Origin of the sequence: Pseudomonas sp. GM78 (assembly GCF_000282475.1) — a bacterium.
Taxonomy (GTDB): Bacteria; Pseudomonadota; Gammaproteobacteria; order Pseudomonadales; family Pseudomonadaceae; genus Aquipseudomonas.
Window position 1 is genome coordinate 1 of record NZ_AKJF01000005.1, and the last position, 55519, is coordinate 55519.

59 protein-coding genes (1 of these 59 cut by a window edge) are annotated in these 55519 nt (G+C 60.3%); 31 read left to right on the plus strand and 28 right to left on the minus strand.

The genetic code is table 11. The features are described 5' to 3' along the window. Positions 1-536 (minus strand): amidase (locus PMI35_RS32045; protein WP_008054344.1); only part of this gene is annotated, 536 nt, incomplete at its 3' end. 16 nt (positions 537-552) lie between these two features. After that, complete coding sequence (gene gatC, locus PMI35_RS32040) at positions 553-840, minus strand: Asp-tRNA(Asn)/Glu-tRNA(Gln) amidotransferase subunit GatC (RefSeq protein WP_008054345.1); 288 nt, start codon at positions 838-840, stop codon at positions 553-555. 211 nt (positions 841-1051) lie between these two features. Between gatC and mreB the strand changes: the two genes are divergently transcribed. The 8 genes from mreB to tldD all read left to right on the plus strand — a co-directional run bounded on the left by mreB (position 1052) and on the right by tldD (position 12352). After that, on the plus strand, positions 1052-2089 hold the full coding sequence (gene mreB / locus PMI35_RS32035) for a rod shape-determining protein MreB (protein WP_002555108.1): 1038 nt from the start codon (positions 1052-1054) through the stop codon (positions 2087-2089). Positions 2090-2230: 141 nt separating this feature from the next. Then, positions 2231-3352 (plus strand): rod shape-determining protein MreC, encoded by a 1122-nt coding sequence (gene mreC / locus PMI35_RS32030; protein ID WP_081504764.1) that lies wholly within the window; start codon positions 2231-2233, stop codon positions 3350-3352. Continuing rightward, positions 3352-3843 (plus strand): rod shape-determining protein MreD, encoded by a 492-nt coding sequence (mreD, locus tag PMI35_RS32025; RefSeq protein WP_008054347.1) that lies wholly within the window; start codon positions 3352-3354, stop codon positions 3841-3843. Before mreC ends, mreD begins: the two co-directional genes overlap by 1 nt. A gap of 32 nt (positions 3844-3875) precedes the next feature. Beyond that, complete coding sequence (locus PMI35_RS32020) at positions 3876-4472, plus strand: Maf family protein (RefSeq protein ID WP_008054348.1); 597 nt, start codon at positions 3876-3878, stop codon at positions 4470-4472. A gap of 48 nt (positions 4473-4520) precedes the next feature. Beyond that, complete coding sequence (rng, locus tag PMI35_RS32015; protein WP_008054350.1) at positions 4521-5978, plus strand: ribonuclease G; 1458 nt, start codon at positions 4521-4523, stop codon at positions 5976-5978. A 75-nt stretch (positions 5979-6053) separates the two neighbouring features. Further along, on the plus strand, positions 6054-9857 hold the full coding sequence (locus PMI35_RS32010) for a YhdP family protein (RefSeq protein WP_008054351.1): 3804 nt from the start codon (positions 6054-6056) through the stop codon (positions 9855-9857). Between the two features lie 185 nt (positions 9858-10042). Continuing rightward, positions 10043-10891, plus strand: coding sequence for a carbon-nitrogen hydrolase family protein (locus PMI35_RS32005; RefSeq protein ID WP_008054352.1), 849 nt, complete (start codon positions 10043-10045; stop codon positions 10889-10891). 18 nt (positions 10892-10909) lie between these two features. After that, positions 10910-12352: a metalloprotease TldD gene (tldD, locus tag PMI35_RS32000; protein ID WP_008054353.1), complete on the plus strand. Its 1443-nt coding sequence runs from the start codon at positions 10910-10912 to the stop codon at positions 12350-12352. Positions 12353-12399: 47 nt separating this feature from the next. On the opposite strand, the gene yjgA is transcribed toward tldD, so the two are convergent. Then, the gene (gene yjgA / locus PMI35_RS31995; RefSeq protein ID WP_008054354.1) at positions 12400-12924 is read right to left on the minus strand and encodes a ribosome biogenesis factor YjgA; all 525 of its coding nucleotides are present in this window, start codon (positions 12922-12924) and stop codon (positions 12400-12402) included. Between the two features lie 108 nt (positions 12925-13032). Between yjgA and pmbA the strand changes: the two genes are divergently transcribed. The 6 genes from pmbA to PMI35_RS31965 all read left to right on the plus strand — a co-directional run bounded on the left by pmbA (position 13033) and on the right by PMI35_RS31965 (position 18311). After that, entirely contained in the window at positions 13033-14379 is a 1347-nt protein-coding gene (gene pmbA, locus PMI35_RS31990; protein WP_008054355.1) for a metalloprotease PmbA, read from the plus strand. 161 nt (positions 14380-14540) lie between these two features. Further along, complete coding sequence (locus tag PMI35_RS31985; protein ID WP_008054356.1) at positions 14541-14948, plus strand: hypothetical protein; 408 nt, start codon at positions 14541-14543, stop codon at positions 14946-14948. Continuing rightward, on the plus strand, positions 14929-16305 hold the full coding sequence (locus PMI35_RS31980) for a class II fumarate hydratase (RefSeq protein ID WP_008054358.1): 1377 nt from the start codon (positions 14929-14931) through the stop codon (positions 16303-16305). Before PMI35_RS31985 ends, PMI35_RS31980 begins: the two co-directional genes overlap by 20 nt. 27 nt (positions 16306-16332) lie before the next feature. After that, a complete protein-coding gene (locus PMI35_RS31975; protein ID WP_008054359.1) occupies positions 16333-16773 on the plus strand; it encodes a hypothetical protein in 441 nt (146 codons plus the stop codon). 2 nt (positions 16774-16775) lie between these two features. Further along, positions 16776-17387 carry a superoxide dismutase gene (locus tag PMI35_RS31970; protein ID WP_008054360.1) on the plus strand — a complete coding sequence of 204 codons (612 nt, stop codon included), beginning with the start codon at positions 16776-16778 and terminating at the stop codon, positions 17385-17387. A 30-nt stretch (positions 17388-17417) separates the two neighbouring features. Continuing rightward, positions 17418-18311: a ZIP family metal transporter gene (locus PMI35_RS31965; protein WP_008054361.1), complete on the plus strand. Its 894-nt coding sequence runs from the start codon at positions 17418-17420 to the stop codon at positions 18309-18311. 50 nt (positions 18312-18361) lie between these two features. Here PMI35_RS31965 and PMI35_RS31960 read toward each other — a convergent pair whose 3' ends face one another. The 10 genes from PMI35_RS31960 to PMI35_RS31915 form a co-directional block, all read right to left on the minus strand. Next, on the minus strand, positions 18362-18637 hold the full coding sequence (locus tag PMI35_RS31960) for an HPr family phosphocarrier protein (RefSeq protein ID WP_008054362.1): 276 nt from the start codon (positions 18635-18637) through the stop codon (positions 18362-18364). Between the two features lie 15 nt (positions 18638-18652). Continuing rightward, on the minus strand, positions 18653-19510 hold the full coding sequence (rapZ, locus tag PMI35_RS31955) for an RNase adapter RapZ (protein WP_008054363.1): 858 nt from the start codon (positions 19508-19510) through the stop codon (positions 18653-18655). Between the two features lie 2 nt (positions 19511-19512). Beyond that, positions 19513-19977 (minus strand): PTS IIA-like nitrogen regulatory protein PtsN, encoded by a 465-nt coding sequence (gene ptsN / locus PMI35_RS31950; protein ID WP_008054364.1) that lies wholly within the window; start codon positions 19975-19977, stop codon positions 19513-19515. A gap of 12 nt (positions 19978-19989) precedes the next feature. Further along, positions 19990-20298, minus strand: coding sequence for a ribosome hibernation-promoting factor, HPF/YfiA family (hpf, locus tag PMI35_RS31945; RefSeq protein ID WP_008018717.1), 309 nt, complete (start codon positions 20296-20298; stop codon positions 19990-19992). Positions 20299-20373: 75 nt separating this feature from the next. After that, on the minus strand, positions 20374-21867 hold the full coding sequence (locus PMI35_RS31940; protein WP_032831235.1) for an RNA polymerase factor sigma-54: 1494 nt from the start codon (positions 21865-21867) through the stop codon (positions 20374-20376). Between the two features lie 184 nt (positions 21868-22051). Further along, positions 22052-22777, minus strand: a complete 726-nt coding sequence (gene lptB / locus PMI35_RS31935) for an LPS export ABC transporter ATP-binding protein (RefSeq protein WP_008054366.1) — start codon at positions 22775-22777, stop codon at positions 22052-22054. After that, positions 22777-23325, minus strand: a complete 549-nt coding sequence (gene lptA, locus PMI35_RS31930; protein WP_008054367.1) for a lipopolysaccharide transport periplasmic protein LptA — start codon at positions 23323-23325, stop codon at positions 22777-22779. Before lptA ends, lptB begins: the two co-directional genes overlap by 1 nt. Further along, on the minus strand, positions 23312-23884 hold the full coding sequence (gene lptC / locus PMI35_RS31925) for an LPS export ABC transporter periplasmic protein LptC (RefSeq protein WP_008054368.1): 573 nt from the start codon (positions 23882-23884) through the stop codon (positions 23312-23314). The genes lptA and lptC overlap by 14 nt, the downstream gene beginning before the upstream one ends. Before the next feature lie 8 nt (positions 23885-23892). Beyond that, the gene (locus tag PMI35_RS31920) at positions 23893-24417 is read right to left on the minus strand and encodes a KdsC family phosphatase (RefSeq protein WP_008054369.1); all 525 of its coding nucleotides are present in this window, start codon (positions 24415-24417) and stop codon (positions 23893-23895) included. Further along, positions 24417-25391, minus strand: a complete 975-nt coding sequence (locus tag PMI35_RS31915) for a KpsF/GutQ family sugar-phosphate isomerase (protein WP_008054370.1) — start codon at positions 25389-25391, stop codon at positions 24417-24419. The genes PMI35_RS31920 and PMI35_RS31915 overlap by 1 nt, the downstream gene beginning before the upstream one ends. A gap of 275 nt (positions 25392-25666) precedes the next feature. Here PMI35_RS31915 and PMI35_RS31910 point away from each other — a divergent pair, with 275 nt between their 5' ends. The 10 genes from PMI35_RS31910 to hisC all read left to right on the plus strand — a co-directional run bounded on the left by PMI35_RS31910 (position 25667) and on the right by hisC (position 33603). Further along, positions 25667-26476: an ATP-binding cassette domain-containing protein gene (locus PMI35_RS31910; RefSeq protein WP_008054371.1), complete on the plus strand. Its 810-nt coding sequence runs from the start codon at positions 25667-25669 to the stop codon at positions 26474-26476. Beyond that, the gene (mlaE, locus tag PMI35_RS31905) at positions 26476-27273 is read left to right on the plus strand and encodes a lipid asymmetry maintenance ABC transporter permease subunit MlaE (protein ID WP_008054372.1); all 798 of its coding nucleotides are present in this window, start codon (positions 26476-26478) and stop codon (positions 27271-27273) included. The genes PMI35_RS31910 and mlaE overlap by 1 nt, the downstream gene beginning before the upstream one ends. Next, positions 27273-27740, plus strand: coding sequence for an outer membrane lipid asymmetry maintenance protein MlaD (gene mlaD, locus PMI35_RS31900; RefSeq protein ID WP_008054374.1), 468 nt, complete (start codon positions 27273-27275; stop codon positions 27738-27740). The genes mlaE and mlaD overlap by 1 nt, the downstream gene beginning before the upstream one ends. An 11-nt stretch (positions 27741-27751) precedes the next feature. After that, positions 27752-28393 carry an MlaC/ttg2D family ABC transporter substrate-binding protein gene (locus tag PMI35_RS31895; RefSeq protein WP_008054375.1) on the plus strand — a complete coding sequence of 214 codons (642 nt, stop codon included), beginning with the start codon at positions 27752-27754 and terminating at the stop codon, positions 28391-28393. Continuing rightward, on the plus strand, positions 28390-28695 hold the full coding sequence (locus tag PMI35_RS31890; RefSeq protein ID WP_008054377.1) for an STAS domain-containing protein: 306 nt from the start codon (positions 28390-28392) through the stop codon (positions 28693-28695). The genes PMI35_RS31895 and PMI35_RS31890 overlap by 4 nt, the downstream gene beginning before the upstream one ends. Positions 28696-28809: 114 nt before the next feature. After that, positions 28810-29049, plus strand: coding sequence for a BolA family protein (locus PMI35_RS31885; protein ID WP_008054378.1), 240 nt, complete (start codon positions 28810-28812; stop codon positions 29047-29049). Between the two features lie 22 nt (positions 29050-29071). Then, positions 29072-30337 (plus strand): UDP-N-acetylglucosamine 1-carboxyvinyltransferase, encoded by a 1266-nt coding sequence (murA, locus tag PMI35_RS31880; RefSeq protein ID WP_008054379.1) that lies wholly within the window; start codon positions 29072-29074, stop codon positions 30335-30337. Between the two features lie 125 nt (positions 30338-30462). Beyond that, the gene (hisG, locus tag PMI35_RS31875; protein WP_008018703.1) at positions 30463-31098 is read left to right on the plus strand and encodes an ATP phosphoribosyltransferase; all 636 of its coding nucleotides are present in this window, start codon (positions 30463-30465) and stop codon (positions 31096-31098) included. A gap of 125 nt (positions 31099-31223) precedes the next feature. Further along, the gene (gene hisD, locus PMI35_RS31870; protein WP_008054380.1) at positions 31224-32549 is read left to right on the plus strand and encodes a histidinol dehydrogenase; all 1326 of its coding nucleotides are present in this window, start codon (positions 31224-31226) and stop codon (positions 32547-32549) included. Between the two features lies 1 nt (position 32550). Further along, positions 32551-33603: a histidinol-phosphate transaminase gene (gene hisC / locus PMI35_RS31865; protein ID WP_008054381.1), complete on the plus strand. Its 1053-nt coding sequence runs from the start codon at positions 32551-32553 to the stop codon at positions 33601-33603. 129 nt (positions 33604-33732) lie between these two features. Here the strand turns inward: hisC and PMI35_RS31860 are convergent, their stop codons facing one another. From PMI35_RS31860 to algW, 4 genes are all read right to left on the minus strand, one after another. After that, the gene (locus PMI35_RS31860; protein ID WP_008054382.1) at positions 33733-34161 is read right to left on the minus strand and encodes a hypothetical protein; all 429 of its coding nucleotides are present in this window, start codon (positions 34159-34161) and stop codon (positions 33733-33735) included. A gap of 245 nt (positions 34162-34406) precedes the next feature. Further along, complete coding sequence (locus tag PMI35_RS31855; RefSeq protein ID WP_008054383.1) at positions 34407-35126, minus strand: DUF4198 domain-containing protein; 720 nt, start codon at positions 35124-35126, stop codon at positions 34407-34409. A 12-nt stretch (positions 35127-35138) separates the two neighbouring features. Then, on the minus strand, positions 35139-37244 hold the full coding sequence (locus PMI35_RS31850; RefSeq protein WP_008054384.1) for a TonB-dependent siderophore receptor: 2106 nt from the start codon (positions 37242-37244) through the stop codon (positions 35139-35141). 87 nt (positions 37245-37331) lie between these two features. Then, entirely contained in the window at positions 37332-38492 is a 1161-nt protein-coding gene (gene algW / locus PMI35_RS31845) for a Do family serine endopeptidase AlgW (RefSeq protein ID WP_008054385.1), read from the minus strand. Positions 38493-38595: 103 nt separating this feature from the next. On the opposite strand from algW, the gene PMI35_RS31840 reads away from it, so the two are divergent. The 3 genes from PMI35_RS31840 to cysN all read left to right on the plus strand — a co-directional run bounded on the left by PMI35_RS31840 (position 38596) and on the right by cysN (position 42461). Next, positions 38596-39354, plus strand: coding sequence for a Nif3-like dinuclear metal center hexameric protein (locus tag PMI35_RS31840; protein ID WP_008054387.1), 759 nt, complete (start codon positions 38596-38598; stop codon positions 39352-39354). 281 nt (positions 39355-39635) lie between these two features. Then, positions 39636-40553, plus strand: coding sequence for a sulfate adenylyltransferase subunit CysD (gene cysD / locus PMI35_RS31835; RefSeq protein ID WP_008054388.1), 918 nt, complete (start codon positions 39636-39638; stop codon positions 40551-40553). A 9-nt stretch (positions 40554-40562) separates the two neighbouring features. Then, a complete protein-coding gene (gene cysN, locus PMI35_RS31830) occupies positions 40563-42461 on the plus strand; it encodes a sulfate adenylyltransferase subunit CysN (protein ID WP_008054389.1) in 1899 nt (632 codons plus the stop codon). A 161-nt stretch (positions 42462-42622) separates the two neighbouring features. Here the strand turns inward: cysN and PMI35_RS31825 are convergent, their stop codons facing one another. Genes PMI35_RS31825 through PMI35_RS0132080 form a run of 3 tightly spaced genes read right to left on the minus strand, consistent with a single transcriptional unit; the run spans position 42623 to position 46015 of the window. Then, the gene (locus tag PMI35_RS31825) at positions 42623-43528 is read right to left on the minus strand and encodes an acyltransferase (protein ID WP_008054390.1); all 906 of its coding nucleotides are present in this window, start codon (positions 43526-43528) and stop codon (positions 42623-42625) included. After that, positions 43529-45628, minus strand: a complete 2100-nt coding sequence (gene pta / locus PMI35_RS31820) for a phosphate acetyltransferase (RefSeq protein WP_008054391.1) — start codon at positions 45626-45628, stop codon at positions 43529-43531. A gap of 60 nt (positions 45629-45688) precedes the next feature. After that, complete coding sequence (locus PMI35_RS0132080) at positions 45689-46015, minus strand: DUF3565 domain-containing protein (RefSeq protein WP_032831239.1); 327 nt, start codon at positions 46013-46015, stop codon at positions 45689-45691. Between PMI35_RS0132080 and PMI35_RS31815 the strand changes: the two genes are divergently transcribed. From PMI35_RS31815 to PMI35_RS31805, 3 genes are all read left to right on the plus strand, one after another. Further along, the gene (locus PMI35_RS31815) at positions 45984-46469 is read left to right on the plus strand and encodes an FKBP-type peptidyl-prolyl cis-trans isomerase (RefSeq protein WP_008054392.1); all 486 of its coding nucleotides are present in this window, start codon (positions 45984-45986) and stop codon (positions 46467-46469) included. The two genes, PMI35_RS0132080 and PMI35_RS31815, sit on opposite strands and share 32 nt — an antisense overlap. Before the next feature lie 122 nt (positions 46470-46591). Continuing rightward, entirely contained in the window at positions 46592-47074 is a 483-nt protein-coding gene (locus tag PMI35_RS31810) for a glutathione peroxidase (RefSeq protein ID WP_008054393.1), read from the plus strand. A 217-nt stretch (positions 47075-47291) separates the two neighbouring features. After that, a complete protein-coding gene (locus PMI35_RS31805; protein ID WP_008054394.1) occupies positions 47292-48395 on the plus strand; it encodes an NADH:flavin oxidoreductase in 1104 nt (367 codons plus the stop codon). A 116-nt stretch (positions 48396-48511) separates the two neighbouring features. Here the strand turns inward: PMI35_RS31805 and PMI35_RS31800 are convergent, their stop codons facing one another. Next, on the minus strand, positions 48512-49711 hold the full coding sequence (locus PMI35_RS31800) for a glycosyltransferase family 4 protein (protein ID WP_008054395.1): 1200 nt from the start codon (positions 49709-49711) through the stop codon (positions 48512-48514). 39 nt (positions 49712-49750) lie between these two features. Then, on the minus strand, positions 49751-50503 hold the full coding sequence (gene cysZ / locus PMI35_RS31795) for a sulfate transporter CysZ (protein ID WP_008054396.1): 753 nt from the start codon (positions 50501-50503) through the stop codon (positions 49751-49753). A 314-nt stretch (positions 50504-50817) separates the two neighbouring features. Between cysZ and trxB the strand changes: the two genes are divergently transcribed. Next, a complete protein-coding gene (gene trxB, locus PMI35_RS31785) occupies positions 50818-51774 on the plus strand; it encodes a thioredoxin-disulfide reductase (protein WP_008054398.1) in 957 nt (318 codons plus the stop codon). Positions 51775-51938: 164 nt separating this feature from the next. Here the strand turns inward: trxB and PMI35_RS31780 are convergent, their stop codons facing one another. From PMI35_RS31780 to folM, 6 genes are all read right to left on the minus strand, one after another. Further along, positions 51939-53189 carry a 2-aminoadipate transaminase gene (locus PMI35_RS31780; protein ID WP_008054400.1) on the minus strand — a complete coding sequence of 417 codons (1251 nt, stop codon included), beginning with the start codon at positions 53187-53189 and terminating at the stop codon, positions 51939-51941. A gap of 271 nt (positions 53190-53460) precedes the next feature. Beyond that, complete coding sequence (locus tag PMI35_RS31775; RefSeq protein ID WP_008054402.1) at positions 53461-53799, minus strand: HopJ type III effector protein; 339 nt, start codon at positions 53797-53799, stop codon at positions 53461-53463. Further along, positions 53792-54088: a DUF1244 domain-containing protein gene (locus PMI35_RS31770; protein ID WP_008054403.1), complete on the minus strand. Its 297-nt coding sequence runs from the start codon at positions 54086-54088 to the stop codon at positions 53792-53794. The genes PMI35_RS31775 and PMI35_RS31770 overlap by 8 nt, the downstream gene beginning before the upstream one ends. A gap of 98 nt (positions 54089-54186) precedes the next feature. Further along, the gene (folX, locus tag PMI35_RS31765) at positions 54187-54558 is read right to left on the minus strand and encodes a dihydroneopterin triphosphate 2'-epimerase (protein ID WP_008054404.1); all 372 of its coding nucleotides are present in this window, start codon (positions 54556-54558) and stop codon (positions 54187-54189) included. A gap of 2 nt (positions 54559-54560) precedes the next feature. Beyond that, entirely contained in the window at positions 54561-55136 is a 576-nt protein-coding gene (folE, locus tag PMI35_RS31760; protein WP_008054406.1) for a GTP cyclohydrolase I FolE, read from the minus strand. A 19-nt stretch (positions 55137-55155) separates the two neighbouring features. After that, a protein-coding gene (folM, locus tag PMI35_RS31755; RefSeq protein WP_008054407.1) for a dihydromonapterin reductase crosses the window boundary here: on the minus strand, positions 55156-55519 show its 3' portion. The gene runs 347 nt beyond the window's last position; only the last 364 of its 711 coding nucleotides appear in the window; its start codon lies off the right edge, out of view — the gene reads right to left on this strand; it ends in the stop codon at positions 55156-55158.

Consider the following 55519-nt stretch of genomic DNA (forward strand, 5'->3'; position numbering starts at 1 on the left):
GGCTGGCGGATCGAACCGCCGGTGTCGGTGCCGGTGGCGGCAGGCAGCAGGCGAGCGGCCACCGCAGCAGCGGAACCACCGGACGAACCGCCCGGCACGTGTTCCAGGTTCCACGGGTTTTTCACCGCGCCGTAGTAACTCGACTCGTTGGCCGAGCCCATGGCGAATTCGTCCATGTTGGTCTTGCCCAGGGTCACGGCCCCGGCAGCGGACAGCTTGGCGACGACGGTGGCGTCGTACGGCGCCTTGAAGTTGTCGAGCATCTTCGAGCCGCAGCTGGTGCGTATGCCCTGGGTGCAGAACAGGTCCTTGTGGGCGATCGGCGCACCCAGTAGCGCGCCGTTCTCACCATTGGCGCGGCGTGCGTCAGCGGCTTTCGCCTGCGTGAGCGCCAGCTCTTCGGTGAGGCTGATGAAGCTGTTGAGCTGCGGGTCGAGCTGGGCGATGCGCGCCAGCAGGGCTTTGGTCAGCTCTTCGGAGGAAAACTTTTTATCGGCGAGTCCGCGGGCGATCTCGGCCAGAGTCAATTGATGCATTGCAGGCTCTTTCCCTTTAGTCGATGACTTTCGGAACCAGGTACAGGCCGTTTTCGACCGCTGGTGCGATGGACTGGTAGGCCTCGCGATTGTTGCTCTCGGTCACGACGTCTGCACGCAGGCGCTGGCTGGCTTCCAGTGGGTGGGCGAGCGGCTCGATACCATCGGTATTGACCGCCTGCATTTCGTCGACCAGCCCGAGAATGCTGTTGAGGGCCGAAGTAATGTGTGGAAGATCGGCATCATTTAGGCCAAGGCAGGCCAGATGAGCGATTTTTTCCACGTCGGAGCGTTCAAGCGCCATTGGGATTCTCCAGTGGAAAACAAGACGGACGGCGTCCGTGTGTTAGATTGTCGGAACACTACCGCACTTCTACGGTCATATGGCCGCGATTGTGGGGCTTGGTGCACAGAAAAGCGGCCAATTTAACATATTGGCGCCTTGCCCAAAATCCCTGTCGTTGTTAGAGTTTGCCGCACTTTTTTACCCACGCGTTGCCTAGGGTCCCTTTCCCATGTTCAAGAAACTGCGTGGCATGTTTTCCAGCGATCTTTCCATCGACCTGGGCACTGCCAACACCCTTATTTACGTGCGTGAGCGCGGTATCGTCCTGAATGAGCCATCGGTTGTGGCCATTCGGACGCACGGTAACCAGAAAAGTGTCGTTGCTGTCGGCACCGAAGCGAAGCGCATGTTGGGCCGTACGCCGGGCAACATTGCTGCCATTCGTCCGATGAAAGACGGCGTGATCGCCGACTTCAGTGTCTGCGAAAAGATGCTGCAGTATTTTATCAACAAGGTTCATGAAAACAGCTTCCTGCAGCCTAGCCCTCGCGTGTTGATCTGCGTTCCGTGCAAATCCACCCAGGTTGAGCGTCGCGCCATCCGTGAATCGGCCCTCGGTGCCGGTGCCCGTGAAGTGTTCCTGATCGAAGAGCCGATGGCTGCTGCGATCGGTGCCGGCCTGCCGGTTGAAGAAGCCCGCGGTTCGATGGTGGTGGATATCGGTGGCGGTACCACCGAAATTGCGCTGATCTCCCTGAACGGTGTGGTCTACGCCGAATCCGTACGGGTGGGTGGCGACCGTTTCGACGAAGCGATCATCACTTATGTGCGTCGCAACTACGGCAGCCTGATCGGTGAGTCCACTGCCGAGCGCATCAAGCAGGAAATCGGTACCGCCTATCCGGGCGGCGAAGTTCGCGAAGTCGACGTTCGTGGCCGCAACCTGGCCGAAGGCGTTCCACGCGCGTTCACCCTGAACTCCAACGAAGTGCTCGAAGCGCTGCAAGAGTCGCTGGCGACCATCGTTCAGGCCGTGAAGAGCGCACTGGAGCAATCGCCGCCGGAGCTGGCTTCCGACATCGCCGAGCGTGGCCTGGTGTTGACCGGTGGTGGCGCCTTGCTGCGTGACCTCGACAAGTTGCTGGCCCAGGAAACCGGCTTGCCGGTGATCGTCGCCGAAGACCCGTTGACCTGCGTTGCTCGCGGCGGTGGCCGTGCATTGGAAATGATGGATAAACACACCATGGACCTGCTTTCCAGCGAATAAGTCGCCGGATCGCCTCCATGCTGTGAGCGCGCAGGCGGCACTTTGCAGTGCTGCCTGTTCGCGTTTATCTTCTGTCGTCTGCATCCAGGCCGGTTTGATGCCGTATGAATAAAGAGAACATTTGCCTGGGAGGAGCGGCTTATTAAACCGCTTTTCACCAAGGGTCCCTCACTGGGCGTGCGCTTGTTGGTGCTGGTCGTGCTATCGGTCGCGCTGATGGTGGTCGATGCCCGCTTCACACTGCTCAAGCCAGTGCGTAGCCAGATGTCGCTGGCGCTGATGCAGTCTTACTGGATCACCGACCTGCCGCAGCGGCTATGGCAGGGTGTGGCCAGCCAGTTTGGCAGCCGCACCGAACTGGTCGCCGAAAACGAAAAACTCAAGAGCGAGAACCTGCTGTTGCAGGGGCGCATGCAAAAACTTGCCTCCCTCACCGAGCAGAACGTTCGGCTGCGCGAGTTGCTCAACTCTTCGGCGCTGGTCAACGAAAAGGTCGAAGTGGCCGAACTGATCGGCATGGACCCCAACCCGTTCACCCATCGCATCATCATCAACAAGGGTGAGCGCGACGGCGTGGTGCTCGGTCAGCCGGTACTCGATGCCCGTGGCCTGATGGGCCAGGTGGTCGAGTTGATGCCCTACACCTCCCGGGTCCTGTTGCTGACCGACTCCACCCACAGCATTCCGGTACAGGTCAACCGCAACGGCCTGCGCGCCATTGCCAGCGGCACCGGCAACCCGGAGCGCCTTGAGCTGCGCCACGTGGCCGATACCGCCGATATCAAGGAAGGCGACCTGTTGGTCAGTTCCGGCCTCGGCCAGCGCTTCCCGGCGGGCTACCCGGTGGCGACGGTCAAGGAAGTGATCCACGATTCCGGTCAGCCTTTCGCCATTGTTCGCGCCGTTCCGACCGCCGCCTTGAACCGCAGCCGATACCTGCTGCTGGTGTTCAGCGACACCCGCACGGCCGAAGAACGCGCCAACGATGCGGCCCAGGCCCAGGAAAGCCTGGATGCGCAGGGCGGTGGGCCGATCATTCCGGCAACCGTGCCGAGGCCGGCAGTTGTACCGGCGGCTGTTGCGGCTCCCGCTGCTCCGGCGACTCCAGCAGCGGCCGCGCCGGCTGCCACGACCCCGGCCAAACCTGCCGCCAAACCTACCGCGACGGCACCCGCCAAGCTACCGGCGGCGCAGCCCGCTGTCGTCAAGCCTGCTGCCAAACCGCCAGTCTCCGCGCCGGCTACCACTGGGGGACGAGAATAATGGTCGGTGTTACTGCTTCCCGAAACGGCTGGATCGTCTGGCTGACTTTCGCCGTCGGCATGTTGCTCAGCGTATCGCCGCTGCCGCAATTCATGGAAATCCTGCGCCCGCTGTGGCTGGCCTTGCTGCTGGCGTTCTGGGCGTTGGCCCTGCCGCAGAAAGTCGGGATGGTCACCGCGTGGTGCCTGGGCCTGGCCGAGGACGTGCTGTACGGCACGCTGCTGGGCCAGAATGCATTGATCCTGACGCTCATCACCTACCTGGTGCTGGCGCTGCAACAACGCCTGCGAATGTTCCCGATGTGGCAGCAGAGCCTGGTGATCCTGGTGATCTTCGGCCTCGCCCAGCTGGTACAGCTATGGCTCAGTGCCCTGACCGGCAACCGTCAGCCAACCCTGGCGCTGGTATTGCCGGCACTGGTCAGTGCGTTGCTCTGGCCTTGGGTCAGCTTCGGTTTGCGCGGATTGCGTCGACGCTACAAAATCAATTAATTCGCTCAGGCATTAGACAGGGAGAGGTCTTGATGAAACGGTTGTACCTCGCCTCTGGCTCACCGCGTCGGCGTGAACTGCTCACGCAGATCGGCGTGCCGTTCACCGCCATCAGTGCGGATATCGACGAAACCCCTTTGACTCATGAATCCCCGTCGGCCTATGTCGAGCGCCTGGCGCGCGGCAAGGCCGAGGCCGGGCGCGGCGCCGTCTCGTCTGAAGCATCCTGCTGCGTGCTCGGTGCAGATACTGCCGTGGTGCTCGACGGAAAAATTCTTGGCAAACCAGTTGATGAAGACGACGCGTGCGCCATGCTGAAGATGTTATCCGGGCGCGAGCATCAGGTCCTGACCGCGATTGCGCTGCTCGACGGTGAGCGTTGCGAGTCTTTGGTGGTCACCAGTCACGTACGTTTTCGTGAGATCAGCCCTGATGAAGCGGCGGCCTATTGGGCCAGCGGCGAACCCCGGGACAAGGCCGGTGGCTATGGCATTCAAGGATTGGGCGCGGTGTTTGTCGCCGGGCTCACTGGAAGTTACTCGGCGGTGGTTGGACTGCCGCTGTGCGAAACCGCGCAACTGCTCGGCCATTTCGGCATACCCTGTTGGCAACCCAATAACGCGCACTAAGCGTCGTAGCTGGCCATTATCGTGAACATGCCTGAACGAGACCCTGCCATGAGTGAAGAGATCCTGATCAACATCACGCCGATGGAATCGCGCGTGGCGGTGGTCGAAAACGGTGTCCTGCAAGAAGTTCATGTCGAGCGCACGCAAAAGCGCGGGATCGTCGGCAACATCTACAAAGGCAAGGTCGTGCGGGTATTGCCCGGCATGCAGGCGGCGTTCGTCGATATCGGCCTGGACCGCGCCGCGTTCATTCATGCGTCGGAAATCTCCATGCGTGAAGGTCCCGCAGTCGAGAGCATCAGTGCGCTGGTGCACGAAGGCCAGAGCCTGGTGGTGCAAGTCACCAAGGACCCCATCGGCTCCAAAGGTGCGCGCTTGACGACGCAGCTGTCGATCCCTTCGCGTTATCTGGTGTACATGCCGCGCACCGCTCACGTCGGTATTTCGCTGAAAATCGAAGACGAAGCCGAGCGCGAACGCCTCAAGCAGGTGGTCACCGATTGCGTGGCCAAGGAAGGCATCAAGGAAGCGGGCGGGTTCATCCTGCGCACGGCGGCCGAAGGCGCCGGGGCCGATGAAATCCTCATGGACATCCGCTATCTGCGCAGGCTGTGGGACCAGATCAGCGAGCAGATCAAAACCATCAGCGCGCCGAGTGTGATCTATGAAGATCTCGGCCTGGCGCTGCGCACGTTACGTGACCTGGTGAGCCCGAAAATCGAGAAAATCCGCATCGACTCCCGGGAAACCTTCCAGAAAACCACGCAGTTCGTCGCCGAATTGATGCCGGAGATCGCCGATCGTCTGGAGCATTATCCGGGCGAGCGGCCGATTTTCGACCTGTACGGTGTCGAAGATGAAATCCAGAAGGCCCTCGAGCGCAAAGTCCCGTTGAAGTCTGGCGGTTACCTGGTGGTCGACCCGGCGGAAGCCATGAGCACCATCGACGTCAATACCGGGGCGTTTGTCGGGCATCGCAACCTTGAAGAAACCATCTTCAAGACCAACCTCGAAGCCGCCACCGCCATTGCTCGTCAGCTGAGGCTGCGCAACCTGGGCGGGATCATCATCATCGACTTCATCGACATGGAAGACGAAGAACACCAGCGCCAGGTGCTGCGCACGCTCGAGAAGCAATTGGAGCGCGACCACGCCAAGACCAACATCATCGGTATCACCGAGTTGGGCCTGGTGCAGATGACCCGCAAGCGCACCCGCGAAAGCCTCGAACAGGTCCTGTGCGAGCCATGCACCAGTTGCCAGGGGCGCGGCAAGCTGAAGACTCCCGAAACCATTTGCTACGAAATCTTCCGCGAAATCCTGCGTGAGGCTCGCGCCTATCAAGCGGAAGGCTATCGTGTATTGGCGAACCAGCGAGTCGTCGACCGCCTGCTCGATGAAGAGTCGGGTAACGTCGCCGAACTTGAAGGGTTTATCGGGCGCACCATCCGGTTCCAGGTCGAAACCATGTATTCCCAGGAACAATACGACGTCGTGCTGCTCTGAACTGCTACGCCCTGAATTTTCCTGAACGGCTGGCCTCAGCTTTCTGCAGAACTTTTGCCATGGGAGCCAACTGACATGGAGCGTCTGACACGCATATTGGCCGCACTGACCCGCTGGGGTCTGGGCCTGTGCGCGTTGGTTTTGGTGGTGATGGCGTTGTACGTCAGCCTTGGCCGGGAACTGGCGCCGTTGGTGGCCGAGTACCGTGCAGAAGTCGAAACCAAGGCCAGCGAGGCCTTGGGCATGCCCCTGCAAATCGGCGAGTTGAAAGGCAGCTGGAGTGACTTCGCGCCCATCTTGTCGGCTCACGATGTGACAGTCGGCGAGGGTGCCAACGCCCTGCACCTGGAAAACGTACGGGCTGTCCCGGACGTGTGGGCCAGTCTGCTGGCACGCGACGTGCGTATCGCCAATCTTGAACTCAATGGCCTGAAGATCAGCCTCAAGCAAGGCGATGACGGCGCGTGGGGGCTGGAAGGTTTGCCGGTCAAGGACGATCAGCCCCTCGATCCGGAGCAGTTGCTCAACCGCATGCAGATGATCCAGCAGCTGTCGGTACTCGACAGCCAGGTCACCTTGCAGCCGTGGGGAGAATCGCCGCTGACCCTGACATACGTCGGTGCGACGCTGAAAGCCGGCGCATCCCGCCAGCGATTCGATGCCCGCTTGACCCTGCCCGATGGCCAGCCTTTGGCCTTGAGTGTGCGTACCCGTATTCGTGCCAGCCAGTGGAAGGATGGCGAAGCGCAAGTCTATGTGAGCTTGCCGCAGAGCGACTGGTCGAAATGGTTGCCCGAAACCCTGACCCAGCAATGGAATTTCTCCGAGATCAAGGCCGGTGGCGAGCTGTGGGCAACCTGGGGCAAGGGCGCCTTGCAAAGCGGCGCCGTGCGTTTGAATGCGCCGCAATTCAAAGGTGCCTATGCCGAGCGCAAGCCGATCCAGGTCAACAACCTGGCGCTTAACGCTTATTTCCAGCGCAGCGTCGAGGGCATGCTGGTAACGGTTGACTCCCTGGCCATGAACCTTGGCGAGACCCGTTGGGAATCGCGTCTGCAATTCAAGCAGACCGAAGCCGTAGACCGGACGCAAAATCTCTGGCACCTGCAAGCCGACCGTCTCGACCTGACGCCACTCACACCTTTGCTCAATGCCCTGGCGCCATTGCCGGACGGTGTCGCCAAGGTGGTCGAGCGGCTCAAGGTTACCGGTGGGTTGCGCAACGTACTGATCGACGTGAAGCCCAATGCTACCGACGACAGCCGGTTCAGCTTCGCGGCCAACCTCGACCGCGTCGGCTTTGACGCGTATCACGGCGCCCCCGCGGCACGCAATGTCACGGGCAGCATCAGCGGCGACCTTGGCCATGGCGAGTTGCGCATGGACAGCAAGGATTTCATGCTGCACCTGGACCCGATTTTCGCCAAGCCATGGCAATACATCCAGGCCAACGCGACCTTGACCTGGAAGCTCGACAAGGAAAGTTTCACCTTGATCGCGCCGTACCTGAAGGTACTGGGCGAGGAAGGCAAGATTGCCGGCGACTTCCTGATCCGCCTGTTTTTCGACGAGACGCAGGAAGACTACATGGACTTGCGGGTCGGTCTGGTGGACGGCGACGGTCGTTACACCGCCAAATACCTGCCGACCGTCCTCAGCCCGGCCCTGGACGAATGGCTGCGCACGGCGATTCTCAAAGGTGCCGTGGATCAGGGGTTCTTCCAGTACCAAGGCTCCTTGAACCATGGCGCGGAGGAAACAGCCCGCAGCATCAGCCTGTTTTTCAAGGTCCACGATGCCGAGCTGGCGTTTCAGCCTGGCTGGCCGCATGTCAGCAAGGTCACGGGTGACGTGTTCGTCGAAGACAGTGGCGTGCGGATCCTGGCCAGCAAGGGGCAATTGCTCGACACCCAGGTTCGCGACATCTACGTCAATATTCCCCACGTGCCTGCCGGGCACAACAGTCACCTTTTTCTCGATGGCGCGTTCGCCGGCGGATTGGGCGACGGTCTGAAAATTCTCAAGGAAGCGCCGATCGGCACAGCCGAGACGTTCGCTGGCTGGGAAGGCGAGGGCGATCTGCAAGGCAAGCTGAAGCTTGATATCCCGCTGGCCAAGGGCGAACAGCCGAAGATCCTGGTTGATTTCAAGACGGCAAAGGCCCGCCTGAAACTGCCCGAGCCCCCCCTCGAGCTGACTCAGCTCAAGGGTGACTTCCGTTTCGACAGCAGCAAAGGGTTGAGCGGGCAGAACATCAGTGCACGCGCCTTCGATAAACCGGTGACTGCGCAGATTTTCGCCGATGGTCGCGAGGGCAAGCTCAATACCCGGGTCACCGCTTCCGGGCAGGTCGAAGTCAAGAAACTCACGGACTGGTTGAGCGTGACCCAGCCGTTGCCGGTGAGCGGCGTGATCCCGTATCAACTGCAACTGACCCTGGATGGCGCCGATAGTCAGTTGATGGTCAATTCCAATCTCAAGGGCGTAACGGTTGATTTGCCGGCGCCCTTCGGGATGGCTGCCGACGTGGGGCGCGATACGACGTTCCGCATGACCTTGCAGGGCCCCGAACGGCGCTACTGGGTGAACTACGGTGAATTGGCGAACTTCACGTTTGCCGCGCCGACCGGCAATTTTGCCAACGGTCGCGGCGAATTGTTCCTCGGCAATGGCAATGCCGTGCTGCCCGGGGCCAAGGGCCTGCGCATTCGTGGCGTGCTGTCGGAACTGGATGTCGGCCCGTGGCAGGATCTGGTGAGCAAATATGCCGGCCAAGACCCCGGCGGCAATGCCAAGCAGTTGCTCAGTGGTGCGGACATCAAGGTCGGCAAGCTCAGCGCCTTCGGCACCACGCTGGACCAGGCAGCGGTGCAGTTGACGCGCAAACCGTCTGCATGGGCCTTGCAACTCGACAGCCAGCAGGTCAAGGGCACCGCCAGCATCCCCGATGCCAAGGCCGCACCGATGGTGATCAACCTGCAAACCGTGCGGCTGCCGGCACCTGACCCAAAGGTCCTGGCCGACGAAAACTCGCCGGATCCACTGGCCTCGGTAGACCCGAAAAATATCCCTGCGCTGGATATCACCATCAACCAGTTGTACCAGGGCAACGACCTGGTGGGCGCCTGGTCGTTGAAGGTGCGTCCGACCGCCAAGGGCATTGCACTCAACTCGCTGGATCTGGGCCTCAAGGGCATCCTGTTGCAAGGCAGCGGCGGTTGGGAAGGCGCGCCCGGCGCCAGCACCAGCTGGTACAAGGGGCGGATCAGTGGCAAGAACCTGGCGGATGTACTCAAGGGCTGGGGCTTTGCGCCGAGCGTCACCAGCCAGGAATTTCGCATGGATGTCGACGGCCGCTGGCCCGGCTCGCCGGCATGGCTGGCGACCAAGCGTTTCTCCGGCACCCTCGATGCGTCGCTCAAGGAAGGCCAGTTTGTCGAGGTTGAAGGCAGTGCCCAGGCGTTGCGGGTGTTCGGCCTGCTCAACTTCAACTCCATTGGCCGCCGCTTGCGGCTGGACTTCTCCGACCTGTTCGGCAAAGGCATGAGCTATGACCGGGTCAAGGGCCTGCTGGTGGCGACCAACGGCGTGTACGTGACCCGCGAGCCAATCCGGCTGACGGGCCCGTCGAGCACCATCGAGCTCGATGGTACCCTGAACATGGTGGCCGATCAGATCGATGCGAAACTGCTGGTGACCTTGCCGGTGACCAACAACCTGCCCATTGCGGCGCTGATTGTCGGTGCACCGGCGATCGGCGGGGCGCTGTTCCTGATCGACAAGTTGATCGGTGATCGTGTGTCGCGTTTTGCCAGCGTGAAGTACAACGTCAAGGGGCCGTGGAAAGAGCCGAAAATAACCTTCGACAAGGCTTTTTGACGCCATCCTCCAAACCTATGGAGTAGCATGGCCGTAGGTTCCAATGCTCCGACGCTAATCTCTGTAGGAGCGAGGCTTGCCCGCGAACCAGGCGCCGCGGTTTATCAGTACTACCGCGTTACCGTTCTTCGCCGGCAAGCCTGGCTCCTACAGGTGTGTGCTGAATTCCAGACTAAGGAAAGGCCATGTCTGTAGCGGTGATTCAAATGGTCAGCCAGAGCGATGTGCTCTGGAATCTGGCCCGGGCGCGTCAGTTGCTGGAACAAGCAGCCGCGGGCGGTGCGAAATTGGCCGTGCTGCCGGAAAACTTCGCCGCCATGGGCCGGCGCGACATCGCCGATATCGGCCGCGCCGAGGCGCTGGGCGAAGGTCCGATCCTGCCCTGGTTGAAACAGACGGCCCGCGACCTCAAGTTATGGATAGTGGCCGGCACCTTGCCGTTGCCGCCGGTGGATCAACCGACGGCCAAGGTGCATGCCTGTTCGTTGATGGTCGATGATCAGGGCGAAACGGTCGCTCGCTACGACAAGCTGCACTTGTTTGACGTGGACGTGGCGGACAATCGCGGCCGTTATCGCGAATCCGATGACTATGCTTATGGCAGTGGCGTCGTGGTCGCGGATACACCGGTCGGGCGAGTCGGCCTGACGGTCTGTTACGACTTGCGCTTCCCGGAGCTCTACAGTGAATTACGGGCTGCCGGCGCGGAACTGATTACCGCACCGTCGGCTTTTACCGCCGTGACCGGTGCCGCGCACTGGGACGTGCTGATTCGTGCGCGAGCCATCGAAACCCAGTGTTATGTGCTCGCGGCCGCCCAGGGTGGTACGCATCCAGGGCCACGGGAAACCTGGGGCCATGCGGCGATTGTCGACCCATGGGGACGGGTGCTGGCGCAACAGGATCAAGGCGAGGCCGTGCTGCTGGCCGAACGCGATAGCAGCGAACAGGCGTCCATCCGGGCGCGGATGCCGGTGTCCAGTCACCGGCGCTTTTTCTCGCAGGGCGCCCAGCGGCCTGCCTCAGAACGATGAATTTAAGGCGTAAAGCATATGAGCGAGTTGTTGTCCTCAGTCAGTGAACACCTCCTGGCACCCGGTGGCGTAACGATCGAAAGCCTGCAAGGTGTGCTCGGCGACCTGGCCGGCCCCGGCATCGATGCCGCCGACCTGTATTTCCAAGGGCAGATTTCCGAGTCCTGGGCGCTGGAAGACGGCATCGTCAAGGAAGGCAGCTTCAACCTCGACCAAGGGGTTGGCGTTCGCGCGCAATCCGGTGAGAAGACCGGGTTTGCCTACAGCAATGCCATTACCCTGGAAGCCTTGGGCGCGGCGGCCCGTGCCGCCCGTTCGATCTCCCGGGCCGGGCAGAATGGCACCGTGCAAGCATTCACCACCCAGGATGTGGCGCAGTTGTACGGGCCGGATAACCCTCTGGAAGTGCTGACCCGCGCCGAGAAAGTCGATCTGCTCAAGCGCATCGATGCCGCCACGCGCGCCCTCGACCCGCGTATCCAGCAAGTCACCGTGAGCATGGCCGGTGTCTGGGAGCGGATTCTGGTGGCGTCCACCGATGGTGGCCTGGCGGCGGATGTACGGCCACTGGTGCGCTTCAACGTCAGCGTGATCGTCGAACAGAACGGCCGTCGCGAGCGCGGTGGCCACGGCGGTGGCGGGCGTACCGATTACCGTTATTTCCTCGCCGAAGACCGCGCCATGGGCTATGCCCGTGAAGCATTGCGCCAGGCGTTGGTCAATCTGGAAGCCATTCCGGCGCCGGCCGGTACCTTGCCGGTGGTGCTGGGTTCCGGCTGGTCGGGCGTGCTGCTGCACGAAGCGGTCGGCCACGGCCTGGAAGGTGACTTCAACCGCAAGGGCAGCTCGGCGTACAGCGGGCGCATGGGTGAGATGGTCGCGTCCAAGCTGTGCACCATCGTCGATGATGGCACCCTGGCCGGTCGCCGTGGCTCCTTGAGCGTCGATGACGAAGGTACGCCGACCGAGTGCACCACGCTGATCGAAAACGGCGTGCTCAAGGGCTACATGCAGGACAAGCTCAACGCCCGCCTGATGGGTGTGGCCCGCACCGGTAACGGCCGTCGCGAATCCTACGCGCACCTGCCGATGCCGCGCATGACCAACACCTACATGCTGGCCGGCGAAAGCGACCCGGCGGAAATCATCGCCTCGGTGAAGCGCGGCATCTACTGCGCCAACCTCGGCGGCGGTCAGGTGGACATCACCAGCGGCAAGTTCGTGTTCTCCACCAGCGAGGCCTACCTGATCGAAGACGGCAAGATCACCGCCCCGGTCAAAGGCGCGACGTTGATCGGCAACGGTCCGGAGGCCATGAGCAAGGTGTCGATGGTCGGCAACGACCTGGCACTGGATAGTGGTGTGGGGACGTGTGGCAAGGATGGGCAGTCGGTGCCGGTGGGTGTCGGCCAGCCAACGCTGAAGATTGATGCGATCACCGTGGGTGGCACGGGCTCGTAAGGATGGAGCTGTGGGTGAGTCGCGTGGCGACTCACCCGGTCCGGGATTCAACGCAGACCGCGTTGAGTCTCGTCCAGCTCACGGATGTACTTGAAGATTTTACGGCTCGAAGCAGGAGGCTTGTTTTGCGCAACCTCGTGCTGGGCCTGACGGATCAGGGAGCGCAATTGCTGGCGGTCCGCGTCCGGGTAGTCGACGACGAATTTTTCCAGTACGGCATCGTCGCCGGCGATCAGGCGATCGCGCCAACGCTCCAGGTTATGGAAGCGTTCGTTGTACTGGCGAGTGGAGGCATCGAGTTGATCGAGCAAAACCAGAATGGCGTCAGTGTCCTGATCGCGCATCAGTTTGCCGATGAACTGAAGGTGCCGTTTACGCGCGATGTTCGCGGTGTGCTTGGGCGCATCGGCCAGAGCCCGGCGCAAGGCGTCGGTCAAGGGCAGTTTTGCCAGCAAGTCAGGCTTGAGCGTTGTAAGGCGCTCGCCGAGGTCAACCAGAGCATGCAGCTCGCGTTTGACCTGGGATTTGCTTTTTTCTCCCGTATCGAGGGAGTCGTCGTAAGAATCAACCATGGTGGCCGTCCGCAAAGAAACGCCGCCATGATAACCAGTCGGGGGCCGCTTGTCCGGCCCGGTCGCTCGATGACCGTTACCGAAAGCAGAATTTGAGTGGAGAACAGCATGAGTGCAGTTGAAAGCGTCGGCCCACAAGCGTTGCCGGCACTGCAAGAACAAGTCGAGCAGATCATCGCTGAAGCCAAGCGACAGGGCGCCAGTGCCTGTGAAGTGGCGGTGTCCCTGGAGCAAGGCCTGTCGACCACGGTACGCCAGCGTGAAGTCGAAACCGTCGAATTCAATCGCGACCAGGGTTTTGGCATCACCTTGTACGTCGGTCAGCGCAAGGGCTCGGCCAGCACCTCCGCCAGTGGGCCGGAGGCGATTCGCGAAACCGTTGCCGCTGCGCTGGCCATTGCCAAACACACCTCGGAAGACGAAGCCTCGGGCCTGGCAGATGCCGCGCTGATGGCCAGGGATGTTCAGGATTTCGACCTGTTCCACCAATGGGACATCTCCCCGGAACAAGCGATCGAGCAGGCGCTGGCCTGTGAGGCCGCGGCGTTTGCCGCCGACAGCCGGATCAAGAATACCGATGGCACCACCCTGAGCACGCACCAGGGCTGCCGTGTCTACGGCAACAGCCACGGGTTTATCGGCGGTTATGCGTCGACCCGGCACAGCTTGAGTTGCGTGATGATCGCCGAGGCGGATGGCCAGATGCAGCGCGATTACTGGTACGACGTGAACCGCCAGGGCAACCTGCTGGCTGACCCGGTGAGTATCGGCCAACGTGCTGCGCAACGCGCGGCAAGCCGCCTGGGCGCGCGTCCGGTGCCGACCTGCGAAGTGCCGGTGCTGTTTTCCGCGGAGCTGGCCGGCGGCCTGTTCGGCAGCTTTCTCTCGGCGATTTCCGGTGGCAGCCTGTACCGCAAATCCTCGTTCCTCGAAGGCACGCTGGGTCAGAAACTGTTTCCGGAATGGCTGACCATCGACGAACGTCCGCACCTGATGCGAGCCCTGGGCAGTGCGGCGTTCGATGGCGATGGCCTGGCCACCTACGCCAAACCGTTCGTCGAAAAAGGCGAGCTGGTGTCCTACATTCTCGGCACCTACTCAGGCCGCAAGCTTGGCATGCCTAGCACCGCCAATGCCGGTGGCGTGCACAACCTGTTCGTCACCCATGGCGATGAGGACCAGGCTGCCTTGCTGCGTCGCATGGGCCGCGGCCTGCTGGTCACCGAATTGATGGGCCAGGGCCTGAACATGGTCACCGGTGATTACTCCCGCGGCGCGGCGGGTTACTGGGTCGAAAACGGCGAAATCCAGTTCGCGGTCCAGGAAGTGACCATCGCCGGCAACATGCGTGACATGTTCAAGCAGATCGTCGCCGTGGGTAATGACCTGGAACTGCGCAGCAACATTCGCACCGGCTCGGTGCTGATCGAGCGGATGACGGTGGCGGGCAGCTAAGCCTCACCGTTACACCAAAAGGCGCGCCACCCATCGGGTGGCGCGCTTTTTTTTATGCGCCTTACACCGAGCCCACATCGAGTGTGCGCCAGAGTCTCGCACTTGTTTTGGTTCTCATTATCATCTAATAATAAATCTCATTACCGAATGAGCCCCGGATCATGAGTTCTGCCTTGCACGAGCAGCCTTACCTCGAAAGCTGGCGCTGGATGAGTCGCCAGATCCGTTGCGCGATGGCTCCCGACGAGCCGCGCCTGATCGACCATTACCTGGCCGAAGGCCGGTACCTGGCCTGTTGCACGGCGACCTCACCCTGGACCGTCGCTGAAACTTCCTTCCGTCTGTTGCTCGACACCGCCGCCGATGTCGCGCTGCCTTGGCACTGGCGCACTTACTGCCTCGACCAGGCCTGGCGCCCGCTGCGCGAACTCGAGCGCCTCTCTCTGTGCAAATGCCGCCTCAAACGCTGGCAGAGCTACACCTGGCAACTGGCGACCTGCGAGTTGCAGCCTTCGATTCCCTTAACTGAACTGGTGCAAGGATATTCAGATGACCAAGACACGTATTGAGCGCGACAGCATGGGCGAGCTTCAGGTCCCGCAAGACGCCCTCTACGGCGCACAGACCCAACGTGCGGTGGATAATTTCCCGATCAGCGGCAAGCCGATGCCGGTGCAGTTCATTCGCGCGCTGATCCTGGCCAAGGCTGCCGCTGCCCGGGCCAACATCGAGCTCAAGCAGATCAGCGAGTCCCAGGGCAACGCTATCGCCCTGGCGGCGCAAGGCCTGCTCGAAGGCGATTTCATGCAGCATTTCCCGGTGGATGTTTTCCAGACCGGTTCCGGCACCAGTTCCAACATGAATGCCAATGAAGTGATCGCCACCCTGGCCAGCCGCCTGCTCGGCGAGCCCGTGAATCCCAACGATCACGTCAACTGCGGCCAAAGCAGCAACGACATCATCCCGACCACTATCCATGTCAGTGCCGCGCTGGCCTTGCACGAGCAGTTGTTGCCGGCCCTGACCGAGCTGGTACAGGTGATCGAGAGCAAGGCGCAAGAGGTGCATCACCACGTCAAGACCGGTCGCACCCACCTGATGGATGCCATGCCGGTGCGCATGAGCCAGGTACTCAATGGTTGGGCGCAACAGCTCAAGGCCAACATCGGCCATTTACAGAATCTGCTGCCAAGCCTGCAATCCCTGGCCCAGGGCGGCACGGCAGTGGGCACTGGCGTCAATGCGCATCCCGAATTCGCTGAGCGCTTCAGCCAACAGCTGAGCAAGCTGACCCAGGTGCAATTCACCCCTGGGGTGGACCTGTTTGCCTTGATCGGGTCGCAGGACACTGCCGTTGCCGTATCCGGCCAGCTCAAGGCCATCGCGGTTTCGCTGATGAAAATTGCCAACGACCTGCGCTGGATGAACTCCGGCCCCTTGGCCGGCCTGGGTGAGATAGAGCTCGAAGCCTTGCAGCCGGGGTCTTCGATCATGCCCGGCAAGGTCAACCCGGTGATCCCGGAGGCCACCGCCATGGTCGCCGCCCAGGTGATCGGCAACGACACGGTGATCACTATCGCCGGTCAGTCGGGCAATTTCGAGCTCAACGTGATGCTGCCAATCGTCGCCCAGAACCTGCTGAGCAGTATCGAATTGCTGGCCAACTCCAGCCGGCTGCTGGGTGAAAAGGCAATTGCCAGTTTCAGGGTCAATGAAGACCGGATCAAACAAGCGCTGTCGCGCAACCCGATCCTGGTGACCGCACTCAACCCGATCATTGGCTACCAGAAAGCCGCTGAAATCGCCAAGAAGGCGTATCAGCAGGGCCGCCCGGTGATCGATGTCGCGCTGGAGCACACGGACCTGTCGCGTAGTCAGCTGGAAGAGTTGCTCAACCCGGAAAAACTCACCGCTGGCGGCGTGTAAACACTACCACCGCTTTGGAGGCTCACCATGGAGCACTGGAAACGCACGATCGAAAGGGCAAATCGCTGTTTCATCTTGGGCGAGCTGGTCGATGCCCGCGAGGCTTACTTGCAGGCATTGGCCCTGGCCCAGGTGCTGTTCGAGCGCTGGGGAAATGCCGATGAAGCGGTGGCGGCCTGCGTGATTTCCCATCACAACCTGGCGGACCTGCATCTGCGCCTGAATCAGCCGGAGGAGAGCGCCGAGTATCTGTGCGCCATCCACCAGCGCCTGTTGCAAGCCATGCAGGACCCGCGACTGACCCCAGCCCTGCGCGAAGCCGCACTGCGCCAGAGCAACAAGACCTACGTCGAGCTACTGAATTTCATCAGCGAACACGGTGAATATCCACGCACCCATCGTTTGCTGCACATCGATGCTGCCTCACCCTCGCAACGACCTGCGCCTCACCCTCATGGAGTCCACTGAACATGGCTTTTACCCTGCCTGCCTTGCCGTATGCCTACGACGCCCTGGAACCGCACATCGATGCGCAGACCATGGAGATTCACTACACCAAGCACCATCAGACCTATATCAACAACCTGAACGCTGCTGTCGAGGGCACCGAGTTCGCCGAGTGGCCCGTGGAAAGGCTGGTGGCCGCCGTACAGCAACTGCCTGAGAAGCTCCGTGCGGCAGTGATCAATCAGGGTGGCGGCCACGCCAACCATTCACTGTTCTGGGAGGTCATGGCGCCCCGCGGCGGCGGTAAGCCCGAAGGCACGCTGGCCCGGGCCATCGACGAGCAACTGGGTGGCTTTGACAGTTTCAAGGAGGCTTTCACAAAGGCTGCGCTGAGCCGTTTCGGCAGTGGCTGGGCCTGGCTGAGCGTCACACCGCAAAAGACCCTGGTCGTGGAAAGCAGTGGCAACCAGGACAGTCCGTTGATGAACGGCAATACGCCGATCCTCGGCCTGGATGTGTGGGAGCACGCCTACTACCTGCAGTATCAGAACCGCCGTCCGGAATACATCGGCGCGTTCTACAACGTGATCAATTGGCCAGAAGTTGCTGCGCGCTATCAAGCTGCACTGGCCTGAGTGTTCAATAAAAACAACCCAAGGCTGATTATGGGCACTGAAACACTGGCGATCGGAAGTGGACGAATGTTTCGTTACGCATTTGGATCGCTGCTACTGCTAGCGGGCACGAGCTTGCTGGTTGCACACGGGCTGGCGTGGCTGGATCTGGAGCCGCGGCTATCGCGGGCGTTGCAGGGCGGTGCGATCTGCGCCTTGGGTACCGCGCTCGGGGCCGTACCGGTGCTGGTGATCCGGCGTATGCCCCAGGCACTCAGCGATACCCTGCTGGGCTTTGGTGCTGGCGTGATGCTCGCGGCGACAGCGTTTTCGCTGATCGTGCCGGGCATTGCCGCGGCAGAAAACCTCGGCATGACGCCGTGGGCAGCCAGCAGCCTGATCTGTTTCGGCATCATGCTCGGCGCGCTCGCTTTGTTCCTGGTGGATCGCAAGGTCTCGGGAGCTTCACCAGAAATGCTCATCGGTTCCGTGGAGCATCCGGTGATCCCGCCACGGATCTGGCTGTTCGTGTTTGCAATCATTGCCCATAACATCCCTGAAGGCATGGCGGTCGGCGTGTCGGCCGGTGGTGGTATGCCTGATGCCGACAGCCTGGCAATGGGCATTGCCTTGCAGGATGTGCCGGAAGGGTTGGTGATCGCGTTGGTCCTGGCCGGGGCAGGGATGTCGCGTTTCAAGGCTTTTTTGATTGGTGCAGCGTCAGGTTTGGTTGAGCCGGTGTTCGCGCTGTTGTGCGCGTGGCTGGTGAGCCTGGCTGAACTGTTGTTGCCTTTGGGTTTGGCGCTGGCGGCGGGGGCGATGCTGTTGGTGGTCACCCACGAAGTCATTCCCGAGTCGCGACGGCATGGTCACGACAAGCTGGCCAGCCTTGGGTTGCTGATCGGGTTTTGTTTGATGATGGTGATGGATACGGCGTTGGGCTGAGAAAAAGATCGTCCGAATGCGGCCCGAGCCTGCGGACGATCTTTTGACCTTTACTCGCCTTCGTCGAAGTAGTTGTTGATCAACGCCACCAGCGCATCCAGCGCTTCCTGTTCCTGCTCGCCTTCGGTACTCAGATGAATCCTGGTGCCCTTGCCGGCGGCCAGCATCATCATCGCCATGATGCTTTTACCATCGACGGTGGTTTCTGGCGTGCGTCCTACCCTGATCGTGCATTCCTTGAATTGACCAGCGACCCCAACGAATTTTGCCGAAGCGCGGGCATGCAGGCCCAGCTTGTTGATGATTTCGATTTCCAGAGCAGGCATCGCGATGTGAATCCTTTAGCTGAGGTCGCGGTGGCGAACCTGGACATTCTTCAGGGATTGCTGCAGGACCTGGCCAAGACGTTCAGTCAGGTAGACGGAGCGGTGATGGCCGCCGGTGCAGCCAATGGCAATGGTGACATAGGCACGGTTGCTGGCGGCAAAGCGTGGCAGCCATTTGAGCAAGTAAGTAGAAATGTCCTGGAACATCTCCTCGACATCGGGTTGCGCCGCCAGGTATTCGGCCACCGGTTGGTCGAGTCCGGACTGCTCGCGCAGTTCCGGCTTCCAGTAAGGATTGGGCAGGCAGCGCACATCGAATACCAGGTCGGCGTCGACCGGCATGCCGCGCTTGAACCCGAACGATTCCACGAGGAATGCCGTACCGGGTTCCGGCTGGTTCAGCAGGCGCAGCTTGAGGGTATCGCGCAGTTGATACAAATTCAGGCTGGTGGTGTTGATCTTGAGATCGGCAAGGTCGGCAATCGGTCCGAGCAGGGTGGTCTCGTCGTTGATCGCTTCAGCCAGTGAGCGGTTGGCATTGCTCAGCGGGTGCCGCCGACGGGTTTCCGAGAAACGTTTGAGCAGGGTTTCCTCGTCGGCGTCCAGATACAGGACATCGCACTGGATGTGGCGACTGCGAACTTCGGCCAGCAACTCGGGGAACCGCGACAGGTGACTTGGCAGGTTGCGAGCATCGATGGATACGGCAACCAACGGTTGTGCCAGCTCGGTGTGGATCAGAGCTCGCTCGGCCAGTTCGGGCAGCAACCCGGCAGGCAGGTTGTCAATGCAGTAGTAGCCGTTGTCCTCGAGGACGTCGAGGGCAGTACTTTTACCTGAGCCGGAACGACCGCTGACGATGATCAAGCGCATGATTAGTGACCGTTTTGCTCGTCCAGGACAACCTGATACAAGGCTTGATTGCTGGCAGCGTTGCGCAGTTTGTCACGCACGTCCTTGCGGTCGAGCATGCTGGCAATCTGGCGCAACAACTCCAGGTGCGCATCGGTAGCGGCTTCCGGGACCAGCAGCACAAACAGCAGGTCAACCGGGGCGCCGTCGATGGCGTCGAAATCGATGGGGGCATCCAGGTGCATCAAGGCGCTGATGGGTGCGTTGCAGCCCTTCAGGCGACAGTGGGGAATGGCGATGCCGTTGCCAAAACCGGTCGAGCCTAGTTTTTCGCGGGCAATCAAAGCCTCGAAGACATCTTGCATCTCCAGATCCGGCACTTCGCGATGGATAAGGTTGGCAATTTGCTCGAGGGCTTTCTTTTTACTGCCACCCGGCACGTTCACCAGGGAACGGCCGGGGGTCAGGATGCTTTCAAGTCGGATCATGGGTTGGGAGTGTTAACGACCCGTAGCGCCCTGGAGGAGGCTCTGGGTCTTTTCCTTATGCTTTTTGAGTTGTTTATCCAGCTTGTCGGTCAATGCGTCGATCGCCGCGTACATGTCGGTATGTTCCGCGTTGGCGACCACTTCATTGCCGGGAATATGCAGCGTGGCTTCGATTTTCTGCTTCAGCTTTTCGACCGTCATCGTGACCTGCACGTTAGTGATCTTGTCGAAATGTCGCTCCAATCGTTCGAGTTTTTCGCCGATGTAGGAGCGAAGAGGTTCGGTCACTTCCAGTTGGTGTCCACTGATGTTGACTTGCATACAGCTTCTCCTTCGTTGCCAGTGCATAAAGCGGCAGATCCAGATGATCTGCCACTGGAACGCTGTGGCGTGGCCCTACATCAACCGCTTGCGTTCGCTCGAAGGCGCGATCCCCAGGGATTCGCGGTACTTGGCGACGGTGCGGCGGGCCACCTGAATGCCTTGTGCCTCCAGTAAACCAGCGATCTTGCTGTCACTCAACGGCTTTTTCTGATTTTCCGCAGCTACCAGTTTTTTGATGATCGCGCGAATCGCCGTGGACGAGCATTCTCCGCCTTCGGAGGTGCTGACGTGGCTGGAGAAAAAGTATTTCAGTTCATAGATTCCCCGAGGGGTATGCATGAATTTCTGCGTGGTGACCCGTGAAATCGTCGACTCGTGCATGCCGACTGCTTCGGCGATGTCATGCAGGACCAATGGTTTCATGGCCTCGTCGCCGTACTCCAGGAAGCCGCGCTGATGCTCGACGATCTGCGTGGCCACTTTCATCAGGGTTTCGTTGCGGCTTTGCAGGCTCTTGATGAACCAGCGGGCTTCCTGCAGCTGATTGCGCATGAAGGTGTTGTCGGCGCTGGTGTCGGCACGGCGAACGAACCCTGCATACTGGGCGTTGACCCGCAGGCGAGGCACCGACTCCTGGTTGAGCTCCACCAGCCAGCGTTCGTTGTCCTTGCGCACGATCACGTCGGGAACCACGTATTCGGCTTCGGTCGACTCGATTTGCGAGCCCGGGCGCGGATTGAGGCTCTGGACCAGTTCGATGACCTGGCGCAGTTCATCTTCCTTGAGCTTCATGCGGCGCATCAGCTGGCTGTAGTCGCGGCTACCGAGCAAGTCGATGTAGTCGGTGACCAGGCGCTTGGCTTCGGCCAGCCACGGTGTCTTGGCGGGTAGCTGGCGCAATTGCAGCAGCAGGCATTCGCCCAGGTTGCGCGCACCGATACCGGCGGGTTCGAATTGCTGGATGCGGTGCAGGACGGCTTCGATTTCGTCCAGTTCGATGTCCAGTTCCGGATCGAAGGCTTCGAGGATTTCCTCCAGCGTCTCGTCCAGATAACCCTGGTTGTTGATGCAGTCGATCAGGGTCACGGCGATCAGGCGATCGGTGTCGGACATCGGTGCCAGGTTCAATTGCCACAACAGGTGGCTTTGCAGGCTCTCGCCGGCCGATGTGCGGGTGGTGAAATCCCACTCGTCGTCATCGTTGCTCGGCAGGCTGCTGGCGCTGGTCTGGTAGACGTCTTCCCAGGCGGTGTCGACAGGCAGTTCGTTGGGGATGCGCTCGTTCCAGTCGCCTTCCTCGATGTTATCGACGGTCGGGGCGCTTTCCTGGTAAGAGGGTTCCTGGATGTCGGTACTGGGCTTGTGTTCGGCGTTGTCGGCCAGTGGGTCGGAATTGTCGAAGTCGTCGCCTTCTTCCTGGCGCTCGAGCATCGGATTGGACTCCAGGGCCTCCTGGATTTCCTGTTGCAGGTCCAGGGTCGACAATTGGAGCAGGCGGATGGCCTGTTGCAGCTGCGGTGTCATCGTCAGCTGCTGGCCCATTCTCAAGACTAGCGATGGTTTCATGGCAGGGGCTTAACACCTTATTCGCCGGCGCACATGCGCCATCCACTACAGGGCGCCGGAGCGCCAAACTTAAGCAAATTATATGCCCGAAACTGCGGCGTTTGCCTAGAGCGCTGTAACAATAAAAAAAGATTGATTTTTTATTGCGGCAAGCGCTCGGTCGACCCGCCGGACACCGCGATGCTTACAGGCGGAATTCATGCCCCAGGTACACTTCCTTCACCAGGTCGTTGGCCAGGATGGTTTCAGCGTCGCCTTCGGCGATCAGTTGGCCATCGTTGACAATATAGGCGGTTTCGCAGATATCCAGGGTTTCACGGACGTTGTGGTCGGTGATCAGCACGCCGATCCCCTTCGCCTTGAGGTGGTGGATGATCTGCTTGATGTCGCCTACCGAGATCGGGTCCACGCCGGCGAACGGTTCGTCGAGCAGGATGAATTTCGGGTTGGTGGCCAGTGCCCGGGCGATTTCCACACGGCGGCGCTCGCCACCGGACAGGCTCATGCCGAGGTTGTCGCGGATGTGGCTGATGTGGAACTCCTGCAGCAGGCTTTCCAGTTCCTTGCGACGACCGGCCTTGTCGAGCTCCTTGCGGGTCTCGAGGATGGCCATGATGTTGTCGGCCACCGAGAGTTTGCGGAAGATCGATGCTTCTTGCGGCAGATAGCCGATACCCGCCTTGGCGCGACCGTGCATCGGCTGGTGGCTGACATCGAGGTCATCGATCAGTACGCGGCCCTGATCGGCCTGTACCAGGCCGACGATCATGTAGAAGCAGGTGGTCTTGCCGGCGCCGTTGGGGCCGAGCAGGCCGACGATCTGGCCGCTGTCGATGGACAGGCTGACGTCACGCACGACCTGGCGGCTCTTGTAGCTCTTGGCCAGGTGCTGGGCTTTCAGAGTTGCCATTACGGGGCCTTTTGCTCGTCGGTTTTCTTTTTCGGCTGGATCACCATATCGATGCGCGGACGCGATTCGGTCACCTTGCTGCCCGTGGCGCGACCGGCGCTGGCCAGCTTCTTCTCGGTGTCATAGACGATTTTCTCGCCTTGAGTGACGTTGTTGTCCTTGTCGATGACCTTGGCGCGATCAATCAGCACGACACGATTTTGCTTGGCGAGGTACTGGATGGTCACACCCCATCCCTGCACTGGCTTGGTGTCGCCAGCGGTCTGCAGTTGCTCGAAGTAGGCCAGGTTGCCAACCGAGGTCACCACATCGATGTCGCCATCGGGGGCGCGGGTCATGGTCACCTTGTTGCCGGTAACCTTCATCGAGCCCTGGGTGATGATCACATCGCCCGTATAGGTGGCTACACCATTCTTGTCGTCCAGTTGGGCGTCGTCGGCCTGAATGCGAATTGGCTGCTGCTGATCGTTCGGCAGAGCCCAGGCGCTCACGCTTCCCAGTGCTGCGCCCAGACTGAGCAAAATAGGGAGGGTTTTAACGAGCCTCATACTGTCCTCTTACGTTCGATAGCAGGTGTATCCTGCTTTCTTTCAAATACGCCTTCATTCCCTTGCCAGTCGATACACCGCCAGCGCCGTCGATTCTAACGTCTTGCTCGGTCTGCGCATATTGCTGCTGCGGGAACACGGTCATGCGAGTGGTGGTAATCAGCGTCCTGCGGTTTTTTTCGTCGAAACGGGTAATGCGCACCGAATCGATCAATTCGACCTGCGTGCCGTCGGGATTGACTTCGCCTTTTTCGCTCTGGACGTGCCACGGGAACTCGGTGCCCCGGAACATGTTCAGGTCAGGGTTGGTCAACAGCGTCACTTCGGTGGCTTTCAGGTGCTCGACCTTGTCCGACGTCATCTCGTATTGCAGTCTGCCGTCCGGCAGGAACTGCACGCTGTGGGCGTTGGTGGCGTAATAGTCGATAGCGCTCTCATCGACGTGCACTACCGGCTTGTCGAGAAAGCGTTCCGGGCTGATGTTCCAGTAGCCGACCGCAGCGAAAATCGCCGTGATGCTACCGAACAGCAGAGTGTTGCGAATCTTTTTACTCAGCATGATCTGGCTCACAGGTACGCGGCATTGGCCTCGTCGAGGCGGCCTTGGGCGCGCAGGATCAATTCGCAGAATTCACGTGCGGCACCTTCACCCCCGCGGGCTTGGGTTATGCCGTGAGCGTGCTCGCGCACGAAGCTGGCGGCGTTGGCCACTGCCATGCCCAGGCCAACGCGGCGGATCACTGGCAGGTCCGGTAAATCGTCACCGAGGTAGGCGACCTGCTCATAGCTTAGGCCGAGTTGGGCAAGAAGCTCGTCGAGCACCACCAGTTTGTCTTCGCGACCCTGATACAGGTGGGGAATGCCGAGGTTCTTCGCGCGTCGTTCGACCACCGGGGTTTTGCGGCCGCTGATGATCGCGGTCTGCACGCCGGCCGCCATCAGCATCTTGATGCCCTGGCCGTCGAGGGTGTTGAACGTCTTGAATTCGCTGCCGTCTTCGAGGAAGTACAGGCGCCCGTCTGTCAGGACGCCATCGACATCGAACACCGCCAGTTTGATTTGTTGGCCGCGTTCCAGCAGGTCCATGCTCATTACATTACTCCCGCACGCAGCAAGTCGTGCATGTTCAGGGCGCCGACCGGGCGATCTTCGCTGTCGACCACGACCAGCGCGTTTATTTTGTGATCTTCCATTATCTTCAGGGCCTCGGCGGCGAGCATTTCGGCACGGGCGGTCTTGCCATGGGTGGTCATGACCTGGTCGATAGTGGCGCTGTGGATATCGATGCTGCGGTCCAGCGTGCGACGCAAGTCACCGTCGGTGAAGATCCCGGCCAGCTTGCCGTCAGCCTCGAGTACCACGGTCATGCCCAGGCCCTTGCGGGTCATTTCCATCAGCGCATCCTTGAGCAGGGTGCCGCGCTGTACTTGCGGCAGCTCTTGCCCGGCGTGCATGACGTTTTCCACTTTCAGCAGCAGGCGTCGGCCCAGTGCACCGCCCGGGTGGGAAAAGGCGAAATCCTCGGCGGTAAAACCGCGAGCTTCCAGCAACGCGACGGCCAAGGCATCGCCCATGACCAGCGCGGCGGTCGTTGACGAGGTGGGCGCCAGGTTCAGCGGGCAGGCCTCATGCTCGACCTGCACATTCAGGTTGACCTCGGCCGCCTTGGCGAGTGGCGAGTCGGGCTTGCCGGTCATGCTGATCAGCTGGATGCCCAGGCGCTTGATGAGCGGCAGCAGGGTGACGATTTCATTGGTTGAGCCGGAGTTCGACAGCGCCAGGATGATGTCGTCGCGGGTGATCATGCCCATGTCGCCATGGCTGGCTTCGGCAGGATGCACAAAAAAGGCCGTGGTGCCGGTACTGGCCAGGGTAGCGGCAATCTTGTTGCCGATGTGCCCCGATTTGCCCATGCCTACCACGACGACACGCCCTTTGCTGGTCAGAATCATTTCGCAGGCGCGCACGAAATCCCCGTCGATACGGGGCAGCAAGCCTTGAACGGCTTCCAGTTCGAGGCGGATGGTGCGTTGTGCTGACTTGATCAGGTCGTTGGATTGGCTCATTTCGAAAATATTTAGCCTGGTGAAAAGGCGGCGATTATAGCCGGTATGGTTGAAACCCTCACGCAAGTTCGTTGCCCATTGTCATTCCTTGTAACCGAATCCCCTCTAGATGGAGCTTCCTGGCTGTCATGCTGCTGAACATGGCCCGGCATTGGCCTTGGGCGCGTGACGCTTGCAGTGATATAGTTCGCCGCCAGTTCGGCCCGCCCGGGAAGTATGTGCTTTTGTCAGGAAGCCAGGCGTCCGAGTGTGAGGCTGCATCGCAAGGAGTTTAGATGAGTGCCGATAACGCCTACGCGGTCGAGCTGAAGGGACTGACCTTCAAGCGCGGTGCGCGCAGCATTTTCAATAACATTGATATCCGTATTCCGCGCGGCAAGGTCACCGGCATCATGGGACCTTCCGGGTGTGGCAAGACCACGCTCTTGCGCTTGATGGGCGCGCAGTTGCGGCCTGCCAGTGGCGAAGTCTGGGTCAATGGTCAGAACCTGCCGGCGCTGTCGCGCAGTGATCTGTTCGATGCACGCAAGCACATGGGTGTGCTGTTTCAGAGTGGCGCACTGTTTACCGACCTCGATGTCTTCGAGAACGTCGCGTTTCCGTTGCGCGTTCATACCGGGCTGCCCGAAGAAATGATCCGCGACATCGTCCTGCTCAAATTGCAGGCCGTTGGGTTGCGCGGCGCCATCGACCTGATGCCCGACGAATTGTCCGGCGGCATGAAGCGTCGCGTCGCGCTAGCGCGGGCGATTGCGCTCGATCCGCAGATTCTCATGTATGACGAGCCCTTTGTCGGCCAGGATCCCATCGCCATGGGCGTACTGGTGCGCCTGATCCGCTTGCTCAACGATGCGCTGGGCATTACCAGTATCGTGGTTTCCCATGACCTGGCTGAAACCGCCAGCATCGCCGACTACATCTATGTGGTGGGCGACGGGCAGGTGTTGGGCCAGGGCACACCCGACGAGTTGATGAACTCGGACGAGCCGCGTATCCGTCAATTCATGACAGGCGAGCCCGACGGTCCGGTCGCCTATCACTTTCCAGCGACGGATTACCGCGCAGATCTTCTGGGGAAGCGTTGATGCGCAAGATTTCGCTTTTGGAAAGGGTGCGCCGGTTCGGCCACGCCGGCATCGACGTACTGGCGGTGTTCGGGCGCTCTTCGCTTTTTCTGTTTCACGCACTGCTGGGGCGTGGAGGCATCGGTGGCGGGTTTGGCCTCCTGGTCAAGCAACTGCATTCGGTGGGGGTGATGTCCCTGGTGATCATCGTGGTCTCCGGGATATTCATCGGCATGGTGCTGGCGCTGCAAGGCTTCAATATCCTGTCCAGCTACGGTTCGGAGCAGGCGGTGGGGCAGATGGTGGCGCTGACGCTGCTGCGTGAACTGGGGCCGGTGGTGACTGCATTGCTGTTCGCCGGGCGTGCCGGTTCGGCGCTGACGGCGGAAATCGGCAACATGAAGTCCACCGAACAGCTCTCCAGCCTGGAAATGATCGGGGTGGATCCGCTCAAGTACATCATTGCCCCGCGCTTGTGGGCCGGCTTCATTTCCTTGCCGGTGCTGGCGATGATTTTCAGCGTGGTGGGTATCTGGGGTGGTTCCTGGGTGGCCGTCGACTGGCTGGGTGTGTATGAAGGCTCCTACTGGTCGAACATGCAGAACAGCGTGACCTTTGCCGACGATGTGCTCAACGGCATCATCAAAAGCATGGTCTTCGCCTTCGTCGTGACCTGGATCGCCGTATTCCAAGGCTATGACTGCGAGCCCACTTCAGAGGGGATCAGTCGTGCCACTACCAAGACCGTGGTGTATGCCTCTTTGGCTGTGCTCGGCCTGGACTTTATTCTGACCGCCTTGATGTTTGGAGATTTCTGATGCAAAACCGCACCCTGGAAATCGGTGTCGGCCTTTTCTTGCTGGCTGGCATCCTGGCTTTGCTGTTGCTGGCGTTGCGGGTCAGTGGACTGTCCCCGAGCCCGAGCACCGAAACCTATAAACTTTATGCGTATTTCGACAATATCGCCGGTTTGACTGTCAGAGCTAAAGTGACCATGGCCGGTGTGACCATCGGCAAGGTCACGGCAATCGATCTGGACCGCGACAGTTTCACCGGTCGGGTGACCATGCAGCTGGAGAAGCGTGTAGATAATCTACCGGCAGACTCCACTGCATCTATCCTGACCGCTGGCCTGTTGGGCGAGAAGTACATCGGTATCAGTGTGGGTGGGGAAGAAGCCCTGCTCAAGGATGGTGGGACCATCCACGACACCCAGTCGTCGCTGGTGCTCGAGGACCTGATCGGTAAATTCCTGCTCAATACCGTTAGCAAAGACGCCAAATGAGGAGCTTTTGAATGATCTCTACCTTGCGACGTGGCCTGTTGGTTCTGCTCGCGGCCTTGCCGTTGGTGGCCAACGCCGTGGCGGCGCCTACCGCGCACGAGCTGGTTCAGGACACCACCAACCGCTTGCTGGCCGACCTGGCCGCCAACAAAGAGAAGTACAAACAGGATCCGCAGGACTTCTATGCGGCGCTCAACAGCATTGTCGGGCCTGTGGTGGATGCCGAAGGTATTTCCAAAAGCATCATGACGGTCAAGTACTCGCGCAAAGCTACGCCTGCGCAAATGAAGACCTTTGAAGAAAACTTCAAGAAGGGCCTGTTCCAGTTCTATGGCAATGCCTTGCTCGAATACAACAACCAGGGCATCACCGTTGATCCTGCCAAGGACGAGTCGGGCGAGCGTACGAGCGTCGGCATGACGGTCAAGGGCAGCAATGGCGCGATCTATCCTGTGTCCTACACACTGGAAAAGGTCGGTGGCGAGTGGAAACTGCGTAACGTCATCATCAACGGCATCAACATTGGCAAGTTGTTCCGTGATCAGTTCGCTGATGCGATGCAGCGCAATGGCAACGACCTGGACAAAACCATCAATGGTTGGGCCGGGGAAGTCGCCAAGGCCAAGGAATCCACCGAGAAACAGACCCAATGAGTGAGGCGGCGGTCCGCATGGACGAAGCCGGCGAGCTGCGGCTAAGCGGTGTGCTGGATTATCGCACCGGCCCTGAGCTGCGCCAGCAGGGTCAGGCACTGATCAGCGCCAGCAAGGCCGCGGCCGTGGTGGTCGATTGTTCGGCGGTGGAGAAATCCAGCAGCGTCGGTCTGTCGTTGCTGTTGTGTTTCATGCGTGATGCCCAGGCGGCCGGCAAGGCGCTGAGCATCCGCGGGATGCCAGAAGACATGCGCGAAATCGCTCAGGTCAGTGAACTGACCGAGCTGTTGGCGCATCCCTAACCCGCATCTATGAACAAGCCCCCCGTCAGAGTCCTGCTTAGCGGGGTTCGCAGGCGCGGGGCTTTTTTGTATGATGTCCGACCCGCGCGCACAGGGCGCCGATTGAGGTTGAGCATGCAGGCCGTAGAAGTGAAGAGCTTCCTTGAAGGAAAGCTGCCCGGAACGAAGGTGGAAGTCGAGGGCGAAGGCTGCAATTTCCAGCTGAACGTGATTAGCGATGAACTGGCGGCGTTGAGCCCGGTGAAGCGTCAGCAGCAGATCTATGCCCATTTGAACCCATGGATCACCGATGGCAGCATCCATGCTGTCACTATGAAATTTTTCAGCAGCGCGGCCTGGGCCGAGCGCACCTGAGCCCAAGGGCGTCGAGATTCTTATGGATAAATTGATTATTACTGGCGGTGCTCGTCTTGACGGCGAGATCCGCATCTCCGGGGCTAAGAACTCCGCCCTGCCGATCCTGGCGGCCACCCTGCTGTGCGATGGTCCGGTGACCGTTGCCAACCTGCCACACCTGCACGACATCACCACCATGATCGAGCTGTTCGGTCGCATGGGGATCGAGCCGGTGATCGACGAGAAGCTGGCCGTCGAAATTGATCCGCGCACCATCAAGACCCTGATCGCTCCGTACGAACTGGTTAAAACCATGCGTGCGTCGATCCTGGTGCTGGGCCCGATGGTTGCCCGTTTCGGTGAAGCCGAAGTCGCGCTGCCTGGCGGTTGCGCCATCGGTTCGCGTCCGGTTGACCTGCACATCCGTGGCCTGGAAGCCATGGGCGCGGTCATTGACGTCGAAGGCGGCTACATCAAGGCCAAGGCGCCTGAAGGCGGCCTGCGCGGTGCGCACTTCTTCTTCGATACCGTCAGCGTGACCGGTACCGAAAACATCATGATGGCCGCTGCCCTGGCCAAGGGCCGCAGCGTCCTGGCAAACGCCGCGCGCGAGCCTGAAGTCGTCGACCTGGCGAACTTCCTGAACGCCATGGGTGCCAAGGTTTTGGGCGCTGGCACCGATACCATCACCATCGATGGCGTCGAGCGCCTGCACACCACCACCTACAAGGTGATGCCGGACCGTATCGAAACCGGCACCTACCTGGTAGCCGCGGCCGTGACCGGCGGTCGTGTGAAGGTCAAGGACACCGATCCGACCATCCTCGAAGCCGTGCTGGAGAAACTCCGCGAAGCAGGCGCCGAAATCAATACCGGTGAAGACTGGATTGAGCTGAACATGCACGGCAAGCGGCCTAAAGCCGTGAACGTGCGAACCGCTCCGTACCCGGCGTTCCCGACCGACATGCAGGCGCAGTTCATCTCCCTCAACGCCATTGCCGAAGGCACTGGTGCCGTGATCGAGACGATCTTCGAAAACCGTTTCATGCACGTTTACGAACTGCACCGCATGGGCGCGCACATCCAGGTCGAAGGCAACACCGCCATCGTCACCGGCATCGAAAAGCTCAAGGGCGCGCCAGTGATGGCCACCGACCTGCGTGCTTCGGCCAGCCTGGTAATTTCGGCGTTGATCGCTGAAGGCGATACCCTGATCGACCGCATCTACCACATCGACCGTGGTTATGAGTGCATCGAAGAGAAACTGCAGATGCTGGGCGCCAAGATCCGCCGCGTTCCGGGCTAGTTGTTGCAGATGGGGCACAGGGATGTGCCCAATGTTTTTCAAGTCGAGCCGGTTTCCGGCTCGATGCGTGTCCGGCGCCGATTGCGACCGGGCATAAGATTCCTGATTAAGGGCTGACGTTTCCCATGCTGACCATCGCACTGTCCAAGGGCCGCATCCTTGACGACACCCTGCCGCTTCTGGCTGAAGCGGGCATCGTGCCGACCGAGAATCCGGACAAGAGCCGCAAGCTGATCATCCCCACGACCCAGGAAGACGTACGCCTGTTGATCGTGCGTGCCACCGACGTGCCGACGTATGTCGAGCATGGTGCCGCCGACCTCGGTGTCGCGGGTAAAGACGTGCTGATGGAATACGGCGGCCAGGGCCTGTACGAGCCACTGGACCTGCAGATTGCCCAGTGCAAGTTGATGACCGCCGGCAAGGTCGGCGCGGTCGAGCCCAAGGGCCGCCTGCGTATCGCCACCAAGTTCGTCAACGTTGCCAAGCGTTACTACGCCGAGCAGGGCCGCCAGGTCGACATCATCAAGCTCTACGGCTCGATGGAGCTGGCGCCGCTGATCGGCCTGGCCGACAAGATCATCGACGTGGTGGACACCGGTAACACGCTGCGGGCCAACGGCCTGGAGCCACAGGATTTCATCGCGGCCATCAGCTCCCGGCTGATCGTCAACAAAGCGTCGATGAAAATGCAGCACGCCCGTATCCAGGCGTTGATCGACACCCTGCGCAAGGCAGTGGAGTCTCGACACCGCGGCTGATTCACTTGCGCGACTTTGAGTCGCGCCGTCTATCCGCCTCATAGCCAGAATTCTCAGGTGCCCAAGCGGATCGAATGTTAGTTTCGGGCGCCTGAGTTTTTTGCCAATCCTATGAGGCTCTCGCTATGACCGCACCGACTGCAATTCGCCGACTCAACGCTGCTGACCCGGATTTCGCGCATCATCTGGATCATCTGCTGAGCTGGGAAAGTGTGTCTGACGACTCGGTCAATCAGCGGGTGCTGGACATCATCAAGGCCGTGCGCGAGCGTGGCGATGCTGCGTTGGTGGAATTCACCCGCCAGTTCGACGGGCTGGACGTCGCGTCCATGGCGGACCTGATCCTGCCACGCGAACGCCTGGAGCTGGCACTTACCCGCATTACCGTGCCGCAGCGCGAAGCCCTGGAAAAAGCCGCAGCCCGCGTACGCAGCTACCACGAAAAGCAGAAACAGGACTCCTGGAGCTACACCGAAGCCGACGGCACCGTACTGGGCCAGAAGGTCACGCCGCTCGATCGCGCCGGTCTGTACGTACCGGGCGGCAAGGCGTCGTACCCCTCTTCAGTGTTGATGAACGCGATTCCGGCCAAGGTTGCCGGTGTGACCGAAGTGGTCATGGTGGTGCCGACCCCGCGCGGTGAAATCAACGAGCTTGTGCTGGCGGCTGCCTGCATCGCCGGCGTTGACCGTGTGTTCACCATCGGTGGCGCACAAGCGGTTGCCGCGCTGGCTTATGGCACCGAAAGCGTGCCGCAGGTCGACAAAGTGGTTGGCCCGGGCAACATCTATGTCGCCACCGCCAAGCGTCACGTGTTTGGCCAGGTCGGTATCGACATGATCGCAGGTCCCTCCGAGATCCTCGTGGTATGTGACGGCCAGACCGATCCTGACTGGATCGCCATGGACCTGTTCTCCCAAGCCGAGCATGACGAAGATGCCCAGGCGATTCTGGTCAGCCCGGATGCGGCCTTCCTCGATCAGGTCGCCGCGAGCATCGCCAAACTGATGCCGACCATGGAGCGCGCCGAGATCATCGAAACCTCGATCAATGGCCGTGGTGCGCTGATCCAGGTGCGTGACATGGCGCAAGCCATCGAAGTGGCCAACCGCATCGCGCCGGAGCACCTGGAACTGTCGGTCGCCGATCCGCACGCCTGGCTCCCGCAGATCCGCCATGCCGGTGCCATCTTCATGGGCCGTCACACCAGCGAAGCGCTGGGCGATTACTGCGCAGGCCCGAACCACGTATTGCCGACTTCCGGCACGGCGCGGTTCTCGTCGCCGCTGGGCGTATACGACTTCCAGAAACGTTCGTCGATCATTTTTTGCTCGGAGCAGGGCGCGTCCGACCTGGGCAAAACCGCTTCCGTGCTGGCCCGCGGCGAGTCGCTGACCGCCCACGCCCGCAGTGCCGAATACCGCATCATCGACGACAAGCAGGGGAACTGAGATGAGTAAATTCTGGAGCCCGTTCGTCAAGAACCTGGTGCCCTACGTACCGGGCGAGCAGCCAAAGCTGGCAAAACTGGTAAAGCTCAACACCAACGAAAATCCGTACGGTCCATCGCCCAAGGCCCTGGCCGCGATGCAGACCGAACTGAACGACAACCTGCGCCTGTACCCGGACCCGAACAGCGATCTGCTGAAAAATGCCGTGGCCAAGTACTACGGCGTGCAGAGCAACCAGGTGTTCCTCGGCAACGGTTCCGACGAAGTCCTGGCGCACATCTTCCACGGCTTGCTGCAGCACGATCAGCCGCTGCTGTTCCCGGACATCAGCTACAGCTTCTATCCGGTCTACTGCGGTTTGTATGGCATCAAGTTCGACGCGGTGCCGCTGGACGAGCAGTTCCAGATCAATCCTGCGGACTACGCGAAACCGAACGGCGGGATCATCTTCCCCAACCCGAACGCACCGACCGGTTGCCTGCTGGCGCTGGAGGCGGTCGAGCAAATCCTCAAGGCCAACCCGGATTCGGTGGTCGTGGTGGATGAGGCCTACATCGACTTCGGTGGCGAGACGGCTATCACCTTGGTGGACCGTTATCCGAACCTGCTGGTGACCCAGACCCTGTCCAAATCCCGTTCCCTGGCGGGCCTGCGAGTTGGCCTGGCGGTGGGGCATCCGGACCTGATCGAGGCGCTGGAGCGGATCAAGAACAGCTTCAACTCCTATCCAATCGATCGCATCGCCAATGTCGGTGCGGCGGCGGCGTTCGAAGATCGCGAGTATTTCGACAAGACCTGTAGCCTGGTGATCGAACACCGTGAGTGGGTGATCGCGCAGTTGCAGGCCTTGGGCTTTGAAGTGCTGCCGTCGGCGGCGAACTTCATCTTTGCCCGTCACCCCAAGCATGATGCGGCAGGCCTGGCAGCCAAACTGCGTGAGCAGGGCGTGATCGTGCGGCACTTCAAACAGGAGCGGATTGCGCAGTTCTTGCGGATATCAATTGGTACGCCGGAGCAGAATCAGGCATTGATTGAATGTTTAGGTAACTTGTAAGTACTATAAAAACAACCTGCTCCGATCTTCGCGAGTCGTGAGCAGGTTGATTGCTTGTGTTTCATCTATGAGGTTTTGGCTTGAGTTTGCGATAAATATGCGTTTTTTGTTAATGGCTCTTAAATGGTTTTATTCTGATGGTGAACGCTCTTCCAAGTTGAATAGAATGTTTACGATGTCACCGTTTTCAAGTTCCATGTCGATATTTGCTAAAGCTTTTTTATAGTGGTTTTTGAATGTGCCAGTAATTTTTCCTTTTTGAACGCTATGTGAGATGCCATTAAAGATCAGGGCCCATCGAACGTGATGCGGCGTTACGTCACGTTCGTAATCTTGGATGTACTTACCGTCAGCCTCTATGCCGGTTAGGAGTGACACATAAAAACTGTTGTCTTTGATAGTGCCAAACGTATTTGCGTATAAGTAACCTTGTTTTTTGTTGTCGTAAGCGTGATCTACATTGCGCGAGTGAGATTTATCACCGTTCCATGTGATTTCAGCAGTCCCTGCATACATTTTAGGTTCGGGGTTGAAATTGTGATCTTTTTGATTAGACATGATTTTGCCTTGTTAAGATATGGGGTTGATTTAATCCAGTGAATATCCGATGGCCTAGATGGGTTGCTCTGGATGATGTGCCGAGTGCAGCCTAAACCTTTTATAAATTAAAAAGCACTGTCATAAGTGACAGTGCTTTAGAGCTAATCGGAATGGTTTCAGGTGGTTTGTATCAAAAGCCTGATATGCGTTTTATAGTTTTAAGCGATCTTGTATAGCAATGGTTTTGTAGAAGCAGCGTTGAGTTACTCGTGATGCGGCTCGCCCAAAAACGTCAGCGAGCTGAACAATCCCCGACTGCTCACGTCAGTGCTGTCCTTCACGGGCACTTCAACCTGCGCCGCAATTACATTCAACCCTTCATTACGCACTAGCACCTGCGCCCGACCGTCCGCATCAGTCTCGGTAGTCAGGGTATTCGGCGCGTTGCGGTAGTCGCCAACCAACTTCACTCCCGCCGCCGGCTTGCCGTCCAGTAGCACCCGGACTGGCAACGACTGGCCCGGTCCAACGGCCCACGGATCGGCCTCCGGCAGGATCAGCAATTTGATCTGATCGAGTTTCGGCAGCTTCACTCCCGGCTGATAAATCGCCAGGCTGTATTTGAATGTCTCTGTGGCTTCGATGGCGCCGGGCACTTTGCTGCGTCCCTCGTTGATCCATTTTTTGTCGGCTGTTTGCGACCACATGCCGTTGTTTAGTGCCACCGCGATAACGGCGGGCGGCTTCAGCGGTTGCAGGCGTGCGTGATCGGTCAGGCGCTGCACCGTCACCGGAATCATTTTTCCGTTGCTGTCGTAGGCCCAGGCGCCACTGATTTTCTGCGCCTTGAACGCATTGTCCTCGGCGCCATGGCCGTAGATCACTTCAATGTTGCCACGGCGTTGTTCGGTCCATAGACCGTGGGCCGAGACCTGGGTGGCGAACAGCAAACCGAGCAGCGCCAGGGGTTTGAGAGGGTGCATGGGGACGTCCTATTACAGGGTGAGTGTCAGGCTGACAGTGAAATTGCGCGGCTCGCCGGGATTGACCCAGTAGTTGCTGTACGAGCGCTCGAAGTATTTCTCGTCGAAAACATTGTTCAGGTTCAGTCCCACCGTGACGTTTTCGCTGGCCTTGTAATGGGCCAGCAGGTCGACGGTGTGGTAGGCCGGCAATTCAAAGTCGCTGCCGGCTTCACCCGAGCGATCGCCGACATAGGTGAAGGCCGCGCCGACGTCCGAACCGCGCCAGTGACCGTCCTGAAACTCATAAACCCCCAACAGGCTGCCGCTGCGTTTGGCCACGCCGAGAATTCGGCTGCCGGTGGGAATGACCTTGTCGCCTTGGGTGACTTCTGCATCGATGTAGGCGAAGGCGCCGATTACGCGTACTGCGTCGGTCACTTGCCCGGCGAATTGCAGATCGAAACCCTGGCTGCGCGCCTTGCCCATGGCGCGGCTGGTGTCGGTGCCCGGATCGAGGGCGAGGACGTTTTCCTTCTCGATATGGAAAGCGGCGAGGGTGGTGCTCACGCGCTCGTCGAACAGCTCGCTCTTGATGCCCACTTCATAGCCGACGCCTTCTTCCGGGTCGAAGGATTTGCCGGCGGCGTCCAGGCCGTTATTGGGTTTGAACGAGGTGGAGACATTGGCGAACAAGCCGACTTCAGGCGTCAGCTGATAGAGCAGGCCGGCCCGTTGGGTCAGGGCGTCGTGACGCTGGCGGCTGGTGGTGTCGCGGGTGTGGTTGTCTATGCGCTGCTCGAAGTTTTCCAAGCGTACACCGAGCATGCCCCGCAGCTTGTCAGTGAAAATGATCTGATCCTGCAGGTTCAGTGCATGGCTTTCGACGTGCTCGAAGAAGTCCGTCCCTGAGCGTGCACCGTCGGGTTTCGGCTGGCCGTAAATCGGGTTGTAGATGTCGATGGCGTAGGGGCTGCCGGCGATCGTCGTGACCCGCTCGTCCTTGCGATAGTTCTCGTACTCGCTACCGATCAGCAATTCGTGCTGCCAGCTGCCGAGCTCGAACAAGCCGCGCAGTTCGAGCTGGGTGATGCTGTCGTGCCAGTTGTTGTCACGCTCGCGGTAACGGCGGTTGACCGAGTGGCCATCGGCGTTCAGCGGCCGTGACTCGGAGGCGAAACCCCAGAGTTTGCCCTCCTTGTAGTGGCTGGCCAGGCGCAGCTTCCAGGTGTCGTTGAGCTGATGTTCGAGTGCGGCCTGCAGCAGATTGTTGTGGTTGTCGATGTCGCCGTCGTTGGGTTCGCCGAGGAATGTCGAACGGGAAACGCCGCTCCACGTATTGTTCGGCGCGACGATGCCACGGTCGAAGGTGGAGCTGTGCCGGACGAATTCGCTTTCCACCAACAGGCTGGTGTCGGGATTGAGTTGCCAGCTGAAGGAGGGCGCGACGAACACGCGTTGACTGTCGACATGATCACGGAAGCTGTGGTTGTCCTCGACGGCCAGGTTCACTCGCGACAGGACTTCACCTTGTTCATCCAGTGGCGTGTTGAGGTCCAGCGCGGTGCGATAGCGATCCCAGCTGCCGGCGCTGGTTTGCAGTGTGGCAAAGGCTCCAGGTTGTGGCTTCTTGGTGACGATGTTGACCGTGCCGCCGGGATCACCCCGGCCATACAGGCTGGCAGCCGGGCCTTTGAGCACTTCGATGCGTTCGATGTTGGCCGCATCCGGTGTGCTGGGGTAGCCCCGGTTGGCGCTGAATCCGTCCTTGTAGAACTCCGACGTGGTGAAGCCGCGCACGCTGTATTCGTAAAGCGTCAGGCCGCCGAAGTTATTCTGCTTCGACACCCCACCGGCAAAATCCAGCGCGCGTTCGACGCTGGTACTGCCCAGGTCCTTGAGCACGCTGGCGGGAATCACGCTGATCGATTGCGGAATGTCGCGGATGGCCGTGTCGGTCTTGGTCGCGCTGGATGAGCGGGTGGCGCGATAGCCCTCGACCGGGCCTGTGGGGGATTCGTAATCGGAAGTGACGCTGATGGCGTCCAGTTCAAACGTGGGTGATTCTTCGGCGAAGGCCGGGTTTCCCAGCAGGCCGAAGGCGAATCCGACGAAGGAGGCCTTTGTTCGAGACGACATGTTATGTTGTTCCAATTGCAGTAATTGAAACAATATAACATGTCTAATGAGAATATCTTCCAATAGCCCGAATTTCTCGGGCCAGGTTTATTTCTCTTCTTTTTCCTTGACCGGCGCAGGCGGCGGACGCAGGCCGATTTCCGCGGTGAGCTTGAGTTCCTTGCCGTTGCGCATCACTTGGATCGCAACTTTGTCGGTCGGCTTGATCCGCGCGACCTGGTTCATCGAGCGGCGGCCATCGCCCGCCGGCTCGCCATCGATGCTGAGAATCACGTCACCCAATTGCAGGCCGGCCTTTTGCGCCGGACCGTCGCGGAAAATCCCCGCTACCACGATGCCCGGACGCCCCGACAGGCCAAACGATTCCGCCAGTTCCTGGGACAATGGCTGCACTTCGATACCGAGCCAGCCGCGAATCACCTGGCCGTGTTCGATGATCGACTTCATCACTTCCATGGCCAGCTTCACCGGAATCGCGAAACCGATGCCTTGCGAGCCGCCGGACTTGGAGAAGATCGCGGTGTTGATGCCGGTCAGGTTGCCATTGGCGTCCACCAGCGCACCGCCGGAGTTGCCGGGGTTGATTGCGGCGTCTGTCTGGATGAAGTCTTCGTAGTTGTTCAGGCCCAGCTGATTGCGCCCGGTGGCACTGATGATGCCCATGGTCACTGTCTGGCCAACGCCGAACGGGTTGCCGATGGCGAGTGCCACGTCGCCGATGCGGATGTTGTCGGAGCGGCCGACGGTGATCGAAGGCAGTTTCTTCAGGTCGATCTTGAGGACCGCGAGGTCGGTTTCCGGGTCGCTGCCGATCACCCGTGCCAGGGTTTCACGGCCGTCCTTGAGCGCCACCACGATCTGGTCGGCACCGCTGGTCACGTGGTTGTTGGTCAGGATGTAACCTTCCGGGCTCATGATCACGCCGGAGCCGAGGCTTGACTCCATGCGTTTCTGCTTGGGCGAGTTGTCGCCGAAGAAGCGACGAAACTGCGGATCCTCGAACAGCGGATGATTGGGTTTGTTGATGACTTTGGTGGTGTACAGGTTCACCACCGACGGCGCGGCGGTGGTCACCGCGTCGGAATAGGACACCGGGCCTTGCTGCATGCTGGTAGTTTGCGGGGCTTGTTGCAGGTTTACGTCGAGGCTTGGAAGCCCGACCCACTGCGGGTACCGCTGGATGATTAACAGAGCGACAAGCACGCCGGCCAACAGCGGCCAGCCGGAAAAACGCAGCGCCTTGAGCATTAAGCACGTCCTGAGAGAGTTGCAGGCGGTATGAGACCGCTCATAATGACGCGCATTATACGAGGCCGCGCGTGCCTCTGAACGGGATATTTAGGAGTCTTTTATGGCCGTCGCCCTGAGCACCCTGGTCGAAGAAGCCGACCGTTACCTCGGCAGTTCGAAAATTGCCGATTACTGCCCCAACGGCCTGCAGGTCGAGGGCCGGCCGCAGGTGATGCGCATTGTCAGTGGCGTCACCGCCAGCCAGGCCTTGCTCGATGCCGCGGTGCAGGCCAACGCCGACCTGGTGCTGGTGCATCACGGCTACTTCTGGAAAGGCGAGAACCCGTGCATCACCGGCATGAAGCAGCGCCGCCTGAAAACGCTGCTCAAGCACGACATCAGCCTGCTGTCCTATCACCTGCCGCTGGACCTGCACCCTGAGGTTGGCAACAACGTGCAGTTGGCGCGGCAGCTGGACATCACCATCGAAGGTCCGCTCGATCCCGACAATCTGAAGATCGTCGGTCTGGTCGGCTCGTTGAACGAGCCCGTGACGCCCCGGGATTTTGCTCGCCGGGTGCAGGAAGTCATGGGCCGCGAGCCGTTGCTGATCGAAGGCAGCGCAATGATTCGCCGCGTTGGCTGGTGCACCGGTGGCGGTCAGGGCTACATTGATCAGGCGGTGTTGGCGGGTGTCGATCTGTACCTCAGCGGCGAAGCCTCGGAGCAAACCTTCCACAGTGCGCGGGAAAACGACATCAGCTTCATTGCTGCCGGGCACCACGCCACCGAGCGTTATGGCGTGCAGGCGCTGGGTGATTACCTGGCGAAGCGGTTTGCACTTGAGCACATCTTTATCGATTGCCCCAACCCAATCTGACGGGTAAACGCGATCCCCTGTAGGAGCGAGCCTGCTTGCGATGGACCTGAGACCACCACGGGGTGTCAGGCTCCCAGCGTTATCGTTGACGACCATCGCGACGGTGCGACGATTCGACAGGCTCGCTCCTATAGGGGACGCGCGTTTCGCCCAAACAGGCGGGCATATTCATATGCTCTTTCGATCTAGTTGGCGTCCTGATTAGAAGGGGGCGCTGTGCTAGGATTCCCCGCTCGAACACGGCCCGCTGGCCGTTCATAAGAATGTTTTCGTGAGTAGCCATGGTCGACAAACTGACGCATCTGAAACAGCTGGAGGCGGAAAGCATCCACATCATCCGCGAGGTGGCCGCCGAGTTCGACAACCCGGTGATGCTGTACTCCATCGGTAAAGACTCCGCCGTGATGCTGCACCTGGCACGCAAGGCGTTCTTCCCCGGCAAGCTGCCGTTCCCGGTAATGCACGTCGACACCCAGTGGAAGTTCCAGGAGATGTACAGCTTCCGCGACAAGATGGTTGCCGAGCTGGGCCTGGACCTGATCACCCATGTGAACCCTGAAGGTGTGGCGCAAGGCATCAACCCGTTCACCCACGGCAGTGCCAAGCACACCGACATCATGAAGACCGAGGGCCTGAAGCAGGCACTGGACAAGCATGGTTTCGATGCCGCCTTCGGTGGCGCGCGCCGCGATGAAGAGAAATCCCGCGCCAAGGAGCGCGTGTACTCGTTCCGTGACAGCAAGCACCGCTGGGACCCGAAAAACCAGCGCCCGGAGCTGTGGAACGTCTACAACGGCAAGGTCAACAAGGGCGAATCCATCCGCGTATTCCCGTTGTCGAACTGGACCGAGCTGGACATCTGGCAGTACATCTATCTGGAAGGCATCCCTATCGTCCCGCTGTACTTCGCCGCCGAGCGTGAAGTCATCGAGAAGAACGGCACCCTGATCATGATCGACGACGAGCGCATCCTCGAACACCTGAGCGATGAAGACAAAGCCCGCATCGTCAAAAAGAAAGTGCGTTTCCGTACCCTTGGCTGCTACCCGTTGACGGGCGCGGTGGAGTCCGAGGCCGAAAGCCTCACGGACATCATTCAGGAAATGCTCCTGACGCGAACTTCCGAGCGCCAGGGCCGTGTCATCGACCACGATGGCGCAGGCTCGATGGAAGACAAAAAACGTCAGGGTTATTTCTAAGGGGTTGTTATGTCGCACGCATCTGATTTGATCAGCGAGGACATCCTCGCCTACCTGGGCCAGCACGAACGTAAAGAGCTGCTGCGCTTTCTGACCTGCGGTAATGTCGACGACGGCAAGAGCACCCTGATCGGGCGCCTGCTGCACGACTCCAAGATGATCTACGAAGATCACCTGGAAGCGATTACCCGCGACTCGAAAAAAGTCGGCACCACCGGCGAAGACATCGACCTGGCACTGCTGGTCGATGGCCTGCAGGCCGAGCGCGAACAAGGCATCACCATCGATGTCGCGTACCGCTACTTCTCCACCGCCAAGCGCAAATTCATCATCGCCGACACCCCCGGCCATGAACAGTACACCCGCAACATGGCCACCGGTGCGTCCACCTGTGACCTGGCGATCATCCTGGTCGACGCCCGCTACGGCGTGCAGACCCAGACCCGTCGCCACAGCTTCATCGCCTCGTTGCTGGGCATCAAGCACATCGTCGTCGCCATCAACAAGATGGATCTCAAGGACTTCGACCAGGGCGTGTTCGAGTCGATCAAGGCCGACTACCTGCAGTTTGCCGAGGGCCTGAAGCTCAAGCCGACCAGCATGCATTTCGTGCCGATGTCGGCGCTGAAGGGCGACAACGTAGTGAACAAGTCCGAGCGCTCGCCGTGGTACACCGGCCAGTCGCTGATGGAAATCCTCGAGACCGTGGAAGTGGCGGGCGACCGCAACTTCACCGACCTGCGTTTCCCGGTGCAGTACGTCAACCGTCCGAACCTGAACTTCCGCGGTTTCGCCGGCACCCTGGCCAGCGGCATCGTCAAGAAGGGCGACGAAGTCGTGGTGTTGCCGTCGGGCAAGAGCAGCCGCGTGAAATCCATCGTCACCTTCGAAGGTGAACTGGAGCACGCAGGTCCAGGTCAGGCGGTAACACTGACTATGGAAGACGAGATCGACATCTCCCGTGGCGACCTGTTGGTTCACGCCGACAACGTGCCGCCAGTCACCGACAGCTTCGAAGCGATGCTGGTGTGGATGGCTGAAGAGCCGATGCTGCCGGGCAAGAAATACGACATCAAGCGCGCCACCAGCTACGTGCCGGGCTCCATCGCCAGCATCGTCAACAAGGTCGACGTGAACACCCTGGAAGAAGGTCCGGCCAGCGCGTTGCAGCTGAACGAAATCGGCAAGGTCAAGATCGCGCTCGACGCGCCGATTGCCCTCGACGGTTACGACAGCAACCGCACCACCGGCGCGTTCATCATCATCGACCGCCTGACCAACGGCACCGTTGGCGCCGGCATGATCGTTGCGCAGCCGGTGGCGCATGGCACCAGCACGCACCACGGCAAACTGGCCCACGTCGCTACCGAAGAGCGCGCACAGCGCTTCGGTCAGCAACCGGCCACCGTGTTGTTCAGCGGTTTGTCGGGCGCGGGCAAAAGCACCCTGGCCTACGCCGTTGAGCGCAAGCTGTTCGACCTGGGTCGTGCGGTGTACGTGCTAGATGGTCAGAACCTGCGTCACGACCTGAACAAAGGTCTGCCACAGGATCGCGCCGGACGTACCGAGAACTGGCGTCGTGCCGCACACGTGGCGCGTCAGTTCAACGAAGCCGGTCTGCTGACACTGGCAGCGTTCGTTGCGCCGAGTGCCGAAGGTCGTGAACAGGCTCGGGAGCTGATCGGCAAAGAGCGCCTGGTGACGGTCTACGTCCAGGCCTCGCCGACAGTCTGTGCCGAGCGTGACCCGCAAGGCCTGTACGCGGCGGCCGGGGATAACATCCCGGGCGAGTCTTTCCCGTACGACGTGCCGCTGGATGCCGACCTGGTGATCGACACCCAGTCCGTGTCGCTGGAAGAAGGCGTCAAGCAGGTCTTGGAACTGTTGCGTAAACGCGGCGCGATCTAAGCGTTAGCCGCACATAAAAAACCCGCCGATGAGTGATCATCGGCGGGTTTTTTTGTGTCCTTGAGATCGCCATCGCTGGCAAGCCAGCTCCCACAGGTTTCGTGAACACCGCATATCACTGTGGGAGCTGGCTTGCCAGCGATGAGGCCGGTACAGGTACCTCAAGACTTCGCGGGATACTCGCGATGCATCTGCCCCAGCAACGCATCCTTGTCCTGCCACAACTGGTTGATCCAGCCCTGGAACTGCAAGCGGTACTCACCGTCCTGGTCGTAGTTCTTGCCAATGAACTGCGGCGGAATCTTCAGCTCCTGAAAATGCACCACCACGTCTTTGACGTTGCCGCATAGCAAGTCCCAGAAGCCGGGGCGACCGGCTGGATAATGGATCGTCACGTTGACGATGGACTCAAGCTGCTCGCCCATGGCATCCAGCACAAACGCAATACCACCGGCCTTGGGCTTGAGCAGGTACTTGAACGGTGATTTCTGCTGGGCATGTTTGCCTTCGGTAAAACGCGTGCCCTCGACAAAATTGAAAATGCCCACCGGGTTATCACGAAACTTCGCACAGGTCTTGCGCGTGGTTTCCAGGTCCTTGCCTTTCTTCTCCGGGTGCTTTTCCAGATAGGCCTTGGAGTAGCGTTTCATGAATGGAAAACCCAGCGCCCACCACGCCAGTCCAATCACCGGCACCCAGATCAACTCCTGCTTGAGAAAGAACTTCAGCGGCTGGATACGCCGATTGAGCACGTATTGCAGCACCAGGATATCGACCCAGCTCTGGTGGTTGCTGGTGATCAGGTACGAGTGCTGGTAGTCGAGGCCTTGCAGGCCGCTGACGTGCCAGCGGGTGCGGCGAACCAGGTTCATCCAGCCTTTGTTGATGCTGATCCAGGCTTCGTGTGTATGGCCCATCAACCAGTGTGCGATGCGTTGGGTGAGCGCGAACGGCAGTACCTTGAACAGCGCCACACAGAACAGGAACGAGCACAGCAAAATCGTGTTCAGCGCCAGCAGCAGCGCGGCAATCACTCCGCGCAAAAACGCGGGTAGGAAATCCAGCATTTACACATCCATAGGTCGGTTGGCAGCTTGAATCGCGGTCAGGGCGATGGTGTAGACGATGTCGTCGACCTGCGCGCCGCGCGGCAAATCGTTCACCGGCTTGCGCAGGCCCTGCAGCATCGGCCCGAGGCTGACGCAGTCGGCACTGCGCTGCACGGCTTTGTGCGTGGTGTTGCCGGTGTTGAGGTCGGGGAACACGAACACCGTGGCGCGACCGGCCACCTGGCTGTTGGGTGCCAGTTGCCGGGCCACGGTTTCGTTGGCGGCGGCGTCATACTGCAACGGACCGTCGATCAGCAGCGAGTTTTGCTGTTCATGGGCGAGCAATGTCGCTTCGCGGACCTTCTCGACTTCCTCGCCGCTCGCCGACTCGCCACTGGAATAGCTGATCATCGCCACACGCGGAGTGATGCCGAATGCCGCCGCCGAGTCGGCGCTCTGCAGGGCGATCTCGGCCAGTTCCGTGGCGCTCGGGTGCGGGTTCATCACGCAGTCGCCGTAGACCAGCACTTCTTCGGGAAACAGCATGAAGAATACCGACGACACCAGGGTGCAGCCCGGCGCGGTCTTGATCAGCTGCAGCGCCGGGCGGATGGTATTGGCGGTGGAGTGAATGACGCCCGATACGAGGCCGTCGACCTCATCCAGCGCCAGCATCATGGTGCCGATCACCACGGTGTCTTCCAGTTGCTGCTCGGCCATCGGTGCGTTGAGGCTTTTGCTTTTACGCAGGGCCACCATTGGCTCGACGTAGCGCTCGCGAATCAGGTCAGGGTCGAGGATTTCCAGCCCCGGCGGCAGTTCGATGCCTTGCGCACGGGCCACGGCTTCGACGTCGGCAGGCTTGGCCAGCAACACGCAACGGGCAATGCCACGGGCCTGGCAGATCGCCGCGGCCTGTACGGTCAATGGTTCGCTGCCTTCCGGCAGGACGATGCGCTTGTTGGCGGCCTGTGCGCGCTGGATCAATTGATAACGGAACACCGCTGGCGACAGGCGCATTTCCCGCGGGGTACCGCAGCGCTGGTGCAGCCAGTTGGCGTCCAGGTGGCTGGCGACGAAATCGGTGATGATCTCCGCACGCTCGCGGTCGTCGATCGGGATTTCCTTGTTCAGGCCGTTCAGCTGGTTGGCGGTGTCGTAGGAGCCAGTGCTCACCGACAGTACCGGCAGTCCAGCCTGCAGGGCGCCTCGGCAGAGGTCCATGATGCGCGGGTCGGGCAGGGTGTCGCTGGTCAGCAACAGGCCGGCCAGCGGCACGCCATTGATGGCCGCGAGGCTGACGGCGAGGATGATGTCATCGCGATCGCCGGGAGTCACCACCAGCACGCCGGGCTTGAGCAGCTCCACGGTGTTGCGCATGGTGCGCGCGCAAATGATGATGTTGGTCATGCGCCGTGTTTCATAGTCGCCGGCGTTGAGCACTTGCGCGCCCATCAGGTCGGCCACGTCGCGCGTGCGAGGGGCGTTCAGTTCCGGGCGGAACGGAATGCAGCCCAGCAGGCGGAAATCGCCACTGCGCAATAGCGGCGAATGTTCCTTCAGGCGCGCGGCAAAGGCCTCCATGCTTTCGTCTGTCTTGACCTTGTTAAGGATCACGCCGAGGACTTTCGGGTCTTTCGGGCCGCCAAACAACTGCGCCTGCAATTCCACGCGACCGGACAATTCGGTCAGCACTTCGTTTTCCGGCGCCGACACCAGGATCACCTCGGCATCGAGACTCTTGGCCAGGTGCAGATTGACCCGCGCGGCATAGCTGGCGCTGCGGGTCGGCACCATGCCCTCCACGACCAGCACGTCCTTGCCGATGGCGGCTTGCTGGTAGAGGGTGATGATTTCTTCGAGCAGTTCATCAAGCTGACCGTCACCGAGCATGCGCTCGACATGGGCCAGGCCCAGCGGCTGCGGCGGTTTCAAGCCGTGGGTGCGGGCTACCAGTTCGGTAGAGCGCTCAGGGCCCGTGTCACCCGGATGTGGCTGGGCAATCGGCTTGAAAAAGCCGACTTTCAGACCGGCGCGCTCGAGGGTACGTACCAGCCCGAGGCTGATGGAGGTCAGGCCCACGCCAAAATCGGTGGGCGCGATAAAAAAAGTTTGCATGCGGATTCTCTGGAGGTGCATGGCAATGGTGACGGCCTATGACTGGCCAACTACCGAAATTCAGTCGCCAAGGTTATCGCTAACCGAGCCTTGTGCGCACCAACCGCAATCAAAGGGTTGGCCTATTTTTTCACGGCGCTGCACGGGATCCACGACCCAGGCGCGGGATTGCCACGGCGGCTGGTGGCGCAAGTGCTGGGTGTGGCCGCAGGAAAGCTCGGCCACCCAGTGGCCGTCTTCGTCCTGGTGGAAGCCTGTGATCGTCACGTCCCGTCTGTCCGGGTTGTGTTCGCTTTCGGGCGATTGCTTCGCTAAACTGCGTCTTTCATCATTCTTATGCAAAAGGTCTCGCCCCATGCTGATCGCCGCCAATAAGGCTGTCTCCATCGACTATACCCTGACCAACGACGCTGGTGAGGTCATCGACAGCTCCGCCGGCGGCGCGCCGCTGGTCTACCTGCAAGGTGCAGGCAACATCATCCCGGGCCTGGAAAAGGCGCTGGAAGGCAAAGCAGTCGGCGACGAGCTGACCGTGGCCGTTGAACCAGAAGATGCCTACGGCGAGTACGCTGCCGAACTGGTCAGCACCCTGAGCCGCAGCATGTTCGAAGGTGTCGACGAGCTGGAAGTGGGCATGCAGTTCCACGCATCCGCTCCGGACGGCCAAATGCAGATCGTGACCATCCGCGATCTGGACGGCGACGACGTCACCGTAGACGGCAACCACCCGTTGGCTGGTCAACGCCTGAACTTCCAGGTCAAGATCATCAACATCCGTGATGCCAGCCAGGAAGAAATCGCTCATGGCCACGTCCATGGCGAAGGTGGCCATCACCACTGATTTCTGCGCTAAGCTCAGATAGCTGGAGAGGCGCCCCGAGGGCGCCTTTTTAGTCTGCGGCTGTTCCAGGCGACACCACCAAGTGGCTGTTTCGAGAAGAACACGGGAATCTGGAGTACGTCATGAGTGCTTTTCACGAACTTAATTTGACAGCCCTGGATGGTCAGGCGCTACCTCTGGCGCCTTTCAAAGGGCAGGTCGTGCTGGTGGTCAACGTGGCCTCCAAATGTGGCTTGACGCCACAGTACGCGGCGCTGGAAAACCTCTACCAGCAGTTCAAGGGTAAAGGCTTCAGCGTGCTGGGCCTGCCATGCAACCAGTTTGCCGGTCAGGAACCAGGTACCGAGCAAGAAATAAAGGACTTCTGCAGCCTCAACTATGGCGTGACCTTTCCGTTGTCCAGCAAGCTGGAAGTCAACGGTCACGAGCGTCATCAGCTGTACAAGTTGCTGGCGGGCGAGGGCGCTGAGTTTCCCGGTGACATCACCTGGAATTTCGAGAAGTTCCTGTTGGGTAAAGATGGGCGTGTACTGGCGCGGTTTTCGCCCCGTACCGCGCCGGATGATCCGAGCGTGGTTCAGGCGATCGAGAAAGCGCTGGCCTGACATCTCCCTCTGTAGGAGCGAGCCCGCTCGCGATGGTCGTGAACGATAACGCTGGTAGCCTGACTCCCAGCAGCGTTCTCAGGTTCATCGCGAGCAAGCTTGTTCCTACAGTATTCGTGTCTTTTGATTCTTAATCACCCAAATCAATAGTGCTGTTCAGCGCGTGCGAACCTCCATATTATAGTCGTCATAAAGTCTATCCCCGTGGAGCGTCCCCATGCCCGTCAAAGCCCTGTTCAAACCGTTCCACCTCGGCACTCTCGAACTGCCGACCCGCGTCGTCATGGCGCCGATGACTCGCTCGTTTTCGCCGGGCGGCGTACCCAATTCCAAAGTGATCGAATATTACCGTCGTCGCGCAGCGGCCGGCGTGGGCTTGATCATCACTGAAGGCACCACCGTCGGGCACAAGGCTTCCAACGGCTACCCGAACGTACCGCATTTCTATGGTGAAGCCGCGCTGGCTGGCTGGAAGAAAGTCGTCGACGCGGTTCACGCTGAGGGTGGCAAGATCGTTCCGCAACTGTGGCATGTCGGCAGTGTGCGTCGCATCGGCACCGAGCCGGACGCCAGCGTGCCGGGTTATGGCCCGTCGGAAAAAGTGAAAGAGGGCAATGTCGTGGTTCACGGCATGAGCAAACAGGACATACAGGACGTGATCGCTGCGTTTGCCCAGGCGGCGAAGGATGCCCAGAGCATCGGCATGGACGGCGTGGAAATCCACGGTGCCCACGGCTACCTGATCGACCAGTTCTTCTGGGAAGGCAGCAACCAGCGCACCGACGAGTACGGCGGCAGCCTGGCCAACCGTTCGCGTTTCGCCATCGAATTGATTCAGGCGGTACGTGCGACAGTCGGTGAAGGTTTCCCGATCATCTTCCGTTTCTCCCAGTGGAAGCAGCAGGACTACACCGCGCGCCTGGTGCAAACCCCGGAGGCGTTGGGCGAGTTCCTCAAACCGTTGGCTGACGCTGGCGTGGACATTTTCCACTGCTCGACACGTCGCTTCTGGGAGCCGGAGTTCGACGGTTCCGAGCTGAACCTGGCGGGCTGGACCCGCAAGCTCACTGGCAAGCCGACCATCACCGTGGGCAGCGTGGGTCTGGACGGCGAGTTCCTTCAGTTCATGGTCAACACCGACAAGGTGGCGCAGCCGGCTAGCCTGGAAAAACTGTTGGAGCGCTTGAACAACGACGAGTTCGACCTGGTGGCGGTGGGTCGTGCATTGCTGGTGGATCCGGACTGGGCGCAGAAAGTACGTGACGGCCGTGAGGAAGACATCCTGCCGTTCAGACGTGAGGCGTTGATGACGCTGGTTTAAGCAGCGACTGGCAAGGCCCCATCGCCAGCAGGCTGGCTCCCACAGGTCCTGTGTACACCGCAGATCCCATGTGGGAGCCAGCCTGCTGGCGATGACTGATCCAATGTCACCATGGGCTAGGGCAAGGTCGGTGCATTCGGCACCACCACCTCTCCAACACAAGCGCCCCGCAACTGCCCCTCGAACTGCTCGATGATCGCCGCCCAACCCTGCCGACTGGCATGCTGACGCGCATTGAGCCGCACACAGCGCAAGGTTTCGCGCTTCTCCAGCAACCACACGGCGGCATCGCAGAACGCCTCTTCATCCCCCGGCATCGCCAGCACGCCGTTGTAGCCATGACGAATATGCTGCGCCGCTGCCGCCTGGTCGTAAGCCACCACCCCCAGTCCCGAGGCCAATGCCTCAAGCACCACATTGCCGAAGGTCTCGGTCAGGCTCGGAAATAGAAACACATCCCCGGACGCATAGTGGCTCGCCAGGGCTTCACCCCGTTGCGCCCCGCAGAAAATCGCCTCGGGCAATTCGCTTTCCATCAGCGGCCGTTGCGGGCCATCGCCCACCACGATCAGTTTCATAATGCGCTGTGGATAAGTGGACTTGAGCGTATCGAAACAACGTTTGAGCAAGCCGAGGTTTTTCTCCGTTGCCAAACGGCCGACGTGGATAACGGCAATGTCCTTCTCGCCCAGCCCCCATTGCTCGCGAAGCGCGTTCAAGCGTTTGCTCGGGTGAAACAACTGGCTGTCGACGCCGCGGGACAGCAACGCCAGGCGCTCGAAATGCCGGCGTTCCAGCTCCATGCGCTGGCTGACACTGGGCACCAGGGTCAGGTTCGAGCGATTGTGGAACCAGCGCAAATAGTGGGTCAGCAGCCGAGTCAGCAAGCCGAACCCGTACTGGCTGGAGTACTGCTGGAAGTTGGTGTGGAAGCCGCTCACCACGGAAATACCCAGGCGCCGTGCAGCGCGCAATGCCGACAACCCCAAAGGCCCCTCGGTGGCGATATACAGCACATCCGGGCGATGGCGCTGCCAGCGCCGCAGCAGCTTGTGCATCGACGACTGTCCCCACTGCAACCCGGGATAGCCCGGCAGCGGCCAGCCCCGGCACAGCAACAATCCATCATCACTACTCGCCGATTGATCGCAGCCCTGGCGAGGTCGCACCAATTCCACCTGGTGCCCGCGCGCGCGCAATCCGTCGCACAGTCGCCCAAGGGTATTGGCAACGCCGTTGATTTCCGGAGGAAAGGTTTCGGTGATCAGGGTGATATGCAGGGCTGTCGTCATAGCCTCAGTGTCGGCTGAGGCCATGTCGGCGTTATGACGGTGAGATGATGGATTTGTGACCGACTAGCGTTGAGTCACCAGATTTTCCGCCCCACGCTCACGCACCCAGAACAAGGTCGCCCCGGCCACGGCCGCCGGCATCATCAGGATGTTCACCACCGGAATCAGCAGCACCAGGTAGACGCTGCCGCCGAAGCTCATGCTCTGCCAGCGCTTCTGCCGCAGCCAGGCGAGCATCTCGTTCCAGCCCAGCTTGTGGTTGTCCGCCGGGTAGTCGATGTACTGGATCGCCATCATCCACACCCCGAACAGCAGCCACAGCGGCGCCGCGATGATGTTCACCACCGGGATGAACGAAAGGATGAACAGCCCCAGCGCCCGAGGCAGGAAATAACCGAGCTTGCGCATTTCCCGGGCGAATGTCCGCGGGACCATGGCGATCAGCTCGCCCCAGCTGAAGGCCGGGAAGTCGTCGGTGCCGCGCACCACCACTTCGACTTTTTCCGCGAGGAAGCCATTGAAGGGTGCCGCGATGATATTGGCGAGCATGGTGAAGGTGAAGAACACCATCAACACCACCAGCACCACGAACAACGGCCACAGCACATAGTTGAGAAAACCCAGCCAGTCGGGCAGGGACGGCATCAGCGTATCGACCCACAGGCTGAACTGATGGCCGGCCAGAAAGATCAATCCGACGAACAGCACCAGGTTGATGGCCAGCGGTAACAATACGAACAAACGTAAACCGGGGCTCAGGACCAGCTTGAGGCCTTCGCGCAGGTATTGCGGGCCGGACAGAACGGGGGCGGGCATAACGGGCTCCGGACAATGGGAAACGCGCCGACCTTACCGGCTTTGCCTGACAGGCGAAAGCGCGACAGCGACATCGACATTAACTGTAACAAAGGCGTCCTGATTATCGCTCAGTAGGGATAGAGACCACCTATGAGCTGGATTGTTAAACCGTATTTCCTTAATCTTCGCCCCCTCGATACGCTGCACCCAATCTTTTTACAGGACGGTCGAGTTCAAGCCTTCCCCAAGCGCTTTCAATCGTTCTTTTTTATTCCCGCCGGTCAGCCGGCGTTCCGCGCCAGGTATTCCGGGCCGGTCAACAGGAGCAGGTCATGTCTGAAGTCCGTCATTCGCGAGTGATTATTCTCGGTTCCGGCCCTGCCGGTTACAGCGCCGCGGTCTATGCCGCCCGTGCCAACCTCAAGCCACTTTTGATCACCGGCATGCAGGCCGGCGGTCAACTGACCACCACCACCGAAGTCGACAACTGGCCGGGCGATGTCCACGGCCTGACCGGCCCGGCGTTGATGGAGCGCATGCGCGAGCACGCCGAGCGCTTTGAAACCGAGATCGTTTTCGATCACATCAATGCCGTGGACTTCGCTGCCAAGCCTTACACCCTGACCGGCGACAGCGCGACCTACACCTGCGACGCCCTGATCATCGCCACCGGTGCCAGCGCTCGTTACCTGGGCCTGCCGTCGGAAGAAGCGTTCATGGGCAAGGGCGTTTCGGCCTGCGCGACCTGCGACGGTTTCTTCTACCGCAACAAGCCTGTGGCCGTGGTCGGCGGCGGTAACACCGCTGTTGAAGAAGCCCTGTACCTGGCCAACATCGCCAGCACCGTGACCCTGATCCACCGTCGCGAGACCTTCCGCGCCGAGAAGATCCTGATCGACAAGCTCAATGCCCGCGTGGCCGAAGGCAAGATCATCCTGAAGCTGAACGCGACCCTGGACGAAGTGCTGGGCGACAACATGGGCGTGACCGGTGCCCGCCTGAAAAACAACGACGGCAGCTTCGACGAAGTGAAAGTCGACGGCGTGTTCATCGCCATCGGCCACACCCCGAATACTTCGTTGTTCGAAGGCCAGTTGACCTTGAAAGACGGCTACCTGGTCGTGCACGGCGGCCGTGACGGCAACGCCACTGCGACCAGCCTCGAAGGCATCTTCGCCGCCGGTGACGTGGCTGACCACGTCTACCGCCAGGCGATCACCTCCGCTGGCGCCGGTTGCATGGCGGCACTGGATGCCGAGCGTTACCTGGACAATCTGCAGAACGCTTGATTCTGCGTCCGTAAAAAAACCGGCTTCGGCCGGTTTTTTTGTGCCCACCGAAAATGCACATACCCCTGTAGGAGCTGCCGAAGGCTGCGATCTTTTGATTTTGATCTTATAAAAGCAAGATCAAAAGATCGCAGCCTTCGGCAGCTCCTACAGGGACCGTGTATTCAGGTTAATTTCTGCAGGCATGCTTCAAGGATGTCGAGGCCTTCCTCCAGCACAGCCGCCTCGGTCGTCAACGGCGCGAGTAGCCGAATGATGTGCCGCGATTTGCCGCTGGGCATCAGCAACAACCCGGCGTCCCGCGCCAGGGTCAGCAGTTGCGTCAATTGCGCCGAAGCCGGCGTACCGTCGGCCTTGATCAACTCGATGCCACGCATCGCCCCTACACCGGTCAAACGACCCATGTACGGCGACAGGTTGTTCGCGCGCCAGCTTTCGTAGCGACTGACAATCGCTTCTTCCTGTTGCGAACCCCAGGCTTGCAGATTGGCGTCGCTCATTTCGTCCAGGGTCGCTAGCGCGGCGGCGCAGGCGATCGGGTTGCCGGAGTAAGTGCCGCCGAGCCCACCCTTGGGCAAGTTATCCAACAACGACTTGCGCCCGACCACCGCGCCCAGCGGAACGCCGCCGGCGATGCTTTTGCCCAGCAGGATCAGATCCGGTTCGATGCCCAATCGCGAGAACGCAAAGCGCTGACCCGTGCGGCCGAAGCCAGACTGGATTTCATCGGCGATCAGCACAATGCCCTTTTCGTCGCAAAACCTACGCAGCGCCTGGGCGAACTCGACATCCATCGCCAGGAAACCCGCTTCACCCTGCACCGGTTCGACGATAAAGCAGGCCACGTCCTCGATGTCGATTTCGACGCTGAACAGACGCTCCATGGCTTTGAGGGCCTCGACACAGGTCACGCCATTGTCCGGGCTGGGGAACGGCAGGTGATACACCGGCCCAGGCAGCACGCCGATTTTCTGTTTGTATGGCGAAACCTTGCCATTGAGGTTGAGGGTGGCCAGCGTGCGGCCGTGGAAGGCGCCGTCGAAGGCGATGACGGCTGTGCGGCCAGTGGCGCCACGGACGATTTTCAGCGCATTCTCCGCCGCTTCTGCGCCGCTGTTGGTGAGCATGCCGCTGACCGGGTAATCCACCGGAATGAACGCCGCCAGGCGATCCATGAGTTCGAGGTAGGGGGTATGGGGTGCGGCGTTGAAGGCGTAGTGGGTCAGCCGTGTGGCCTGTTCGCGAATGGCCTCGACGATGCGTGGATGGCAATGGCCGAGGTTCAATACACCGATGCCGCCGACAAAGTCGATGTAGCGTTTGCCATCGGTGTCCCAGACTTCGGCGTTCTTGCCGTGGCTGAGGGTGACAGGGTGAACGATATTGATCGACTGGCTGATGGTTTCGCTGCGCATGGCTGACCGGCTCGGAAGAAGGAGGGCTTCTTTTTATCTAAGCCGGGAGCAGCGGTGCCCGGCAAACGAAATAAAGTCGCCGGGTTAATCTTTAAAGTCGGGATGTGCTTTGCGCTGTGAACGCTGACCCTGTAGGAGCGAGCATGCTCGCGATGGTCGTCAACGATAACGCTGGGAGCCTGACACCCCGTGGCGTTCTTCAGTCCATCGTCGGAACGCCGCCCGGAGCCGGCTCGCTCCCACAAGGTTCAGGTTCAGAGCCGGGTTTGGTTCAGCGACGGGTCAGCGGCTGTTGAGCAAACTTCACCCCGGCCAGGCCATGGGCGATCAACGCACGGATATTGCCGTGATCGCTGCCTTCAGGTGTCGCCAGCACCGAACGGTAATGCTCGCCGAATGCCAGCAGCGCTTCTTCATCGCTCAGGCCTTCCAACAGGGCCAGGCCCAGGGTCTTGCACGAACCTTCGTTCTGCCCGGCGGCGTTTTCCACGCCGCCATTGTTGAAGGCCTGGGGCTGGTAATCGTAGCCGGCGGCAATGAACGCCAGGGTATCGGCGAAGGCGTGTTCGCCGCTCTTGAGGCTGGCGCGCAGGGTGTTCAAATCACTCATTGGGTTTTCCTTTGGCGAACGCCGCTTGTTGGTCGGCGCTGGCTTCTTGCTGATATTGGGCTTTCCACTCGGCGTACGGCATGCCGTAGACCATTTCGCGGGCTTCATCGAGGCTGACCTCGATCTGGCGTTCATCGGCCGCTGCCTTGTACCACTTGGACAGGCAATTGCGACAGAAGCCCGAGAGGTTCATAAGGTCGATGTTCTGCACATCCTTGCGGCTGTCCAGGTGGGCCACCAGCCGGCGGAAGGCGGCGGCTTCGAGCTCAAGGCGTTCTTGATCGGTCATAGGGGGTCTCTGCGAGACAGCTTCAAGCGGCAAGCTTCAAGCTGCAAGATGGATTGCGGTGGCTTGTAGCTTACCGCTTGAAGCTTGAAGCTTGAAGCTTAGCGGCTTGCCGCGAGTGTAATCGACACCGACTCGGCGAATCGCAGGGCGTGGGGCTTGTCGACTTCGACTTCGGCGTACAGCACCGACTCGTTGGCCATGACCAGGTCCAGCAGCTCCTGGGTCAGGCGTTCGAGCAGGGCGAAGCGGTTGCCTTCCACGTGGGCGATGATCGCCTTGGTGATGGTGCGGTAGTTCAGCGCGTGATCGATATCGTTGTCGCGCACCGCTTCCTGGGCGGCATAGAGGATGGTCAGGTTGATCAACACATCCTGCTTGTTGAGTATCTCGTCTTCGTTGATGCCAATGTAGGTGCGCAGGCACAGGTCCTTGACCCGGATGCGCGCCATGCCTGGTTGAAGTTGTGGCATTGCTACTTGCTCCGTCCAATCAATTGCAGGAACTCCTGGCGGGTGTTGCTCGACTCGCGGAAGGCGCCGAGCATCACCGAGGTGTTCATGGTCGAATTCTGTTTCTCGACGCCGCGCATCATCATGCACATGTGCTGCGCCTCTATGACCACGGCAACGCCAGCCGCGCCGGTTACCTGTTGCACGGCGTCGGCGATTTGCCGGGTGAGGTTTTCCTGGATCTGCAGGCGACGGGCGAACATATCCACCAGCCGCGCAATCTTCGACAGGCCCAGCACCTTGCCCGTTGGAATATAAGCCACATGCGCCTTGCCGATGAAGGGCAGCAGGTGATGTTCGCAGAGGGAATAGAGTTCGATGTTGTCGACGATCACCATTTCATCGTTGTCGGACGCGAACAACGCGCCGTTGATGATTTGCTCGACACTCTGCTCGTAACCGTGACACAGGTACTGCATGGCCTTGGCCGCGCGCAGCGGCGTGTCGCGCAGGCCTTCGCGGTCGGGGTTTTCACCGAGACCGATGAGGATCTCGCGATAGCTCTGTGACAGGCGGTTCTGGGGTAGGGAAAGCGTCATGGAAGATCCTCAGGGACACTTATTTGATGTGCCTTCCGCCGTTGACGGTCAGGGTCGTGCCGGTGACATAAGGGTTATCAAGCAAATAACGCAGGCTCTGGTAGATCACTTCGCTGCCGGGTTCGATGCCCAGCGCGGATTTGGCCAGTACCTTGGCGCGATAGGCGGCATCGTCGTCGGCATTGAACAGTAGCAGGGCGGGCGCGATTCCGTTGACCTTGATGCCGGGCGCGTATCGGGCGGCGAAGGACAGGGTCAGGCTGTCGAGCCCGGCTTTGCTGGCACAGTAGCCGATGTGCTTGCTGCTGCCCTTGCGGGTCACGTCATCGCCGATGTGCACGATGTCGGCGGGGCTCGAGAGTTCGAGCAGGTCGGCGCAATGC

What these genes read in the sequence shown, in the direction of transcription:
- gatC (WP_008054345.1), bottom strand. Translation starts at nt 840, where the DNA reads ATGGCGCTTGAACGCTCCGACGTGGAAAAAATCGCTCATCTGGCCTGC.
- mreB (WP_002555108.1), top strand. Translation starts at nt 1,052, where the DNA reads ATGTTCAAGAAACTGCGTGGCATGTTTTCCAGCGATCTTTCCATCGAC.
- mreD (WP_008054347.1), top strand. Translation starts at nt 3,352, where the DNA reads ATGGTCGGTGTTACTGCTTCCCGAAACGGCTGGATCGTCTGGCTGACT.
- PMI35_RS32020 (WP_008054348.1), top strand. Translation starts at nt 3,876, where the DNA reads ATGAAACGGTTGTACCTCGCCTCTGGCTCACCGCGTCGGCGTGAACTG.
- rng (WP_008054350.1), top strand. Translation starts at nt 4,521, where the DNA reads ATGAGTGAAGAGATCCTGATCAACATCACGCCGATGGAATCGCGCGTG.
- PMI35_RS32010 (WP_008054351.1), top strand. Translation starts at nt 6,054, where the DNA reads ATGGAGCGTCTGACACGCATATTGGCCGCACTGACCCGCTGGGGTCTG.
- PMI35_RS32005 (WP_008054352.1), top strand. Translation starts at nt 10,043, where the DNA reads ATGTCTGTAGCGGTGATTCAAATGGTCAGCCAGAGCGATGTGCTCTGG.
- tldD (WP_008054353.1), top strand. Translation starts at nt 10,910, where the DNA reads ATGAGCGAGTTGTTGTCCTCAGTCAGTGAACACCTCCTGGCACCCGGT.
- yjgA (WP_008054354.1), bottom strand. Translation starts at nt 12,924, where the DNA reads ATGGTTGATTCTTACGACGACTCCCTCGATACGGGAGAAAAAAGCAAA.
- pmbA (WP_008054355.1), top strand. Translation starts at nt 13,033, where the DNA reads ATGAGTGCAGTTGAAAGCGTCGGCCCACAAGCGTTGCCGGCACTGCAA.
- PMI35_RS31985 (WP_008054356.1), top strand. Translation starts at nt 14,541, where the DNA reads ATGAGTTCTGCCTTGCACGAGCAGCCTTACCTCGAAAGCTGGCGCTGG.
- PMI35_RS31980 (WP_008054358.1), top strand. Translation starts at nt 14,929, where the DNA reads ATGACCAAGACACGTATTGAGCGCGACAGCATGGGCGAGCTTCAGGTC.
- PMI35_RS31975 (WP_008054359.1), top strand. Translation starts at nt 16,333, where the DNA reads ATGGAGCACTGGAAACGCACGATCGAAAGGGCAAATCGCTGTTTCATC.
- PMI35_RS31970 (WP_008054360.1), top strand. Translation starts at nt 16,776, where the DNA reads ATGGCTTTTACCCTGCCTGCCTTGCCGTATGCCTACGACGCCCTGGAA.
- PMI35_RS31965 (WP_008054361.1), top strand. Translation starts at nt 17,418, where the DNA reads ATGGGCACTGAAACACTGGCGATCGGAAGTGGACGAATGTTTCGTTAC.
- PMI35_RS31960 (WP_008054362.1), bottom strand. Translation starts at nt 18,637, where the DNA reads ATGCCTGCTCTGGAAATCGAAATCATCAACAAGCTGGGCCTGCATGCC.
- rapZ (WP_008054363.1), bottom strand. Translation starts at nt 19,510, where the DNA reads ATGCGCTTGATCATCGTCAGCGGTCGTTCCGGCTCAGGTAAAAGTACT.
- ptsN (WP_008054364.1), bottom strand. Translation starts at nt 19,977, where the DNA reads ATGATCCGACTTGAAAGCATCCTGACCCCCGGCCGTTCCCTGGTGAAC.
- hpf (WP_008018717.1), bottom strand. Translation starts at nt 20,298, where the DNA reads ATGCAAGTCAACATCAGTGGACACCAACTGGAAGTGACCGAACCTCTT.
- PMI35_RS31940 (WP_032831235.1), bottom strand. Translation starts at nt 21,867, where the DNA reads ATGAAACCATCGCTAGTCTTGAGAATGGGCCAGCAGCTGACGATGACA.
- lptB (WP_008054366.1), bottom strand. Translation starts at nt 22,777, where the DNA reads ATGGCAACTCTGAAAGCCCAGCACCTGGCCAAGAGCTACAAGAGCCGC.
- lptA (WP_008054367.1), bottom strand. Translation starts at nt 23,325, where the DNA reads ATGAGGCTCGTTAAAACCCTCCCTATTTTGCTCAGTCTGGGCGCAGCA.
- lptC (WP_008054368.1), bottom strand. Translation starts at nt 23,884, where the DNA reads ATGCTGAGTAAAAAGATTCGCAACACTCTGCTGTTCGGTAGCATCACG.
- PMI35_RS31920 (WP_008054369.1), bottom strand. Translation starts at nt 24,417, where the DNA reads ATGAGCATGGACCTGCTGGAACGCGGCCAACAAATCAAACTGGCGGTG.
- PMI35_RS31915 (WP_008054370.1), bottom strand. Translation starts at nt 25,391, where the DNA reads ATGAGCCAATCCAACGACCTGATCAAGTCAGCACAACGCACCATCCGC.
- PMI35_RS31910 (WP_008054371.1), top strand. Translation starts at nt 25,667, where the DNA reads ATGAGTGCCGATAACGCCTACGCGGTCGAGCTGAAGGGACTGACCTTC.
- mlaE (WP_008054372.1), top strand. Translation starts at nt 26,476, where the DNA reads ATGCGCAAGATTTCGCTTTTGGAAAGGGTGCGCCGGTTCGGCCACGCC.
- mlaD (WP_008054374.1), top strand. Translation starts at nt 27,273, where the DNA reads ATGCAAAACCGCACCCTGGAAATCGGTGTCGGCCTTTTCTTGCTGGCT.
- PMI35_RS31895 (WP_008054375.1), top strand. Translation starts at nt 27,752, where the DNA reads ATGATCTCTACCTTGCGACGTGGCCTGTTGGTTCTGCTCGCGGCCTTG.
- PMI35_RS31890 (WP_008054377.1), top strand. Translation starts at nt 28,390, where the DNA reads ATGAGTGAGGCGGCGGTCCGCATGGACGAAGCCGGCGAGCTGCGGCTA.
- PMI35_RS31885 (WP_008054378.1), top strand. Translation starts at nt 28,810, where the DNA reads ATGCAGGCCGTAGAAGTGAAGAGCTTCCTTGAAGGAAAGCTGCCCGGA.
- murA (WP_008054379.1), top strand. Translation starts at nt 29,072, where the DNA reads ATGGATAAATTGATTATTACTGGCGGTGCTCGTCTTGACGGCGAGATC.
- hisG (WP_008018703.1), top strand. Translation starts at nt 30,463, where the DNA reads ATGCTGACCATCGCACTGTCCAAGGGCCGCATCCTTGACGACACCCTG.
- hisD (WP_008054380.1), top strand. Translation starts at nt 31,224, where the DNA reads ATGACCGCACCGACTGCAATTCGCCGACTCAACGCTGCTGACCCGGAT.
- hisC (WP_008054381.1), top strand. Translation starts at nt 32,551, where the DNA reads ATGAGTAAATTCTGGAGCCCGTTCGTCAAGAACCTGGTGCCCTACGTA.
- PMI35_RS31860 (WP_008054382.1), bottom strand. Translation starts at nt 34,161, where the DNA reads ATGTCTAATCAAAAAGATCACAATTTCAACCCCGAACCTAAAATGTAT.
- PMI35_RS31855 (WP_008054383.1), bottom strand. Translation starts at nt 35,126, where the DNA reads ATGCACCCTCTCAAACCCCTGGCGCTGCTCGGTTTGCTGTTCGCCACC.
- PMI35_RS31850 (WP_008054384.1), bottom strand. Translation starts at nt 37,244, where the DNA reads ATGTCGTCTCGAACAAAGGCCTCCTTCGTCGGATTCGCCTTCGGCCTG.
- algW (WP_008054385.1), bottom strand. Translation starts at nt 38,492, where the DNA reads ATGCTCAAGGCGCTGCGTTTTTCCGGCTGGCCGCTGTTGGCCGGCGTG.
- PMI35_RS31840 (WP_008054387.1), top strand. Translation starts at nt 38,596, where the DNA reads ATGGCCGTCGCCCTGAGCACCCTGGTCGAAGAAGCCGACCGTTACCTC.
- cysD (WP_008054388.1), top strand. Translation starts at nt 39,636, where the DNA reads ATGGTCGACAAACTGACGCATCTGAAACAGCTGGAGGCGGAAAGCATC.
- cysN (WP_008054389.1), top strand. Translation starts at nt 40,563, where the DNA reads ATGTCGCACGCATCTGATTTGATCAGCGAGGACATCCTCGCCTACCTG.
- PMI35_RS31825 (WP_008054390.1), bottom strand. Translation starts at nt 43,528, where the DNA reads ATGCTGGATTTCCTACCCGCGTTTTTGCGCGGAGTGATTGCCGCGCTG.
- pta (WP_008054391.1), bottom strand. Translation starts at nt 45,628, where the DNA reads ATGCAAACTTTTTTTATCGCGCCCACCGATTTTGGCGTGGGCCTGACC.
- PMI35_RS31815 (WP_008054392.1), top strand. Translation starts at nt 45,984, where the DNA reads ATGCTGATCGCCGCCAATAAGGCTGTCTCCATCGACTATACCCTGACC.
- PMI35_RS0132080 (WP_032831239.1), bottom strand. Translation starts at nt 46,015, where the DNA reads ATGGAGACAGCCTTATTGGCGGCGATCAGCATGGGGCGAGACCTTTTG.
- PMI35_RS31810 (WP_008054393.1), top strand. Translation starts at nt 46,592, where the DNA reads ATGAGTGCTTTTCACGAACTTAATTTGACAGCCCTGGATGGTCAGGCG.
- PMI35_RS31805 (WP_008054394.1), top strand. Translation starts at nt 47,292, where the DNA reads ATGCCCGTCAAAGCCCTGTTCAAACCGTTCCACCTCGGCACTCTCGAA.
- PMI35_RS31800 (WP_008054395.1), bottom strand. Translation starts at nt 49,711, where the DNA reads ATGGCCTCAGCCGACACTGAGGCTATGACGACAGCCCTGCATATCACC.
- cysZ (WP_008054396.1), bottom strand. Translation starts at nt 50,503, where the DNA reads ATGCCCGCCCCCGTTCTGTCCGGCCCGCAATACCTGCGCGAAGGCCTC.
- trxB (WP_008054398.1), top strand. Translation starts at nt 50,818, where the DNA reads ATGTCTGAAGTCCGTCATTCGCGAGTGATTATTCTCGGTTCCGGCCCT.
- PMI35_RS31780 (WP_008054400.1), bottom strand. Translation starts at nt 53,189, where the DNA reads ATGCGCAGCGAAACCATCAGCCAGTCGATCAATATCGTTCACCCTGTC.
- PMI35_RS31775 (WP_008054402.1), bottom strand. Translation starts at nt 53,799, where the DNA reads ATGAGTGATTTGAACACCCTGCGCGCCAGCCTCAAGAGCGGCGAACAC.
- PMI35_RS31770 (WP_008054403.1), bottom strand. Translation starts at nt 54,088, where the DNA reads ATGACCGATCAAGAACGCCTTGAGCTCGAAGCCGCCGCCTTCCGCCGG.
- folX (WP_008054404.1), bottom strand. Translation starts at nt 54,558, where the DNA reads ATGCCACAACTTCAACCAGGCATGGCGCGCATCCGGGTCAAGGACCTG.
- folE (WP_008054406.1), bottom strand. Translation starts at nt 55,136, where the DNA reads ATGACGCTTTCCCTACCCCAGAACCGCCTGTCACAGAGCTATCGCGAG.